At 39.4% G+C, this 57,671-nt stretch carries 57 protein-coding genes and 2 tRNA genes (1 of these 59 only partly in view); 36 read left to right on the top strand and 23 right to left on the bottom strand.

What is annotated here, in order from left to right:
* Window positions 1-255 (top strand): hypothetical protein (locus QXS89_04610; GenBank protein ID MEM3831457.1); only part of this gene is annotated, 255 nt, incomplete at its 5' end.
* A 69-nt stretch (window positions 256-324) separates the two neighbouring features.
* Here QXS89_04610 and QXS89_04615 read toward each other — a convergent pair.
* Complete coding sequence (locus QXS89_04615; protein ID MEM3831458.1) at window positions 325-1,881, bottom strand: ABC transporter substrate-binding protein; 1,557 nt, start codon at window positions 1,879-1,881, stop codon at window positions 325-327.
* Between the two features lie 84 nt (window positions 1,882-1,965).
* Here QXS89_04615 and QXS89_04620 point away from each other — a divergent pair, with 84 nt between their 5' ends.
* From QXS89_04620 to menA, 6 genes are all read left to right on the top strand, one after another.
* Complete coding sequence (locus tag QXS89_04620; protein ID MEM3831459.1) at window positions 1,966-2,976, top strand: ABC transporter permease; 1,011 nt, start codon at window positions 1,966-1,968, stop codon at window positions 2,974-2,976.
* A 10-nt stretch (window positions 2,977-2,986) separates the two neighbouring features.
* Window positions 2,987-3,823 (top strand): ABC transporter permease, encoded by an 837-nt coding sequence (locus QXS89_04625; GenBank protein MEM3831460.1) that lies wholly within the window; start codon window positions 2,987-2,989, stop codon window positions 3,821-3,823.
* Window positions 3,804-4,799: an ABC transporter ATP-binding protein gene (locus QXS89_04630; protein MEM3831461.1), complete on the top strand. Its 996-nt coding sequence runs from the start codon at window positions 3,804-3,806 to the stop codon at window positions 4,797-4,799. Before QXS89_04625 ends, QXS89_04630 begins: the two co-directional genes overlap by 20 nt.
* Complete coding sequence (locus QXS89_04635) at window positions 4,783-5,742, top strand: ABC transporter ATP-binding protein (GenBank protein MEM3831462.1); 960 nt, start codon at window positions 4,783-4,785, stop codon at window positions 5,740-5,742. The genes QXS89_04630 and QXS89_04635 overlap by 17 nt, the downstream gene beginning before the upstream one ends.
* 111 nt (window positions 5,743-5,853) lie before the next feature.
* Complete coding sequence (locus QXS89_04640; protein ID MEM3831463.1) at window positions 5,854-6,330, top strand: peroxiredoxin; 477 nt, start codon at window positions 5,854-5,856, stop codon at window positions 6,328-6,330.
* Between the two features lie 50 nt (window positions 6,331-6,380).
* A complete protein-coding gene (menA, locus tag QXS89_04645) occupies window positions 6,381-7,313 on the top strand; it encodes a 1,4-dihydroxy-2-naphthoate octaprenyltransferase (GenBank protein ID MEM3831464.1) in 933 nt (310 codons plus the stop codon).
* A 117-nt stretch (window positions 7,314-7,430) separates the two neighbouring features.
* On the opposite strand, the gene tenA is transcribed toward menA, so the two are convergent.
* From tenA to QXS89_04660, 3 genes are all read right to left on the bottom strand, one after another.
* Window positions 7,431-8,105: a thiaminase II gene (tenA, locus tag QXS89_04650; protein ID MEM3831465.1), complete on the bottom strand. Its 675-nt coding sequence runs from the start codon at window positions 8,103-8,105 to the stop codon at window positions 7,431-7,433.
* A 522-nt stretch (window positions 8,106-8,627) separates the two neighbouring features.
* Window positions 8,628-9,791 (bottom strand): MFS transporter, encoded by a 1,164-nt coding sequence (locus QXS89_04655; protein ID MEM3831466.1) that lies wholly within the window; start codon window positions 9,789-9,791, stop codon window positions 8,628-8,630.
* A gap of 67 nt (window positions 9,792-9,858) precedes the next feature.
* Complete coding sequence (locus QXS89_04660) at window positions 9,859-10,287, bottom strand: hypothetical protein (protein MEM3831467.1); 429 nt, start codon at window positions 10,285-10,287, stop codon at window positions 9,859-9,861.
* 21 nt (window positions 10,288-10,308) lie between these two features.
* On the opposite strand from QXS89_04660, the gene QXS89_04665 reads away from it, so the two are divergent.
* From QXS89_04665 to QXS89_04705, 9 genes are all read left to right on the top strand, one after another.
* Window positions 10,309-10,587: a hypothetical protein gene (locus QXS89_04665; GenBank protein ID MEM3831468.1), complete on the top strand. Its 279-nt coding sequence runs from the start codon at window positions 10,309-10,311 to the stop codon at window positions 10,585-10,587.
* A gap of 30 nt (window positions 10,588-10,617) precedes the next feature.
* Window positions 10,618-11,139, top strand: coding sequence for a NifB/NifX family molybdenum-iron cluster-binding protein (locus QXS89_04670; GenBank protein ID MEM3831469.1), 522 nt, complete (start codon window positions 10,618-10,620; stop codon window positions 11,137-11,139).
* A 129-nt stretch (window positions 11,140-11,268) separates the two neighbouring features.
* Window positions 11,269-11,661 (top strand): hydrogenase nickel incorporation protein HypA, encoded by a 393-nt coding sequence (gene hypA, locus QXS89_04675; GenBank protein ID MEM3831470.1) that lies wholly within the window; start codon window positions 11,269-11,271, stop codon window positions 11,659-11,661.
* On the top strand, window positions 11,661-12,437 hold the full coding sequence (locus QXS89_04680) for a P-loop NTPase (GenBank protein MEM3831471.1): 777 nt from the start codon (window positions 11,661-11,663) through the stop codon (window positions 12,435-12,437). Before hypA ends, QXS89_04680 begins: the two co-directional genes overlap by 1 nt.
* On the top strand, window positions 12,418-13,611 hold the full coding sequence (hypD, locus tag QXS89_04685) for a hydrogenase formation protein HypD (protein ID MEM3831472.1): 1,194 nt from the start codon (window positions 12,418-12,420) through the stop codon (window positions 13,609-13,611). The genes QXS89_04680 and hypD overlap by 20 nt, the downstream gene beginning before the upstream one ends.
* A 20-nt stretch (window positions 13,612-13,631) precedes the next feature.
* Entirely contained in the window at window positions 13,632-13,871 is a 240-nt protein-coding gene (locus QXS89_04690) for a HypC/HybG/HupF family hydrogenase formation chaperone (protein MEM3831473.1), read from the top strand.
* Window positions 13,872-13,876: 5 nt separating this feature from the next.
* Window positions 13,877-14,932 carry a hydrogenase expression/formation protein HypE gene (gene hypE / locus QXS89_04695; GenBank protein ID MEM3831474.1) on the top strand — a complete coding sequence of 352 codons (1,056 nt, stop codon included), beginning with the start codon at window positions 13,877-13,879 and terminating at the stop codon, window positions 14,930-14,932.
* A 20-nt stretch (window positions 14,933-14,952) separates the two neighbouring features.
* Entirely contained in the window at window positions 14,953-15,549 is a 597-nt protein-coding gene (locus QXS89_04700) for an MBL fold metallo-hydrolase (protein MEM3831475.1), read from the top strand.
* Window positions 15,527-17,374: an AMP-binding protein gene (locus QXS89_04705; GenBank protein ID MEM3831476.1), complete on the top strand. Its 1,848-nt coding sequence runs from the start codon at window positions 15,527-15,529 to the stop codon at window positions 17,372-17,374. The genes QXS89_04700 and QXS89_04705 overlap by 23 nt, the downstream gene beginning before the upstream one ends.
* Here QXS89_04705 and hypF read toward each other — a convergent pair.
* Window positions 17,332-19,653 carry a carbamoyltransferase HypF gene (hypF, locus tag QXS89_04710; protein MEM3831477.1) on the bottom strand — a complete coding sequence of 774 codons (2,322 nt, stop codon included), beginning with the start codon at window positions 19,651-19,653 and terminating at the stop codon, window positions 17,332-17,334. The two genes, QXS89_04705 and hypF, sit on opposite strands and share 43 nt — an antisense overlap.
* 270 nt (window positions 19,654-19,923) lie before the next feature.
* Between hypF and QXS89_04715 the strand changes: the two genes are divergently transcribed.
* On the top strand, window positions 19,924-20,352 hold the full coding sequence (locus QXS89_04715) for a hypothetical protein (protein ID MEM3831478.1): 429 nt from the start codon (window positions 19,924-19,926) through the stop codon (window positions 20,350-20,352).
* 37 nt (window positions 20,353-20,389) lie between these two features.
* Here QXS89_04715 and QXS89_04720 read toward each other — a convergent pair whose 3' ends face one another.
* The gene (locus tag QXS89_04720; GenBank protein ID MEM3831479.1) at window positions 20,390-21,229 is read right to left on the bottom strand and encodes a class I SAM-dependent methyltransferase; all 840 of its coding nucleotides are present in this window, start codon (window positions 21,227-21,229) and stop codon (window positions 20,390-20,392) included.
* A gap of 525 nt (window positions 21,230-21,754) precedes the next feature.
* Between QXS89_04720 and apgM the strand changes: the two genes are divergently transcribed.
* Window positions 21,755-23,035 carry a 2,3-bisphosphoglycerate-independent phosphoglycerate mutase gene (gene apgM, locus QXS89_04725; GenBank protein ID MEM3831480.1) on the top strand — a complete coding sequence of 427 codons (1,281 nt, stop codon included), beginning with the start codon at window positions 21,755-21,757 and terminating at the stop codon, window positions 23,033-23,035.
* Window positions 23,036-23,264: 229 nt separating this feature from the next.
* Here apgM and QXS89_04730 read toward each other — a convergent pair whose 3' ends face one another.
* On the bottom strand, window positions 23,265-23,756 hold the full coding sequence (locus tag QXS89_04730) for a hypothetical protein (GenBank protein ID MEM3831481.1): 492 nt from the start codon (window positions 23,754-23,756) through the stop codon (window positions 23,265-23,267).
* Window positions 23,757-24,102: 346 nt separating this feature from the next.
* Between QXS89_04730 and QXS89_04735 the strand changes: the two genes are divergently transcribed.
* Window positions 24,103-24,600, top strand: a complete 498-nt coding sequence (locus QXS89_04735) for a hypothetical protein (protein ID MEM3831482.1) — start codon at window positions 24,103-24,105, stop codon at window positions 24,598-24,600.
* A 1-nt stretch (window position 24,601) separates the two neighbouring features.
* Here QXS89_04735 and QXS89_04740 read toward each other — a convergent pair whose 3' ends face one another.
* Window positions 24,602-25,405 (bottom strand): hypothetical protein, encoded by an 804-nt coding sequence (locus QXS89_04740; protein ID MEM3831483.1) that lies wholly within the window; start codon window positions 25,403-25,405, stop codon window positions 24,602-24,604.
* A 289-nt stretch (window positions 25,406-25,694) separates the two neighbouring features.
* Here QXS89_04740 and QXS89_04745 point away from each other — a divergent pair, with 289 nt between their 5' ends.
* Complete coding sequence (locus tag QXS89_04745; protein ID MEM3831484.1) at window positions 25,695-27,203, top strand: carboxypeptidase M32; 1,509 nt, start codon at window positions 25,695-25,697, stop codon at window positions 27,201-27,203.
* A gap of 14 nt (window positions 27,204-27,217) precedes the next feature.
* Here QXS89_04745 and QXS89_04750 read toward each other — a convergent pair whose 3' ends face one another.
* Both QXS89_04750 and QXS89_04755 read right to left on the bottom strand, forming a co-directional pair.
* On the bottom strand, window positions 27,218-28,189 hold the full coding sequence (locus QXS89_04750; protein MEM3831485.1) for a polyprenyl synthetase family protein: 972 nt from the start codon (window positions 28,187-28,189) through the stop codon (window positions 27,218-27,220).
* 15 nt (window positions 28,190-28,204) lie between these two features.
* Entirely contained in the window at window positions 28,205-28,690 is a 486-nt protein-coding gene (locus QXS89_04755) for a hypothetical protein (protein MEM3831486.1), read from the bottom strand.
* A 97-nt stretch (window positions 28,691-28,787) separates the two neighbouring features.
* On the opposite strand from QXS89_04755, the gene QXS89_04760 reads away from it, so the two are divergent.
* The 6 genes from QXS89_04760 to QXS89_04785 all read left to right on the top strand — a co-directional run bounded on the left by QXS89_04760 (window position 28,788) and on the right by QXS89_04785 (window position 35,979).
* Window positions 28,788-30,152 carry a pyridoxal-phosphate dependent enzyme gene (locus tag QXS89_04760; GenBank protein MEM3831487.1) on the top strand — a complete coding sequence of 455 codons (1,365 nt, stop codon included), beginning with the start codon at window positions 28,788-28,790 and terminating at the stop codon, window positions 30,150-30,152.
* Window positions 30,153-30,225: 73 nt separating this feature from the next.
* Window positions 30,226-30,954, top strand: a complete 729-nt coding sequence (locus QXS89_04765; GenBank protein ID MEM3831488.1) for an ECF transporter S component — start codon at window positions 30,226-30,228, stop codon at window positions 30,952-30,954.
* Window positions 30,951-32,219: an ATP-binding cassette domain-containing protein gene (locus tag QXS89_04770; GenBank protein MEM3831489.1), complete on the top strand. Its 1,269-nt coding sequence runs from the start codon at window positions 30,951-30,953 to the stop codon at window positions 32,217-32,219. The genes QXS89_04765 and QXS89_04770 overlap by 4 nt, the downstream gene beginning before the upstream one ends.
* The gene (locus QXS89_04775) at window positions 32,197-32,952 is read left to right on the top strand and encodes a hypothetical protein (protein MEM3831490.1); all 756 of its coding nucleotides are present in this window, start codon (window positions 32,197-32,199) and stop codon (window positions 32,950-32,952) included. Before QXS89_04770 ends, QXS89_04775 begins: the two co-directional genes overlap by 23 nt.
* A gap of 11 nt (window positions 32,953-32,963) precedes the next feature.
* Entirely contained in the window at window positions 32,964-34,805 is a 1,842-nt protein-coding gene (locus tag QXS89_04780; GenBank protein MEM3831491.1) for an ATP-dependent DNA helicase, read from the top strand.
* 76 nt (window positions 34,806-34,881) lie between these two features.
* The gene (locus QXS89_04785) at window positions 34,882-35,979 is read left to right on the top strand and encodes a zinc metalloprotease HtpX (protein MEM3831492.1); all 1,098 of its coding nucleotides are present in this window, start codon (window positions 34,882-34,884) and stop codon (window positions 35,977-35,979) included.
* Window positions 35,980-36,008: 29 nt separating this feature from the next.
* On the opposite strand, the gene QXS89_04790 is transcribed toward QXS89_04785, so the two are convergent.
* The 6 genes from QXS89_04790 to QXS89_04815 all read right to left on the bottom strand — a co-directional run bounded on the left by QXS89_04790 (window position 36,009) and on the right by QXS89_04815 (window position 40,806).
* Window positions 36,009-36,422 (bottom strand): thioesterase family protein, encoded by a 414-nt coding sequence (locus QXS89_04790; GenBank protein MEM3831493.1) that lies wholly within the window; start codon window positions 36,420-36,422, stop codon window positions 36,009-36,011.
* A gap of 23 nt (window positions 36,423-36,445) precedes the next feature.
* Complete coding sequence (locus tag QXS89_04795; GenBank protein MEM3831494.1) at window positions 36,446-37,465, bottom strand: zinc-binding dehydrogenase; 1,020 nt, start codon at window positions 37,463-37,465, stop codon at window positions 36,446-36,448.
* A 60-nt stretch (window positions 37,466-37,525) separates the two neighbouring features.
* Entirely contained in the window at window positions 37,526-37,798 is a 273-nt protein-coding gene (locus QXS89_04800; protein ID MEM3831495.1) for a hypothetical protein, read from the bottom strand.
* 106 nt (window positions 37,799-37,904) lie between these two features.
* On the bottom strand, window positions 37,905-39,413 hold the full coding sequence (locus QXS89_04805; protein MEM3831496.1) for a hypothetical protein: 1,509 nt from the start codon (window positions 39,411-39,413) through the stop codon (window positions 37,905-37,907).
* Window positions 39,414-39,663: 250 nt separating this feature from the next.
* Window positions 39,664-40,626 carry a winged helix-turn-helix transcriptional regulator gene (locus QXS89_04810; GenBank protein MEM3831497.1) on the bottom strand — a complete coding sequence of 321 codons (963 nt, stop codon included), beginning with the start codon at window positions 40,624-40,626 and terminating at the stop codon, window positions 39,664-39,666.
* 76 nt (window positions 40,627-40,702) lie between these two features.
* Window positions 40,703-40,806 (bottom strand) — tRNA-Leu (locus tag QXS89_04815).
* Between the two features lie 206 nt (window positions 40,807-41,012).
* On the opposite strand from QXS89_04815, the gene QXS89_04820 reads away from it, so the two are divergent.
* Window positions 41,013-42,350 carry a cyclic 2,3-diphosphoglycerate synthase gene (locus QXS89_04820; protein MEM3831498.1) on the top strand — a complete coding sequence of 446 codons (1,338 nt, stop codon included), beginning with the start codon at window positions 41,013-41,015 and terminating at the stop codon, window positions 42,348-42,350.
* Here QXS89_04820 and QXS89_04825 read toward each other — a convergent pair.
* The gene (locus QXS89_04825) at window positions 42,340-43,452 is read right to left on the bottom strand and encodes a Xaa-Pro peptidase family protein (protein MEM3831499.1); all 1,113 of its coding nucleotides are present in this window, start codon (window positions 43,450-43,452) and stop codon (window positions 42,340-42,342) included. The two genes, QXS89_04820 and QXS89_04825, sit on opposite strands and share 11 nt — an antisense overlap.
* An 85-nt stretch (window positions 43,453-43,537) precedes the next feature.
* Between QXS89_04825 and QXS89_04830 the strand changes: the two genes are divergently transcribed.
* Window positions 43,538-43,816, top strand: coding sequence for a hypothetical protein (locus QXS89_04830; GenBank protein ID MEM3831500.1), 279 nt, complete (start codon window positions 43,538-43,540; stop codon window positions 43,814-43,816).
* On the opposite strand, the gene QXS89_04835 is transcribed toward QXS89_04830, so the two are convergent.
* Entirely contained in the window at window positions 43,791-44,813 is a 1,023-nt protein-coding gene (locus QXS89_04835; GenBank protein MEM3831501.1) for an NAD(P)-dependent oxidoreductase, read from the bottom strand. The two genes, QXS89_04830 and QXS89_04835, sit on opposite strands and share 26 nt — an antisense overlap.
* A gap of 206 nt (window positions 44,814-45,019) precedes the next feature.
* On the opposite strand from QXS89_04835, the gene QXS89_04840 reads away from it, so the two are divergent.
* On the top strand, window positions 45,020-45,262 hold the full coding sequence (locus tag QXS89_04840) for a hypothetical protein (GenBank protein ID MEM3831502.1): 243 nt from the start codon (window positions 45,020-45,022) through the stop codon (window positions 45,260-45,262).
* Entirely contained in the window at window positions 45,259-46,167 is a 909-nt protein-coding gene (locus tag QXS89_04845) for an HTH domain-containing protein (GenBank protein ID MEM3831503.1), read from the top strand. Before QXS89_04840 ends, QXS89_04845 begins: the two co-directional genes overlap by 4 nt.
* A gap of 13 nt (window positions 46,168-46,180) precedes the next feature.
* Here the strand turns inward: QXS89_04845 and QXS89_04850 are convergent, their stop codons facing one another.
* The gene (locus QXS89_04850) at window positions 46,181-47,485 is read right to left on the bottom strand and encodes a VWA domain-containing protein (protein MEM3831504.1); all 1,305 of its coding nucleotides are present in this window, start codon (window positions 47,483-47,485) and stop codon (window positions 46,181-46,183) included.
* Entirely contained in the window at window positions 47,485-48,642 is a 1,158-nt protein-coding gene (locus QXS89_04855) for an AAA family ATPase (protein ID MEM3831505.1), read from the bottom strand. Before QXS89_04855 ends, QXS89_04850 begins: the two co-directional genes overlap by 1 nt.
* Before the next feature lie 124 nt (window positions 48,643-48,766).
* Between QXS89_04855 and QXS89_04860 the strand changes: the two genes are divergently transcribed.
* Window positions 48,767-48,840: transfer RNA gene (locus QXS89_04860), tRNA-Ile, on the top strand.
* 1 nt (window position 48,841) lies between these two features.
* Window positions 48,842-49,453: a DUF447 family protein gene (locus QXS89_04865; GenBank protein MEM3831506.1), complete on the top strand. Its 612-nt coding sequence runs from the start codon at window positions 48,842-48,844 to the stop codon at window positions 49,451-49,453.
* Here QXS89_04865 and QXS89_04870 read toward each other — a convergent pair.
* Complete coding sequence (locus tag QXS89_04870) at window positions 49,443-50,363, bottom strand: cation diffusion facilitator family transporter (protein MEM3831507.1); 921 nt, start codon at window positions 50,361-50,363, stop codon at window positions 49,443-49,445. The two genes, QXS89_04865 and QXS89_04870, sit on opposite strands and share 11 nt — an antisense overlap.
* A gap of 49 nt (window positions 50,364-50,412) precedes the next feature.
* Window positions 50,413-51,663: a glycosyltransferase family 2 protein gene (locus QXS89_04875; GenBank protein ID MEM3831508.1), complete on the bottom strand. Its 1,251-nt coding sequence runs from the start codon at window positions 51,661-51,663 to the stop codon at window positions 50,413-50,415.
* A gap of 79 nt (window positions 51,664-51,742) precedes the next feature.
* Here QXS89_04875 and QXS89_04880 point away from each other — a divergent pair, with 79 nt between their 5' ends.
* Window positions 51,743-53,443: a DUF2070 family protein gene (locus QXS89_04880; protein MEM3831509.1), complete on the top strand. Its 1,701-nt coding sequence runs from the start codon at window positions 51,743-51,745 to the stop codon at window positions 53,441-53,443.
* 48 nt (window positions 53,444-53,491) lie between these two features.
* On the opposite strand, the gene QXS89_04885 is transcribed toward QXS89_04880, so the two are convergent.
* A complete protein-coding gene (locus QXS89_04885) occupies window positions 53,492-53,962 on the bottom strand; it encodes a YbaK/EbsC family protein (protein MEM3831510.1) in 471 nt (156 codons plus the stop codon).
* Between the two features lie 46 nt (window positions 53,963-54,008).
* Here QXS89_04885 and QXS89_04890 point away from each other — a divergent pair, with 46 nt between their 5' ends.
* The 3 genes from QXS89_04890 to QXS89_04900 form a co-directional block, all read left to right on the top strand.
* The gene (locus QXS89_04890) at window positions 54,009-55,439 is read left to right on the top strand and encodes a TldD/PmbA family protein (protein MEM3831511.1); all 1,431 of its coding nucleotides are present in this window, start codon (window positions 54,009-54,011) and stop codon (window positions 55,437-55,439) included.
* Window positions 55,436-56,767, top strand: coding sequence for a TldD/PmbA family protein (locus tag QXS89_04895; protein MEM3831512.1), 1,332 nt, complete (start codon window positions 55,436-55,438; stop codon window positions 56,765-56,767). Before QXS89_04890 ends, QXS89_04895 begins: the two co-directional genes overlap by 4 nt.
* A gap of 101 nt (window positions 56,768-56,868) precedes the next feature.
* A protein-coding gene (locus QXS89_04900; protein ID MEM3831513.1) for a glycoside hydrolase family 38 C-terminal domain-containing protein crosses the window boundary here: on the top strand, window positions 56,869-57,671 show its 5' portion. 2,077 nt of this gene lie beyond the right edge of the window; the window shows 803 of its 2,880 coding nt (coding positions 1-803); the start codon lies at window positions 56,869-56,871; its stop codon lies beyond the right edge, outside the window.

The raw sequence follows: 57,671 nt of genomic DNA on the forward strand, positions 1-57,671 counted from the left end.
CAACCATATCAAGATATTAGAATAGACAATATAACACTAGAAACTCTGATAATATTAACATCGGCAAACTCTCAAGCCGGTGTATTAAATGGATGTATGGCGATAGTTGATATATATGTTAAATATGTGGAGTATAGATATGCATATCTAAACTTTCTCGCATTTATACTGGTAATATCAGGATCTATAATGATCTTTAGACATTTAATAGAGAATCTAAGAAGATTAGCAAGAGAGCAGGTATACCAGAACTAGGATTCTTCCGTGAGATAATATAGAGAAGGGGGGAAAGAAGATCATTGTTTTGTTAAAAAGAGTTTAGAACTACTTCTTATATATTGTCGAGTATGTTAGAAGCATTGGAGGTCCTACTAGAATTCCCTCAACATTCTTCTGAGCAACTATTATTAGATAGCCTTGGAATAAGGGTATGTAGGGAGCTTCATCTGCTAATATTCTCTGAACCTGCTCGTAGATGCTTGCTCTCTGGCTTTGATCTGCTATGCTCTGAGCTTCTTCCAGAAGCCTGTCTACGGTAGGATTCGCATATCCTGTTCCAGTCCACTTATTGGCATCAGATTTTAGAAATGGTGTGAGATAATCATCAGGATCTATATAGTCAGGATACCATCCTAATAGCGAGACCATCATCTGACCATTTCTAAGCTGACTCACATAAGTAGCCCACTCGCTACTTCTAATAGTCACCTCAATAAGCCCTGTAGCCTCGAGCTGGCTCTTAATAAGCTGAGCTACATCGGCTTCAGTATCTCCATAATGTGTTGGAGTGTACCAGAGCTCGATCTTCAGTTTATTAGATTCGTTATATCCTGCTCTCATCAGATACTCTCTTGCAAGAGTTAGATTAGGTCCTACACCGTATAGCTCTTTAAATGAATCTATATGACTCCACATGCCATTGGGAACCATACTGTATAGAGGTTGCATAGTTCCCATAAACACTTTCTCGATGATCTCAGTTCTATTGATAGCAGCTGCTATAGCTTTTCTAACGAGAACATCATTCGTAGGATTCATTTTAACATTTATGACTAGATATCTTATGAAGCCTCCAGGAGCTTCAATAACATTATACTTCCCGCTCTTGATTAGATCCACGTAGTCTGTAGGTCTGAGAGTTCTCCAAGCTATATCAACCTCACCTCTCTCTAGAGCTAGTCTGAGCGATGAAGCATCTCTATAGAATTTAATGATAATAGTTTGAGTCTTAGGCTTCTCACCATAGTAATATGGATTAGCCTCGAGAACAATATATTCATCTCTCTTGAAATCCTTTATACAGTAAGCACCAGCACCACCCCACGTAGCATCACTAGATATATTCGTGAACGGATAGTTTGGATTTACAGGGAAGTAAGGCGGTGTTGCTACCAATGATAAGAAGTAGCTTGCAGGTGTTTTTAGTTTGAATTCTACTGTGTAGTTATCCAGAGCTTTTACATCGTCTACGAAGTCTGTCACAAGCCATGAAGGATCTCCCTTAATATACATAACTCTCTTAATACTCCAAACAACATTCTGAGCAGTCACAGGAGTTCCATCACAGAACCTAACATTATCTCTGAGATGGAAAATCCATGTATATCCATTATCTCTGATCTCATAACTCGTTGCAATACCTGGAATAAGGTCTGCAGTGCCTGGCTTGTATTTATATAAGCCTTCCATGATGTTTGAGAGAACCTCCCAAGTGAAGAAGTCGTATGCATTAGCAGGATCTAGATCTGTGACCTTATCAGTGACACCTATTACAATCTGGCTAGGTGGAGATGGTCTAGGTGTGAAGAAGAGGAATAGACCTGCTACCAATACTATGATAACGATCAAAGCTACTATGATCAGTATACTTCTTCGAAGCATATGCAACCCTCGATACTCAATTCAGTTTTAAGTATATATGCTTTTTTCCCCTTCTCTGCAATTCTTATATTGTCGGTGCATTAGATGAGTTTAGCAAGGTATATACTATATAGATCTCTACTCATAATTCCTACAATACTTATACTATACACTATAGTTTTTATAGTGCTTAGAATACTTCCCGGAGACCCTGTGCTGGCAGTGCTTGGAACGAAAAATATACCGCCAGAACAGCTTGAGAGTATTAGAAGAAGTCTGGGTCTTGACAAGCCTCTCTATGTTCAGTATTTCGAGTATCTATATAGATTTATCAGAGGTGATATGGGTACCTCACTTATAATCCAAGGAAGACCTATAGCATTGGATATAGCTGAAAGACTTCCAGCAACCATAGAACTATCTATAGCATCGATATTAGTAGCTCTTCTAATAGGTGTTTCCATAGGTATTGTCTCTGGTAGAAGTAGTAGTACTCTTGTAAGCGCATTCTCAAGAATATTCGGTTCATTCACCTACGCCATATTCATACCATGGTTTGGAATGCTTCTTCAGATAGTATTCGGAATATGGCTGGGAGTGCTACCTGTAGACGGGAGAACTTCTCCAGGTGTTATAATCAGAGGACCTACAGGTCTCTACATAATAGACTCTATAATAAATAGAGATCCTTACGCTCTAGTAGATTCTATAAGACATATAATACTCCCATCAATTACTCTAGGAGTTGTTCTCAGCGGTCCTTATATGAGGCTTGTGAGAAATAACATGAGATCTATGCTGAATTCTAAGATAGTTCTAGCATACAGATCTAGAGGTATTAGCGAGAGTAGGATTAGCAGACATGTGTTCAGGCATGTCATGATACCTGTGGTCACATACAGCGGATTGCAATTCGCATTACTTCTAGGAGGTGCTGTGCTTACTGAAACAACATTCAACTGGCCTGGGATAGGTACTTATCTCGTTGATAAGGTTTTCTACAGAGACTATCCAGCTATACAAGCTGTTGTTATCGTATTTGCTTTCTTCGTAGGAGTTATAAGTCTTGTAGTTGATATACTATACTCACTCATAGATCCTAGGATCAGATATTGAGGTGAGCTTCTTGAGAGTAAATATAAGATCTCTCATTAGAGATCTTATGAATCCATATATAATCTCTGGTTTGATCATAGTGTTATTCGTGGTATTCCTAGCATTATTCTCAGAACTAATAGCACCTTACGACCCCACAAGACCCGCAGGACCTCCGCTAGCACCTCCATCCTGGAGTCATATAATGGGCACGGATAATCTAGGATATGATGTGTGGAGCAGAATCGTCTACGGCTCTAGAACTATTCTAATGGTGGTATCCTTATCTCTTCTCATAAGCTCATCCGTGGGAATAGTACTAGGTCTGATAAGCGGCTATACAGGAGGTTTGATAGATAGAATTCTATCCTTCACAATGGATGCTATATACGCGTTTCCAAGCCTCATACTAGCTATAGCACTTGCAGTAGCACTAGGACCAGGTCCTCTGAATGCTGCGATAGCTATTGCCGTGGTTTACATACCATCATATTTTAGAATGATAAGAGGTCAGGTTCTAAGTATTAAAAACGAAGCATTTATAGAGATAGCAAAAGTGCTTGGAATACCTGTTCACAGGATTCTCTTAAGACATATACTACCTCATCTCACACCCACTATCATGGTTGTATTCAGCATGAATAGTGCTGATGCTGTTCTCACAGAAGCTTCTCTAAGCTTTCTAGGACTCTCTGTTCAGCCACCCACACCAGATTGGGGTTATGATCTTTATAAGGGGAGAGGCTTCATATTATCAGGCTACTGGTGGCTTACCTTCTTCCCAGGTCTCATGATAACGCTACTAGCTCTTGGCATGGCTATGATCAGTGAGGGGGTGTCTGATCTCTATGAGAGAAGAAGAAGCTGAACCAGTACTTCTAGTAAGAGATCTTACCGTACACTACTTTACTTTAAGAGGTGTTGTAAGAGCTGTTGATAGAGTATCTCTAGACGTGTACCCGGGAGAGCTTCTAGCTATCGTTGGTGAGAGTGGTTCTGGTAAATCCACTCTAGGACTTGCTCTTATGAGACTTATACCTCCTCCTGGTAAGATTGTTAGCGGGAGTGTAGTTCTAGATGGAGTAGATCTGATGAAGCTAGATGAGGAGAGTATGAGAAGATTTAGAGGTTCTAAGATCTCTATAGTCTTCCAGGATCCTTTTACAACAATAGATCCTCTGAGAAGAGTTCTAGATCAATTCGTAGAATTCCTAGTGGAACACGGCATAGATAGTGAGAGAGCGAGAGAAAGAGCTGTAGAGTATCTTACCAGAGTAGGTTTGAGCAAGATTCATATAAACTCATACCCTCATCAGCTGAGCGGAGGTCAGAAACAGCGGGTGGCAATTGCAATGGCTTTATCTCTCAACCCTCTAGTTGTGATCGCTGACGAGCCTACAACAGCTCTAGATGTTGTTTCTCAGAGACAGGTTCTAGATCTCATAGACGAGCTCAGAAAAGAGTTTAGAACCTCATTTATACTAATAACCCATGATATCTCCATAGCTATCGAGAGAGCTGATAGAATAGGAGTCATGTACGCTGGACAGCTGATTGAGATAGGAGATAAGAAGAGTATTGTAGAAAAACCTCTCCACCCATATACTCAGGGTCTTATAGCCTCAATACCCAGACCTGATCTAAGAGAGATACCGAAGTCTATACCAGGATATCCTCCGGATCTCACTAATCCTCCTAGAGGGTGTAGATTTCATCCTAGATGTCCTTTTGCCATGGATGTATGCAGAATCAGAGAACCTGATGAGAGGATTGTAGATAGAGGTCGTATTGTAAAATGCTTTCTATATGGTGAGGATATTGGGAGAAATGGTTTCTCTAGATAGAGTTAGAATGTACTTTGTGCTAGGACCTCTGGGACGTAGGAAGATCATAAGAGCTGTAGATGGTGTGTCAATAGAATTCAAAGAAGGTGAGATACATGGAGTTGTTGGCGAGAGCGGTTCTGGCAAGTCTACTCTGGGGAGGGTTGCCATAAGAATCTATAGACCTACATCTGGGAGGGTATTCTTCATGGGTAGAGATATAACAAACGAGCCTGAGAGAAGATTAAGAGGTTTAAGAAGATTCATGCAGCTAATACCTCAAGATCCTTATTCGAGTTTTAACACTTTCTACACCGTGGGAGAATCTATTAAAGAAGCTCTTCTAACTCATGAGAATATATCTGATGAAGAGGCTAGAGAAAGGGTTCTTGAAATGCTTGAGAGAGTAGGTCTCATGCCTTCTTCTGTTTTCTATGAGAGAAGACCTACACAACTCAGTGGTGGGCAGCTTCAGAGAGCTGCTATAGCTAGAGCTATGATTCTTAATCCCAAGTTTATTGTTGCTGATGAACCTACATCGAATCTTGATCTTTCTATAAGAGCTTCTATCTTAGAACTTCTTCTATCTTTCAAGGAGAAACTGAATCAGTCGATCATGTTCATAACACATGATATAGTACTGGCAGGTCTTATAAGTAATAGAATTAGCGTAATGTATTTAGGACAGGTGGTAGAACAAGCTGAGACAAAAAGAATATTAGAAGATCCTCAGCATCCCTACACCATAGCACTCATATCATCAATACCACTCATGAGAACATTTACAAGGATAAGAGAAATAGAACTAAGAGGAGAGATACCAGATCCTTCTAATCCTCCAAAAGGTTGCAGACTCTGGCCTCGATGTCCTCTAGCTATGGATATATGTAGAGAGAAAGAACCTCCAGAGATCGAGATATCTAAAGGACATATAGTAAGATGCTGGCTGCATGCTGAGAAGTAGATTCGCATCTTATATTTTAAGGATCTTTTTAAGAGATTTTTAAACCACGCCATGATTCTTTAGGCTGATATTTTATATAGAGCCTCTAAAATACTATCGTGGTGTGCTATCTTGAAATGCCCCGATGTAGGGGATCTAGCTCCTGATTTCGAGTTACAAGATCAGGATGGAAGAATCTTTAGACTTTCAGATCTCAGAGGATCTATAGTAGTACTCTATTTCTATCCTAAGGCAATGACTAGAGGATGTACTATTGAGGCTGTAGGGTTTAGAGATCACTATGAAAGTATAAGATCCTTAGGAGCTGTCGTGGTAGGAGTATCGAAAGATAAAATAGAAGATATAAAGAAATTCTCAGAGAAATACAACTTACCATTCAGACTGCTAGCAGATCCTGATAGCAAGATCATAAAATTATTCTGTGTAGGAGGTGTTGCGGGCATTGCTAGAAGAGTTACATTTCTAATAGATGATAAAGGTGTTATTAGGAAGATCTGGAGGAAAGTAGATCCTTCGAAACATGCTCAAGAGGTAATCGAAGAGCTTAAGAAGATCAGTGGAAAAGATAGAGAGGATGTAACGAGATAACTCATATTATACTTAAAGAATCTATAAACTCTTGAGATGGTGATCTTATAATGGCGGAATGCTGTTCCAATAACAGCAATACTAGATCGAAATCTATTGGTGTTATACTTCTATCTATAAGACCTTGGTCTTTTACCATGACTATTACAACCCTAGTCGCAGGCTCAGTCTACGCTTCTTACGAAGGCTATCCTATCAATATTCTAGCTCTGCTTCTAGTTATCATAGGAGTAGTACTGCTTCATGGTATGGCTAACTGGCTTAACGACTACTTTGATCATATGTACGGGGTTGACAGACCTGGTACTGGAACTACTGTATACAGACCTCATCCTCTTATAGAAAGGATTCTAGACCCCAGAACTCTTCTGATTTCAAGCATCTTGCTAGGATTTGTAGCATCCTCTATAGGAACCTACATAGCAATAGTGCTTGACAGACCTCTGGTCATCCCACTAGGTCTTCTAGGAGCAGTTATTGGATTTCTCTACACAGGACCTCCTCTGAATCTGAAATATAGAGCCTTTGGAGAGCCTGCTGTGTTCCTAGCCTTCGGTCCTCTAATGTTCATAGGCTCTTACTACGTGCAGACAGGCTTTATATCTCTTAAATCTATTATAGCTTCAATACCTTTCGGACTCTTGATCACAGCGGTTCTTCTCGCTAACAATATAAGAGATATAGAAGGAGATCGTGCTGCAGGGATCAGAACTTTGGCAGTGGTTCTAGGTCGTAGAAGAGCATCACTTCTATATATCTCACTACTTGTCTCAGCCTACGTGATCACGTTTGCCATGATAGTGTTAGGACTCCTACCTCTTGTAAGCATGATAACAATGCTCACAGTATTCCAAGCATTGAAGTTATGTAGAGATATAAGAGCTGAGAACACGCCTCTAGACATGGATCCGAGGACGGCTAGGCTGGTTTTATCATACTCAATACTCTTCATAATCTCTCTAGCTATATCAATTATAATATAACCCGAGTATAGAGAGTTTTTCCGAGCGAATTAGATTAGAAAGATCTTCCAAACATTTAACCATGGGGATCCTGCTATCTGAGAAGCTGAGGTGAGGAAGGGTTGGGTTAATCTTTCTTTATAATTCGAAAACCCAGTTCTCAAGTCTGTATGCTGAGTCCCAGAATAGGTACTCGTATATGGAGCTTATTCTGAAAGCTCTCTTAATATTCATCCAATTCTCTTCATCGGCTTTCGACAGTATTTCATTAGCTATTCTTAGAACGGCTTCTACTATTGATTCGTATGTCTGCGATGAGTATGTTTCTATCCATCTTCTATACAGAGGATTAGGAGATCCTTTCTTCTCCAGATGTCTTCCGACTTCTAGATAGATCCAGTAGCATGGTAAAACTGCTGCTATAGCCTCCTCATAGCTCTCCTCAGAAACTGTTCTAAGAAGATGACTTGTATAGGCGTAGTTAGCCGGAGATTGAGGGGTTTTTAATACATCCTCCTCTCTCAACCCCCACTCTGCGAAAAATGATCTGTGTAGGTTTTTCTCGAATTCTAGAGCTGTTCTCGCATGTTCAGCAAATATAGAGATCAGCTCATCCTTCTTAGATCTAGCTGAAAGTCTTGCAAGAGCTCTTGCAAAGTCTCTAAGATACAATGAATCCTGGATCACATAGTACTTGAAAGATTCAAGCCTGAGATCTCCTCTGGTAAGACCTTCTATGAAAGGATGACCGAGTATAGCTTTGAAAATATCTTCAATATCACTCCATAACCTCTGAGTAGGAGTGGTTGTCATAAAGACCCCTCGCTATGCTCTATTAATGACCTAATAAAACCTCTATAGGCTGTCTATAGAGAAGATCTGAAGGAGAGGGATTCTCTAAACATGTTCGGAAGAGTTGAAAAGCTTAAGAGATTAAGAGAAGCAGTAAGCTTAGGAATTCTATAGATCTGCTTCAGATACTCAAATTTCTTCTTAAAGATCTTGAGACTTCTTCTAGTAGAAAATCTCTCTTAATAAGAAAGATCCAGATCTCATCAACCTACTCTTTCGAAGCATCAGAGAAACAGGTTAAAAGGCTTCAGAAAGCTGGTGGAGGAGGTTGAGAGAAGGGAGAAACATGTTAAGAACTATATCAACCTAGGTTGTGAGGAAACCCGTGGAGTAGTTGTACTGGAGAGGAGTATCAAGAATACTAGTTAGCTACCCCTGTTAAGGACATGATTAGATGCCGACACCGGTCCTAAAGGATGAGGCTTCAGGTTGTAAACCTGCATATATAGATTCTTTTATTATATTTAGAATGTATCTGAGATTTTAATGAGATAAGGTGTTTAATCTGAAGATCATCGCAACTGATATTATTTGTGATATTACCACGTATAGTACTGCTGATTCTACTGATATCTCTAGCAAGGGTGCTACTATGAAGCCTCCTACAGTCCATGCCACTCCATATAGAAGTCCGAATACCCCGTATGCTAGTGCCAGCTTACTTCCGCTCATTATATCTGCAATTGATGCTCTCATTATAGTCTCTGAGATCCCCATAACAACACCCCAGAAAGCCGCCATCACATACGCGAGTTGAGGTGTTCTGAGTACAAGGAGTATTGGTATGAACATTGTCGTTATCGGAGCTATATAGAGACTTCTGAATTTAATCCTGTCATAGAGATAACCTATTGGAAACGCTACTAAGGCGTCAACCCCCATAGCTATCGCGTATAATACTGCTATCTCAGCATCTCCTAGAACACCCCAGTATTTTAGGAAATAAGATACTATAGCCCAGTGTATGAAGCCTAATGCTTGAAACATCATTGATATCGTATAGATCCAGAATCTCCTCTCCAAACCTCTGAAAGAGATCTCTCTACTAGAGGTATCAACACTTCTAATTCTAGGATACAGCCTCCATGCCGTTAGAATAAGTATCATGGCTGCTAAGCCTGGTACTACGAGTACTAGAAAAGCACTAGGATAACCATATCTAGCCAGCATGAATGCTACGAGGAGAGGTCCTCCGAGAGCACCAGCTTGATCTAGAACTTCATGAATTCCAAAACCCTTACCTCTACCAAGATCTTCTGTGACCTCGGCGAGAGCAACATCTCTAGCAGGAGTTCTAAGACCTTTCCCAATTCTCTCCACGAGATAGAGTGATACCGCAAAACTCCAGGTAGTTGCAAAGGCTAGAAATGGTAGGACTAGAACATTCATAGCATAGCCAGCTATTATAAAGCTCCAGAGAACTGCTGATGATCCCATGTATGATGCTGCGAGACCGCTCACGAATCTTAGTATGTAGCCTAGAAGTTCTCCGGAGCCTATGACTGCTGATGCTATGGAAGGTGCTTCCAGATACTCTAGAAAAGCTCCACTAACAGATCTAGCTCCCTCATAAACCATGTCAGCGAGAAGAGATACGAAGCCTAGTAGAAGAAAAACCAGAAGTATCTTTCTATTCGTCTCACACACCCTTCAATACTCAAAAGTAGAAAGCTTAAAAAACGATATTGATTAAAAACATTGTTGGAAAGATCTCTTAAGACTGATGTCTCAGATAGATCCTTCCAAACTTCAGTCGATTCGCGAGAGATATGCTAGAGCTTAAAAGTTTTTCGAAGCCTAAGACACCGCTCCAAACACCTACTGAGGCTAGCACCATGCTAACACCTGCTGTAGAAATCTCATGAAGAGCTGTAGCTACATCTGATGGACTTCTCATCGCTGTTAGAAATGGTGGGTATGGAACTATCTCTCCATGCCATGCATGCTCAAGAGCTAGAAGTATGGCTCCTCCCCATAGAATCGTGGTTAAAATCCACAACTTAAGCCTCTCACTCAGAGACCTAGCTACTCTTCTCTGAAATATTGTAAGAGCTATTGCCGCAGTTAATGGAGCTAGAAAACACGCCATAAGGTTTAACCCTTCTATAATGTTGACACCAAGACTTATATATTTGTGCACCATACTATCAAAAGGTGCACTCTAATGTGGTTGATCCCTCTTCTAGCAGCTTCGCTAACAGCTACAGCAGTATATTTCAGTAGGAGAGACTACTCTAAATATCTAGTACTAATACTGTGGGGAGCCACGATAATGGTCGCAGTAGACTGGCTGTGGAGCTACATAGCAGAAGGAGAATTCATACCTAGTGAAACGTTCTCAGATCCTGTGGGAAGCTCTCTACTAGGACTTGTAATGGTTCTCGCAGGATTAATCCTATGGATCTTATTAATACTAGTTCTAAGAATCAGAAAAGCTAAATAGCTGTATAGCGATAGCGTTAACTCTACACGTTTGAAAAGCATAAGATCTGAATCCTCTCTCTTGATAGAGTTTTTAAAGAGGAAGAGCTCTACTTCTACAGGTATAGATGTAAGTATATATAGAGGTATAGAGGTTATAATAGAGGTGTTAGAATTACTAGTAGCCATACCTGTCATAAGATCTGGTGATATTCTATATGTTAGCCCTCACTTTGGAAGAGCACCGTATATAGCTTTTGCAGAGATCTCTGAAAAAAGTTTTAAGATCCTGGATGTAGTTGAAAACCCGTATTCTATGCTGAGACATGGAAGAGGTAGGGTTATAACAGATATCATAGCTCCACGAGGAGTGAATGCTGTAATAGTGATTGAGATAGGTGAAGGAGCTTTCAATATTTTGAAAAGATATGGCGTTAAGATATATAGACTCTCCTCTTCTAGAGAGCTTATAAGAGTTGAGGATGCTCTCAGATCATTCTCCGAAGGCTTGATAGAAGAAGTTGAAGAGCCGTGGATTCATGAGCATGAGCATGAATATGAAGAGCATCACTAGCTCTTAGATTCTCTAGATCAGTAGAATATCTTTATATCACTCTTATTTTTCTCAAAATCTTTATTCAAAAGATCTGGAGATAGTCTCGGTTATTATGCACGAGAGATATATTATAGAGATGGTGATTTAATGGTTCACGAGTGGGCTCTTGCAGAAGCCGTGGTAAGACATGTTATTGATATCTATAGTGATAAGAAGATTAGAGAGATTAGAATAGGTTTAGGAGAGCTTCAGAATATTGATGAGAATATTCTCCTATTCTCTCTGAAAGAACTTTTCAAGCTTAACGGTCTTGAGAATGTATCGATTCATGTTAGAAAGATACCCTTAACCCTTCTATGCAGATCCTGCGGCTTTGAGTGGAAACCAGATATAAGTAAGCTGGGTGAAGAGATCATAGAGATGATTCATTTCATACCAGAAGCTGTGCACTCCTATATAAGATGTCCTCGATGCAACTCCGGAGACTTCGAGATCATCAGTGGAAGAGGTGTTTATCTAGAGGAAGTGGTGGTGGAGTAGTGACAGCTATAAAGGATCCTAGACTTAGCATCATTAGAGAGAGGATTAGAAATGTGAAACATGTGATCCCCGTAGCAAGCTATAAAGGTGGTGTGGGTAAAACTATTGTGACAGCTCTCATAGCTCTAAAACTTAGAGATAGAGGTTTCAGAACAGGTATTCTAGATCTGGATCTCACCAATCCATCTATACATACGGTCCTAGGAGTTGATCTAGACACTATAAAGCCTGAGGAGGAGAGAGGAGTAGTACCACCCGAGATCCAGGGTGTAAAACTCATGACACTCGCCTACTACACGAGAGAAAGACCGACTCCTCTGAGAGGTATGGATCTTGTGAACGCTTTCAGAGAGCTTATGAGCATAACTTTATGGGGCTACATAGATTTTCTTCTCATAGATACTCCACCAGGTTTTTCAGATGTTATTCTAGAGCTATCTAATACTTTAGGCAGGATCTCAAATCCTATTCTCGTATCTATCCTCAGCAAACTCTCTATAAAACCCACGATCAATCTCTATAAATATATGAAAGAGATCCGCATAGAACCACTTGGAGTGGTTTTAAACATGATCTCAGAGGAGGAGGATCTTAAGAAGACATTCTTTGAAACAGCTTCTATAGAAGATATCAGAATTCTAGGACTTATGAGAAGAGATCCCGAGATCGAGAAAGCCATAGGATCTATAAATGATCTTAAGAGAACTAAAGCATACGAAGAAATCGGAGAAATAGTGAGAGAGGTTCTAAAAATAATTGAAAGCAGAAGATCTTGACAGCTCCTGGGGTTACATAAATTATATTGAGAAGATCTTTAGAAGAGATAGAGATCTAGCTAGAAGAATAATTGATATGATAAGATCTTTGAGTGATAGGATTAGAAAAGACTATGGAGAGGATCATAGGATTAAAATCATGAATTTCTGTGGAACACATGAATGGAGCATAGTGAGATACGGACTCAGAAGTCTCGTGCCCGGGAATATAGAACTCGTAGCAGGACCAGGATGTCCTGTCTGCGTGACTCCTTCATACTATATCGAGAAAGCTATAGAGCTATCTCTACAGGGTACGAGAGTATATACTTATGGAGATGTTTTCAGACTCAGAACTCTCAGACCTGTTGAGAAATCTTATTCTCTTGAAGAGGCGAAAGCTTTGGGAGCTGATGTTAGAGTTGTAAGTAGTTTTACAGATGCCATCATTGATGCATCTCGCCAGAGGAGAGATTCAGTGTTTCTAGCAGTAGGTTTTGAAACAATTGCTCCAGGATATTCTAGACTTATGATCTCTGAGAAGATCCCCGAGAACCTAAGTATTCTAAGCCTGGTGAAGCTCACGCCACCAGCAATGTTCTACTCTCTCGAGATACTCCAGGAGAAGCCTACAGAACCTCCCATAGCAGGTGTTATAGCTCCAGGACATGTTTCAACTATAGTAGGTGCTAAGGCTTGGACTCCTGTTGCTGAGAATTTCGAGATCCCCGTAGTTGTCGCAGGATTCGAACCCATAGACGTTCTAGCTGCCATAGCAGAGATTCTGAGAAGATATGTGAGAAGAGAATATGGTGTCTATATAGAGTATGAGAGAGCTCTTTCATGGCATGGAGATCTAGGGGCTCAGTCAGCTATTTATAAGACATTCAAAGCATCTGACGACGCTTGGAGAGGCATAGGATTCATACCCTACAGCGGTCTTAGAATTAGAAGAGAGTATAAGATGTATGATGCTCTAGAGAGACATTCTATAGAGGATCTAAAGCCTGAGAAATGGAGCTATGATCTTCCGAAAGCCTGTAGATGTGCTGAAGTTGTGCTGGGAAAGGCAAAACCTATAGACTGCCCTCTCTTCATGAGAGCATGTACTCCTGAGAAACCTTACGGACCTTGCATGGTTTCCATGGAGGGTGCTTGTGCTATATGGGCTAGATATAGTTTTCAGAGTAGATAAGTATATGGAGGCTTTGCATAATGTGCTGGGGTGTTCCTGCTATTGTTAGAAGAGTCTTAGAAGACAGGATCAGAGCATTAGTAGACTTTGGAGATGGTATTGATCATGAGGTTGTTATAGGGATCTCTGATGAGGAGATTAGAGAAGGAGATACTGTTATAGTGCATGCAGGAGTTATAATATCAAAGATATCTGAAGAAGATCTTAGAGAGCATATGGAGTATGTAGAAGCTCTTCTCAAAGATCAGAATGAGGAGTGAAGAAAATGTCAGGAGAATTCATTAGACTAGCTCACGGATCTGGAGGAGTCGAGATGCGAGAACTTCTCGAGAAACTTATATTCTCTAGAATCGATTCAAAGCTCAAGAGATTCGGAGATGAAGGTGTAGGTATTGATATGCCTGATGATGGTGCTGGGATCAAGATCAGTGATGATCTGTATCTTGTGATTTCCACAGACTCCTACACTGTTAAACCTCTCTTCTTCCCCGGAGGTGATATTGGAATGCTTGCGGCTTCAGGCTCTATTAATGATGTTCTTATGATGGGTGGTATTCCTATAGCTATTATGGATTCTATTGTTATCGAAGAAGGTTTTCCTATGAGAGATCTCGAGAGAATCATAGGATCATTTATTGAGATCCTCAGATCTGAGGGAGTAGCTCTAGTAGGAGGAGATTTCAAGGTGATGCCCAGAGGAGAGCTTGATGGAATTATCATAAATACCGTAGCCTTAGGTCTTGCCAGAAGACTGATAATAGACAGCATAAAACCTGGAGATAAGATCATAGTATCAGATTACGTAGGAGATCACGGAGCTATTATAATGCTCTATAGAATGGGTCTAGCAAAAGATCCTGAGACTTTAGAGAGGAGTAGGATTAGAAGCGATGTTAAACCTCTTACAAGTCTTATGAAGCCTGTTCTTGAGAAGTATTCAGAATACATACATGCAGCGAGAGATCCTACTAGAGGAGGTTTAGCAGGTGTTCTCAACGAGTGGGTTAGAGATTCTGAACATGTGATATATATAGATGAAGACGAGATACCGATAAGAGATCCTGTGAGAAGATACTCTGAGATGCTAGGGATAGACCCTCTATATCTAGCTAGTGAGGGTGTGGCGGTATTCTCAGTAGATCCCTCTATCTCTGAAGAGTTTATTTCATTTATAAGAAAGATAGGCTATCCTAATGCTAGAATCGTTGGAGAGGTTAGAAGTGAGAAAAGGTATAAGGGTAGGGTTATAATGAGAACAAGTGTGGGAGGAGTTAGAATAGTGGATCCTCCCAGAGGAGAGCTTATTCCGAGAATATGCTAGGGCTGAATAGTTTGATTCATATGATAAGAATTAGAGATACAATTCTAAAACTAAGAGATTTCGCGGGAGTAGAGATAGTATACGGAGGAGAGAGATTATGCATAGACATTCTCTACCCTCTACAATGTGATTATATACTATACACTCACAATCATCCGAGACATTCTCCTGATAGTATTCTGCTAGAGAGATTTTCAGATAGGATCTACAGTCTCTTCTATGGGAATAAGATTAAGATTGGTGAAAGAATTAAGATATCAGATCACTTCATCGTGGAATCTGTAGAAGCGTTTAGCTGGAGATATCCTGAGTATCATTCCAGAGGATCTGGAGCTGGTTTTATCGTAGAAAGTGATCTGAGGATATATCATACGGGAGATAGTGATCTCTCTAGAGATATTCTATCAAGTGTTAGAGGAGGTGTGGATGTTCTTATAATACCTATAGAAGGGTTGGGAGTATACACACCAGAAGAAGCTGTAGAAGTAGTGAGATCTCTTCGCCCCTCTATATCTATTCCTATTCATTTTCAGGATATAGATAGCTTCTATATCTTTAGAGACATGGCTCAGCCATATACTCAGGTGGTGCTTCTTGGAAGAGAAAGATCTGGATGATCTCATTAGAAGATTTCATTCAGAGAATCTCTACACACCTCCTGTGGCTAGGTATAAGGTAGTGGATCTAGAATACTATAAGAAGATCTATATGGAGTCGGTTAGAGATCCATGTAGTTTCTGGGGTAGAGAAGCTGAGAAACTTGCTTGGAGTAGAAAATGGAGGAAAACATGCGAAGGCGAAGGTCTTAATACTAGATGGTTCGTAGATGGCGAGATTAACGTGTATTATAATCTTATCGAGAAGCACAGAGATAAATGGGTGTGGAGCAAGCCTGCTGTGATCTGGGAGAGTGAGGATGGTAGTGTTAGGATATCATTCTACAAGGATCTTTACGAGAGATCTAGTGTCATAGCTAGAGCTTTAGAAGATTATGGTGTGAGAAGAGGAGAATGGGTTATAATGTATGTAACCCCCTCGATAGAATCTCTCGAGATATTCCTAGCTCTAATGAGAATAGGAGCTCCAGTAGAATTTATATTCACAGGCTTCGGCTACTACGAGATTAGAAAGAGGATCATGGGTAGAAGAGCTAGACATATAATCTCTGTAGATGGATTTACTAGAAGAGGAAGATCTATAGATCTTCTGAGTAACATTCTTAGAAGCGTTGAGAAGCTGGAGATCAAGAATATATTCTTAGTGAGAAGAATTGAGAAAGCTTATAAAGATGATAGAATAGTCTACTACGAGGATCTAATAAGAGGATCTAAGCATGAAAAAGATCCCGCAATTCTAAACTCAAGAGATCCTTTGATAGGACTTCACACAGGATATGTAGAAGATTTCAAACCATTAACACACGGGGTAGGAGGATTTCTCGTACAAGTCTACGCTACAAGTAAATGGATCGGTTTAAGACCTCATGATACTTATTTCTGCACAGTATGGCCTGGATGGATTACAGGAATCTCCTACCAGTTCTTCGGACCTCTCATGATAGGATCCACGATAGTATTCTACGAGGGAGGGCCTGACCAGCCTAGCTGGAATAGATGGTGGGATATTATAGAGAGGTACTCTGTAACCCTCTTCCTAACAACGGGAAGTGCTCTTAGAATGCTTAGAAGAAACACTCCAGAACCTCTGAAGATCTATAGATTCGATACTTTGAAAGCTATTCTCGTGACAGCTGAACCACTTGAGACTGAGGTGTGGGAGTGGAGCTATAGGTATGTTGGCACGGGGAGTAGAGCTTTTATAACATCTGTTCCGGAGAAATTTAGTGGGAGGATTCCTGTTGTGAATCTCTATATTCAAAGCGAGATAGGATCTTTTGCTACAGGAAGTCTTATAAATTATGTGTTCACAGAACTCTCACCAGGATCTGTAGGTCCTCCGATCCCTGGTTTTCATATTGATGTAGTTGATAAGAATGGGAATCCTATAAGAGGAAGCCCAGGTATGATGATAATAAGAAGTCCATGGCCTTCGATGCCTATAGAGTATCCTGAAGACTTTTCATTGAGATGGGCGAGAGGATATTATGAGACAGGAGATCTTGCTATAATGAGTGAGAATATGAATATATATCCTCTAGGAAGATATGATGGTGTGATGAAGATCAGTGGATATAGGATCAGTCCTGGAGCGATAGAGAGAGTTCTCAGAGAGATCGCGAATCTAAAGAGTTTCAGAATCAAAAGATTATATGATGATCTAAGATTTGAATCATATGTAGTTGAAGTATATGAAGAACTAGGAGAAAAAGATCTTAGGAGAATCATCAGAGAAAGTATTGGAGCTATTGCAGAGCCTAGGGATGTAATAGTTAAGAAGTCTCATGATGATTCTTCTAGCAAAGCTGATGCCACAGCGATCTGACCTACTCCAATACCTCCGTCACCTGGTGGAACACTTCTGTTAATCCTGACCATAACATCTTCTTCAGAAGCGATCTCTCTAATACCTCTTATTATGTAGCTGTTCACAGCTGCACCTCCTGAGACTAATATCTCGTTTCTAGAGATTCTAAGACCTCTCATACTATCTATAGCGATTCTCGCTAGAGAGGATCCAAGGCTTTTAAGTATTGCGAGAGCTATAGAGCTTCTCTCTTCTCTCTCGATCTTGTCGAGAACCCATTCGAGAAGATCTCTTATATCAACTACTAGCAGTCCATCTGAAGAGAAGATCCTTATATAAGGTTCTTCAAGAACCTTCTCAGCTCTATCAGCTTCAGCTTCAAGTCTTATAGGAGGCTCTCCTTCATATGTTCTCAGACTGCATACTCCTAGTAATGCTGAGAATGCATCTAGAACTCTACCCATGCTACTAGTCTTCACACCCATGCCTCTGCTTGATAGAACATGTGTTATCTCAGCTTCTTGAACTCCGTGTGGAAGAGATTCTATGAGTCTGTTTCTATTCAGAATCCTATGAATCTCATCCCATGAATAGCCTAAACCCGTCATAAGAGCTATAAGAGTTTTCACAGGATAAATAGCTGAAGAATCTCCTCCAGGTAGATTAAAAGATCTCAGACTTCCAACTCTTTTAAACTCTCTATATCCTGCTATGAGAATCTCTCCACCCCATATACCTCCGTCAACTCCGTAGCCTGTTCCATCTATAGCTATTCCTATAGCTCTTTCATCAAGTTCATATCTTTCTTCAATCATTAGAGAAGCTATGTGAGCATGATGATGCTGTACTTCGACTAGCTTCGCATTATACTCTCTCGAGATCTTCCTGGCAATATCTCTGCTATGATATCCTGGATGCATATCTAGAGCAACTGCTTCAGGTCTTAGATCATATGTTTCAAGAAGCCATTTTAATTCTCTCTCTAGATCCTCTAGATTTCCAGGATCATCGAGATCTCCTATGAATTGTGTTGGAATGATCTTGTCGTCGAAGCCTACTGCTCCAGCTACTTGAAGTTCTGCTCCTACAGCAACTAGATCTCTTATTCTAAGAGATGTTCTAATCCATGTAGGTGCGTAGCCTCTTGATCTTCTTAGAAAAACAGGTTCTCCATCGGTGAATCTTATCACGCTATCATCAACTCTATGAACGATCTCTCTATCATGTTCAACGATGTAGTCAACGATTGAACTCAGCTCTCTCAGAACACACTCGAGATTAGTACACATAGGTCTTCCATGAGAATTTCCACTGGTCATTATCAGAAAACCCTCTGGAATGCTTCTCATGAGGAGAATTTGAAAGCCTGTGTATGGAAGCATTATACCTAGACTTGAAAGTCCTGGAGCTACATACTCTGATACTAGAGAGCTTCTCTTCTTAGGTAGCACTACTATTGGTTTCTGAGGTGATTGGAGAAGTTCTCTAGCTCTATCATTTAGAAATACTATCTTTTCAGCTACCTCTAGATCTCTCACCATCAGAGCAAATGGTTTGTAAGGTCTTCTCTTTCTTCTTCTAAGCTCTAGAACCACGTCATCTCTTGACGCTAGTGCTGCTATGTGATATCCTCCGACACCTTTAACAGCTACTATAGATCCTCTCAGTATTTCTCTGGATATGAAATCTATGATCTCGCTCTCTCTAATATTGATCTTCTCACCTTTGGATGTATACACATAAGTTCTAGGACCACATCTAGAACAGCTGATCCCTTGAGCATGAAATCTTCTTAGATTCTCAGGATCTTTATAATCTCTCTCACAATCACTACAAAGCTTGTATCTGGCCATCGATGTGTTCTCACGATCATAAGGAGTTCTATACATCATAGAGTATCTAGGACCACACCAGGCGCAGCTATTCCAGTAATAACCGCTGAACCTAGTTCCAGACTCTAGGATCTCGCTGGCACAGTAGTGACACACACCTATGTCTGGTGGTATCATGCTCCTGATATCCTTATCATGAATGCTTTTGAGAATGCTGAAATCTCTATAACCTCTGGGAGTTTCCTCCTCTACGATCACTTCCTCGTAGAATGCTGGAGGAGGTTTTTCAACTTCTAGAGATCTTAAGAAGCTTTCTATATCCTTGTCATCGCCTTCGACGAATATCTCAACCTCGGCACCTCCCTTGTTAACGACGTATCCTTTCAAATTATTTTTAGAAGCAATTCTATAGATAAAAGGTCTGAAACCTACTCCTTGTACGATTCCTGAGATTCTTATTCTCAAGGCTTTTATAACGACACCCTATATAGATTAGAATCACAGCCTAACTTATTCTGTAGCTAAATAAAATCCTATGATATGCTCTAGCAAGCTTAAAAACTTCTCTCTTGAATCTATGTTTCTTCTCGTATTCAGCCTGGTTAAGAGAGCTCTATAAAATGCTCTACCATATCATTTCTTAAGCTCTTCTCTTTAGAGTATTCGCATAGTGGAAGGTTTATAGGGTTTTTGAGTGATGAGTTTTTTCTAGGAGGTTTTCTGAGGTGTTTTTCTATGAGTAGTATGTCTATTGAGAGAATCTATAGGTTTAAGGGTGATCCTAGGAGTTTCATAGATAGAATACTCAGAGATCCAGAGATTATAGCATTATATTATGAAGGTGTAGAAGGATCTGCTGAAGAAAGATATCTTAGGATTATAAAAGCCTCGATCAGATTTGGTGATAATGAGATTTTCAGAGGAGATATAGAGGTTTTCAAAAGACTAGAAGAACCTCTTAGAATAACTTTTCACGGTATTAAAGGTGAGATAATAGATCTCATCATAAGCTTCATGAGGATATCTGGTAATGAGTATATTATGAAGATCCTATGTAGATTCAACGAGAGAAGTAGCAGGCCGGATTATCATGCTCTTGAGAGTATCCTCAGATATCTTGAAGAACAATTTCTACTCTATTTCCCTAACGAGTTTAAGCCTTAAAGCTCTATATAAATCATACTAGCAGCTAATGATAGATTCAAGTTCTCATTCTCCTAGATATCTTAGGCTTGACAAGATATTGATCAGGATCTATACCTCTAGATCTTCTGGCAAGTATAAAGCCTCTATACCCGGAACCTGTTTCTATGAAGTCTATCTCTGAGAAGAAAAACCATGATATCGAAAGTAGACCGGCTAGATCCCATAATCTGAATTCTAGAGCAACTCTATCCATAGTACTTAGATCTATGAAAATCCTCTTAAAAACACCTCTAAAAGGATCATAGGCTATGTGGCCGGATAACACAAATCCTCCTCTCTTACTACTCTCTAGAGATACATCTCTAAAATCTCTCTGCTGATACAAAGACCAGATCCTATCATAATCCTCGATAACCAGAACACCTTCTAAGCCTAAGACTCTTGATAATCCTCCTATAAGATGTATCATTTGATACACATCGAAATGAGGTGTTGAAAAACCATATATGAGAGCTATATCAGCTTCTCTAACATGCTTATAGAGATTTAAAGCATCATCTCTTATCACATCAGCTTCTCTACCAAGATAAGCCCTACTATAGATCCTAGCCTTCTCAAGAGCTGAAAACCTGAGATCATTAACTATAAGATCATACTCAAAACCTCTATCAAGAAGAAGCTTAGCCATAGCAATACCACCAATCCCAGAACCACCACAAACATCAACAATCCTAAACCTTCTCCTCCTAGAAAGAAGATCTCTAAACCACTCATGCTCAAACAAAATAGAAAAAGATTCATAAGCCTCCTGAAACCTCTTCAGACCAGAACCTCTATCAAGATCCTCATCCCAACCAATAATACTATAATACCTCTCAAGATCACCATAACCCAATAAAAACCCCATAAAAGAAAATATCAGAAGAAAATAAGAAGAAAAATAAAAAGGCCCGGCGGCATAGGTATATAGTAGATTCATCATATAATCATATGATCATGATATATATGATATATGAAGACAGCGCGGATCTACGCAGAGTTTCCCCCACGTAGACCCGTGCCGTCTTCATATATCATATATATCATGATCATATGATTATATGATGAATCTACTATATACCTATGCCGCCGGGCCGTGTAATATATTTGTTTTCTGGATATTTATGCTTAGATCTGATGGTATTTGATCTGTGTTTGGTGATTTTTTTAATTATTTTATATTAACATTTGATTGCAGTCTTGTTAGAGTTCTTCTCTTTCTATGTTTATATTGTATATGATAATAATGTGTTTTTTCTTCTGCTTGTGATTTTTATTTTCAGCTGGCTTCTGGCATTTTCTTTAATGTTTTCTCTGGTTTTGTTTGTTTCTAAGATCTTTTGCTTAATATTTGTTTAACTATCTTATTCTGGTGAATGTATTGGGTTTGAGAAGTAAGCTTTTATATGTTGTTCTGGATGGTGCTGCTGATAGTATTAGTGATCCTTATACTACTCTTGAGAAGGCTAGCAAACCTGGTTTGGACAGGCTTGCTAGAGAGAGTGTGTGTGGTGTTATGTATGTTCTTGGTAGGGGTATTGCTCCTGAGAGTGATGAAGCTGTTATATCTCTTCTAGGATATGATCCTCATGAGATTTATACTGGGAGAGGACCTATAGAAGCTGTTGGAATAGGGCTGGGGCTTAGAGAAGATTATGAGATAGCTTTCAGAGCTAATTTTGCTACAATAGATCCTTCTACTAGAAGAATCATAGATAGAAGAGCTGGGAGAAGTATTAGTAGAGATGAAGCTGTAGAACTTGCTAAAACTCTTGATGGACTGGATCTAGGGATTTACGATGGTTATGCTAGAGTGAGAGCTTCTATAGGTCATAGAGCTGTGGTTATAATAGGTAGTAGAAGTCGTAAGCTGTCGCCCTTAGTAAGCAACAGCGATCCAGCTTACGAGAGAAGAGGTCTTATAAGCATTGCCACACCATCTTACGAACCCTATCTAAAACACGTGAAAGCTCTTGAAGATTCTGAGGAAGCTAGAATTGCCGCGGAGCTTACAAATAGATTTATAGAGCTCTCTATAGAGAAACTCGATAAACATCCTATAAATAAGATTAGAAGAGAGAGAGGAGCACCTCCAGCCAACGTAATACTTCTCAGAGACGCTGGCGGGAGGATCCCGAAGCCCGAGCCTCTTGAAAAGAGATATGAAGCAAGATTCGCAGTTCTAGCTGAGATGCCTGTTGAAGTAGGTCTTGGAAGAATCTTCGGTGCTAAAACATTAGAATTAGAATACATAGAAGATCCTAGGAGAAACTATGAGGACAAGCTTGAGAAAACACTCAAGATGTTAAAAGATAATGACATAGTATACATCCATCTTAAAGGACCTGACGAGCCGGGTCATGATGGAGATTTCGAGCTTAAGAAGAAAAGAATCGAAGATATAGATAGATACTTTATAACACCAGTATTAGAAGAGGTTCTAGAAAAAATCTCAATGATAGTCACAGCAGATCACGCAACACCTCCATCTAGAAGATCTCATACAGACGACCCAGTACCAGTGCTATTCTACACACCCGGTATAGAGCCTGATAGGATAACAATCTTCAGCGAGAGAAACTGCATGAGAGGATCTCTAGGAGTCTACGAACATGGGTGGAACATGCTTCCAAGCATTATCCAGAAACATCTCAAGATCTAGCTTATCCACGAGTTTCCCATATAGCGGAAAAAGTGATCGAGTCCGAACTCCTCCTCACTCTAAAGAACGAAGCTTTCGGGATGTAAAAATTTTTTCTGAAGATATTATCAGAGGACAAAGATATTCATAAGAGAATCTATCAGCAGAGTTATAGGTAGAGAAGATAATCATAATCCTAGATATCTAGAGTATATCTAGAACCTATGCAGAGCAGTCTAGAGATTCATTGCTAGATCTTCTTCACTCTATCTTCCGAAGAATTCTCCAGGAGAGAGACTTTATCAATATGCTGAGAGTTTCCGAGCATCAGATCCTCTATCCTTCTGCTCACTATATTCAATAATTTCTTCAATCTTTCTAGTCCTCTCCCATATAACTCTCTGTAAATAACACCTCTGATCTCTACTATAAACTTATCAGGCTCTCTAGGACCTCTTGATACGTATATGCTCACGCTCATAATATTCTCACCATTCTCACGAAATAAATACTTCATAGACGAGATAGAAGGCGATGTAAATATCATCTCACCTTTAAACAGAATCTCTTCACCATCTCTAACAATAGCATCACTATAGATCATCAGATTTCTTTTATCACTTACAAAAGCACTATACTCATCTAAGATCTTCTCAGGATTAGATCTCATAATATTTAGAAATTCTTTATAATACTCTAGATCTATCGAAAATCTTCTGACACCATCACCCGTGAAGCTCATTTTATAAGCCCTCTTCCAGATTTCTACTACTCCCGGTTCTATCTAATAATACTATTCTTACAAAGATTTTATATACTACACCCATGATTCTAAAACAATTGAGGAGAACAGAATCACCTTATTAGCATTAATAAAACGCCAGTCACATAACTGCTTAAAAACTATCTGGGTTTCTGCAGTCTGAATTCCTGTAGATATTTCTATCGTATGGTAACACCTTAATATTTTAAATTCAGCTCTTATGCTTAAAACTATTACTGTGATCTCCTAATTTGGATATCCTAGATCTATTCTTCTTCATAATATTTATAATCGGTTACCGGAATTCTTCTTTGGTGTTCTTTTGATGTCTCAAGCGTCTCAAGAGACTTCGGACTCAGAACTCTACCATTCTCTTAGAATTCTCTCACAACTATCATGCCTGCCTCAGGTGAGAAGATATGAGTATTATATATCAAGAGGAGAGATTGAGAAAGCTAGATCCTATATTGAAAACGTTATGAAGGATCTCATCAGATCTAGGGAGTCTATTGAGAAAATACTCTATAGATCCAGAGAGCTTGCCAACATGCTTAGAAAAACAGGTTCAGGAGAAATAAGTGGGAGAGCTTCCGAGATCCTAAAAACAGTACCAGAATTCCTCAGAGAACTTGAGAATCTACCTGAGAATGTGAGAGGATGTTTAAATATTAAAGCTCATGTAGAAAGTGTGCTATATACTATATCTAATATAGCTGAAAGAATCTCAAGAGGATTTCTCCTAGACAAATCTTATGAAGAAGAGCTTCTTAGAAATCTAGAGTACCTCTCAAGATATCTAGAAGAAATTCTCAAGATAATATGATCTATGAGCTTCTCTCAAAATAGCATTCAGAAAGATCTAGATTTAATCTTCTCAAACCTCTTTCATCATACTCTAAAACCCCCTCACACCTGATCACATCTCCAGTTCTTAGACTAGCGTATCTAATTCTATGAGAGTAGAGTATAATAGTCTCGCTTGAATTAAGATCTCTAGCCATATATATTGAAGGAGTATGATAACCATGTGAATCTTCTGATACCTCTAGAGATCCTGAGAAAAAGCTCGTTCTATGTATTCTAGAACATATAATTCTTCTAATACTCTCATCACATGAAACAAATCTAAGCGATACAATTCTCCCCCTGAACCTATGTTCATGAATAGATCTACGTAAGAGAATAGTATGAGTAGCAGGATCAGGTTTCTCACCAACTTCACCTATTATTCTCTTGATATCCTCATCATCTAATCTAGATATAACTTTCTCCCTCTCTAGATCTAGTAGAACCTCTAGATCTCTTCTATCATGCTTGTAAAACACAAGATCTATATCACTCTTAGGATTAGAAGCACAGTAGATCATGCTACCGCTAATAAGAGGATGAAGCCCTCTTCCAGAAAGTATGGTGAGAAGATCTACTGCATCCTTATATAGATCCTCTGGAGTTTCACTACATGGAATTCTGGAAGGTCTTATAATTCTACGAATAAACTCATAAGGGATCACGGGAACAGGTCTTAGAATGAAATCAAGAATCTTCATATAGCTCGGGTATCTCATGAGCACGAGATTAATAGCATCAGAATACCTCTTAATCTTAACACCATTAACATATCTAGGCACAGCGATAACACCGTTAGAATGACAGCAACCTTTAACAGCCCATATACTCCCGTCTTCTAATACTATGTAGAAACCCTCAACTATTTCATCAGAAGGATCTAAGGTCAGAGAAGAGAAATCTCCTCACCTCTCAGGGTGCACAGGCTTCATCACTATGCAGAGCACTTCATATATCTAAATACTCTGGAAAGTTAAAAGTCATAAGATTTTAGATCTCGAAAACCCTGTCATCATTAGTTTCTCAACACTTCTATATATACCTGCTATCTATGTTACATAGGTGTTTGTTTTGGAGTATTCGAGAGAAGTCTTGTTCCCTCATAGAGAAATTCGAGAGATACTAGATCTATATAGAACTATATGGGCTCTAGATCATGCCTCATCTCTTATGGGCTGGGATCTTGAGACCAACATGCCTGAAGAGGGGGTTCTAGAGAGAGGTGTAGCAGTATCTGAGATATCTGCTTTGAGGCAGAAGCTTGTCACAGAAGAGAGATTTCTAAAAGCTGTTGAAAGAGCTGAAGCCATAGAAGATCTCAATGATTATGAGAGAGGTGTTATTAGAGTTCTCAAGAGAGAGATCAGATACTACACCAGAGTACCTCCTGAGATTGTGAAAGAACTCTCTAGAATCACATCGGAGGCTAGTGTTATCTGGAGGAATGCTAAGAGTGAGGGTAGATTTGACAAGTTCAAACCCTACCTAGAGAAGATAGTAGATCTAGAGATTAAAATCGCAGATTCTCTAGGCTATGATGAGCATCCCTACGACGCTCTCCTAGACATCTACGAAGAAGGTTTGAGAACAAGAGAATTTCAGAGTATCATAGGATCTCTAATACCTTCTCTTAAGAAGATCCTTGAAAAAATAATCTCAGAAGAATATTATACCAAACCTCATCCTCTCGAGACGGAGAGATATGATACAGATGCTATGAGAAGAGTTAATCAGAGAATTCTAGAGATACTAGGGTTCAATCCTAAGAGAATGAGACTAGACGTATCCGCACACCCCTTCACCTCAGGGATTAGCTTGAGAGATGTGAGAATAACTGTGAGATATGAAGGCTATGATTTCAAGAGAGCATTATACTCTCTAATTCACGAATTCGGACACGCATTATACGATCTTCAGATCGATGAAAGATATGCTATGACCCCTCTAGCTGGAGGTGCTTCACTAGGTGTTCATGAAAGTCAGTCTAGATTCTGGGAGAATATTATAGGGAGGAGCAGAGGCTTTGTAGAAGCTGTATATGATATACTAGCTGAAGAACTAAAACTCGGAGGAAGATACGATCCCGAGGATCTCTACAGATACTTCAATATAGTCAGACCTAGCCTCATAAGAGTTGATGCTGATGAGGTCACCTATAACTTTCATATCGCATTAAGATTCGAGCTTGAGAGAATGATGATCTCTAGAGAAATTAAAATAGGAGATCTACCTGAGATCTGGAATGATTATATGGAGAGGTATCTCGGTATAAAACCTAAGAATGATAGCGAGGGTGTTCTCCAAGATATTCACTGGAGCATGGGCTCTATAGGATACTTCCCAACATATAGTATTGGAACAATCCTAGCAGCACAGATTAGAAAGGTTATGGAGAAAGACTTGAATCTCGAAGAGATTATCAGAAGTAGGAATCTAGATCCTGTGAGAAGATGGCTTAGAGATCGCATACATGTGTATGGAGCTATGTATCCGCCGAAAGAACTTATAAGAAGATCTCTTGGAGAAGATCTGAATCCCAGCGTGTTCATAGAATATCTAGAGAGAAAGTATTTAGGCTGAGATGAGAAGCAGACCTATACTATCAGATCCCTCAGATCCTTATCAACTCTTGGAAAGATCTTATCATAGTAGAATTTCACACCTTCATCCCCTGATTCTCTGAAGAGAGCGTAAACCATTACAGCAGGAAATGCTATGATCTTATCTAAATGCATCTTAGCAGGGATTTCAAGAGCTTTTCTCATAGCTTTATTCATATATATTGAGATTCTATCAGAAGCTCTCTCGAGAGCAGAATCTATCTCACAATCACTACATCCAAGCCATTTCAAGAATAACCTGATATTCTTCCTCTTATTAATACTAGGATCTCTGCTCAGAAGATCTGTTGTATCATCAGCTATCTGATAGAGAACTCCTAGAATGCTTCCATATTCCGATACTACTCTGATAACACTATCACTACACTGCGTAGCTTTAGCACCCAGATACGCAGCCATTCTAAACACAGAACCTGTTTTGAGATCTACTATTCTCTCATACTCACTGGCTGGTACATCGATTCTTCCGAATACGTCAAGTATCTCTCCTAATGTGGCTTGGAACCATGATTGGATCACGTTTATAAGAGCATCGAAACCATAGATCCTGATCATGAGCTGAGCTTTGGGTATGAGGAAGTTCGAGACTAGAACAGTATTTGCTAGACCGAATCTAACCCATGAAGCTGGTCTACCTCTTCTAAAGAGATCCCCGTCAACTATATCATCTAGAGCTAGAGATGCTGAGTGAACCATCTCAATAGCTATTGAAGCATCTAAAGCTCTATCTATAGAACCTCCGAGAGCCTCTGATATGAGTAAGGTTAGAACTCCTCTAAGTCTCTTACCTCCATGCACTATATATCTCGCTATCTCAGCTATCTCTTCCTCGTAGTTTTTTATCTCTTCGCGAATCTTCTCTTCTATGATCTCTCTTCTAGACTCCATATACTCCATAAGCTCTCTAAAGACCTTGCTACCTAGTATGAGATCTTCTGCTCCCAAGACTTCTCACATTAACTACTTCTTCCTAGAGATATATCTGCTAAGCTTATCACATCTACTCCAATTCTCATCAGCTGAATTCATACACTGAAATACTATGTTGCATGTGAAGCAAGGGATCTCTCTCATACTATCCATATTCACCTTCTCCGGAAGATCTTCTCTGAAAATAATATGCCCTGGCAGGAGTAGTATATAAGCCTTTCTCCCGTTAAGCTCAGCTTCTTTCCTCATGATTAATCCTCTTCTGAGAAGTCTTAGAACAATTCGAGAACCTTCTTTGCTATCTATACCTAGTAAACTCCATAACTCTGTCTGTGTCACACCGCCAGAACTACTTCTGCTACTTATTATATCAAAAGCTTTTCTCTCTATAGGAGGTAAGAGGTCTATGAGATCATGAGGATTTTCTCTGACTCTCATATTCTTCTCCTCATCTCTCAGTTTTGAATATTCTCCATATAGATTATCTAGGATTAGAAAGAATATAATCTTGAGCACCGGTCGCGCTATATCTCATGTGCTATAAGAAGTGATCATATATCCTCATAGTTGAAACTCACATCTTTATTAATCGGCTTCTAAGAATAATATCCTGATGATCAAAAGCATCCTGGAGAAGATAGATAGAGGATTTCTATGTATATCTTGCGGATATTTTGAGAAGAGGTTCTGGAACAGGTACGTAGATAGATGTCCTGTGTGTGGAGGCTTCATGATTCCCGTGGTTAATGAAATACCCAAACCCGTGGATCAACCTGGTGTGTGGAGGTGGAGTGAAGGACTTCTAACTCCTGAGATCAAGAGCAAGATAACTCTTTTCGAAGCTAACACTCCTCTAATAAGATTTGATACTCTAGGTAGAAGATATAAGATTAAGAATCTTCTTATCAAAGATGAGGCTAGAAATCCCACCGGACTTTTCATGGACAGAGGATCAGCTGTAGCTACATCAGTTCTATCGAGTATGGGTGTTAAGAATATCACGATAATCTCAACAGGAGATCTAGCTTTCTCGATGGGGGTTTACGCTAGAAGAGCTAAGATGAGAACATTCGTAGTACTTCCATCAAATACTCTACCTTCGAAGATTCTTAGAGCGAGAATTGTGAATTCTAGAGTTACAATATATGACAGCTATGAAAGCGCTCTCAGAATATCTGATCTCTATGACAGATACTATACTAGGTATAGGAAGAGGTATTTCATACTCCACTCAAATCCATATCTTATGAATGGGTATCAGACCATACTATTTGAGATAATAAACGAGCTAGGTTCCCCGCCTAATCTAATAGTAATTCCATTCGGCGACGGTGCTCTTATGACCTCGCTAGTTTCAGTTGTTGAGAGAATGAATCTCAGGATCAAGATCTTAGGTGTGAGAGCTAGCGTCACATCTCCTGTTTTCAGCGAGATCAGAGTTGAGAAACCTCTTCTAAGAGAACAGCTTGAAACAATGATCAAGGATACCAGACATGAGATTATAGAGGTATCAGATAAGTTAATAAGAGAAGCATTGATCCGAGCTAGTAGAGAGGAGGGGTTTCCAATAGATCCTATAGCAGCTACAGGACTTGCAGGTCTTGAAAGCTACTACCCGCATATAGCAGGATATGATACCGCTGTTATAATAGCTACTGCTGGTGGCATGCTTAACGATCCTGTTATCATGAAGAGTATCATAGGAAGTATTAAAACAGATGAGATAAGCCTAGGATTTGTCAAAGAGAAGATACTCGAGATATTAATTGAAGAAGGTGGGATGCCAGCTTACAGACTATGGAAGTATCTTAAGGATAAGTATGATGTGAGACTTAGCCTGAGAACTATATATAATCATCTTAGAGAACTTGAGAAAATGGGTCTTGTGACAAGGAAGAGTGATTATGATCCTGATGAGGATAGGATGAGAAGATTTTACGTAGCTAGTGATGATGCTTACATGCGTATTCTTAGATAACTTGAAAGATCTATTGAAGGTGAGATTTATACAGTGTTAAAAGCTTCCAAAAACTCGGGTGTCTAAGATATCTGTGGTAAGACTCTCAATATATACATCGCTAGTATTCATAGCAACAATAGTGCTTCAGATATACACACCAGCTACAAGAGGATACTTCAACCTAGGAGAAGTAGCTATATACTCGATAGCATCTATAGCAAGTCCTGTCACAACAGCTATAGCAGCTGGAATAGGATCTGCACTAGCAGATCTTCTCACAGGATATGGGATATTCGCTCCAGGAACACTTATTATAAAAGCTTCTGAAGGCTTTATTGTAAGTGTTCTAATAAGATCTCTTAGCAAAATGAAGATTCGCAAAGCTAGAATCCTATCAATAATAATATCTGCAGGAGTAGGAGTTCTCATATTCATAGCAGGAGTTAAACTCTGGACAGGATATGTAGAGCTTACATCCATCCCCGTCAACATACTAGGGTTCCAAGCCACGCTACTCACACTCACAATGGATATAAGCGCTTTTATATGGGCTCTCTTAGGAGGCGTCGTAGCTCTACTAATGATATACATGATATGGTCTAGAGGATCTGAGAATATATCTACAGCACTTTCAATGAGTATAGGAGGATTTATAATGGTCATGGGGTACTTCCTCTACGAATACTTCATCTCAAATCCTCTACAAGGAATCCCTTCTGAAGCAGCATTCGTAGAAATCCCTATAAATCTAGGTCAGGTTCTCTTCGGAATCTCTCTAGCTCTTCCTATTTCTAGCTTTATGAGGAAAGCAGTAGAATGAATATCTCAGCTAAAGGATTCAGCATAAGATTAAATAATCTGAGAATCTTAGAAAACTCAGATCTTAATCTAGACAAAGGGTTAACCCTTCTAACAGGAGTATCAGGATCTGGAAAAACATCTTTACTAAGAGTACTCTCAGGATCTATACCTTTTATTTTCAAAGGTTCTTTCACAGGTTTTTTCAAACCCGATATAAGAACTATCAATAGAATCTCATTCTACATGCCTCAAGAACCTTGGTTCGGGATCGCAACTCCATATGTCTGGTCTGAACTAGAAGGCTTTGAAGAACTTCTAGAGAGTATTGATATGAAGAGTCTTAGAAACAGGTCTACTTATACTCTTAGTGCTGGTGAGACTCAGAGAATACTTCTGCTAGTAGCTCTGAGATCTGGGAAGAAACTACTACTTCTCGATGAACCTACTTCGTATCTTGATAGTGATAATGCTAGGAGATTTGCTGAGCTTGTCTATAAATTCTCTGATGAGAATGATTCCATAGTTCTGGTATCAGATCATAGGATAGATCTTTGGTCTAAATATGCTGAGAAGATCTACGCTCTTAATAATAGAAGGCTAGAGGATTTTAAAGAGAGTAGCTATAAGGAGTATTATGAGAGAAATATAAGACTCATAGAAGATCTACGTAAAGAGAGAGAGGTTAATGAGATTAGAAACTGCATAGGTTTTGAAATACGAGAATTCACATACCCAGGATCTAGGAGAAGATTATTAGAAGGTGTAGAAGGTGAGGTATGCTATGGGAGAGTTACGCTGATCAGAGGAGCATCAGGATCTGGCAAGTCTACATTACTAAGATTACTAACTGAGAGAATTGTAGATCAGAGATTTGAAAAATATGTGAGAATACACCTCGAGAGAATATCTCAAGAGAGTATTAAGAAAGATATTCTTCTAATACCTGATAATCCGCTACTATTCTACACAGAAGCTAGAGTATTTGAAGAGCTAGGAGGAGAAGTTGAATTACTAGATCTGCTAGAGATCTCTAGAGAAAGATCTGGGCTTGGAATTAAGAGATTAAGCAGTGGTGAGAGAAGAAGGATCGCATTTCTCTCAGCTCTTGCAAGAAGGAAGAAGATTATACTCGTGGACGAACCTACGGTAGGTCTTGATCCGGGTTCTAAATATCTTCTACTAAAACTGATACGTGATCTCACATTAAAAGGCTATGGTTTTCTGATATCATCTCACGACCCTCATATGGAGGTGATTGCAGATGAAATCATCAGAATCAATTAGCTTTAGAAGATTAGCAGGATTCCTAGAATTCATATTAGAATACCTCTTCTACTCAGTGTTTGTCGGAGATGATAATAAATGCAGACACTCACCTCTAGTACTTAACATAGGATTCATAGTTGTTGTGATATTCATCATCTCTAGAGGAGGTTTTCTCAACATAATCACAGGTGTTTCAGCAGTAGCACTCCAGATCGTCTTAAAAAGAAAATGCATTGTTCTAAGACCAGTTATAATACTCTCTCTAATACCATCAGCATTCTATGGAGTGATATCAATTATTTTAAGACCTGATATTATTCTCGCTTTAGAAGCTGTGGCAAGGGTTTTCACAATATCATTATCAACACTTCTAGTTCTGCAACAGATTAATCCGGTAGAGATTTCATGGCTTCTATCGAGATTAGGTGTGAACTCTAGATCAGTTCTATATCCTTCTCTAGTATGGAGAGTCTCACCACATCTTCTCAAGGACATGAGACTAGCTCTGCTTGTTAACAGGCTTAAGGAATCTGATCTGTGGAAAAGTATTGCTGTAAGTATTATAGTATTTGATGAGTATGCAGATCTCTATGAAGAAGGTCTTCTCTCTAGAGAGAAGATATCTATATCCTACTGGTATGATCCTCGTGAGAGTATTAAAAGTATGATACTTCTGATCACACCTCTTATAATGTACATGTTACAATGCATGTATAGCTATTCTTTTCTTTTATATCTAGGAATTCTATAGTGTAGCTAGGTATGAGTGAGTTATTTCCATACGAGAGATTTAGAGAAGGTCAGAAAGAATCTATTGAAAGCATTCTAAAGAAATATAGAGAAGGTGTGAAGCATGTGCTCTTCAGAGCTCCCACAGGTTTTGGGAAGACTAGTGTAGCTATAGCATCTATGATGACAGATCCTCCTGTTATTCATAGTGTGAGAACTAGAAACGAGATCCAGCCTGTTCTCAGAGATCTCAAGATTCTCTATGAGAGGAAGAGGAGAAGCTTCTCATATTCTTTCATATTCTCAGCGCATAAAATGTGTCCTCTTCTCAGGAGAGAGAATACAGATCCTGAGGATTTCTGGATTGGATGTCAGATCCTGAGAGCTTTAGGGAGATGTGAGTATTATAATAATCTTAAGAAGATCTCTGAAGATGAAGTTCTCATGAAGATCTCTGAAGATGTGATACCTGAGGTTGTTGTTCAGAGAATCTCTAGAGAGCTTGAGACATGTCCTTTCTTCGCTCTTTCAAAGCTTGCCAGAGAATCAAGCTATGTTGTTGTGACATACCCCTATGCATTAGATCCAGAGCTTTTTTCACTAGTATTCGAAGATAGAGATCTATCTGATTATTCTCTGGTCTTAGACGAGGCTCATATTCTTACAATCCCTTCTAGAGTTTATTCAGATGATTTCAGGATCAGAGATCTAAAGAGATCTCTAGATGAGATAAGAAGATTCTATGGAGGTTTAGAGTATTTGGAGGGATTCCTCAGAAAACTTATAGAGATCGCTAGCAAGAGAAGTGAGGCTAACAGGGTCAGGATCATAAGAAGAGATGAGATAGGATTTGATGAAAGCTTGATAGAAGCTTTAGAAGATGTAGCTCTAGATATTAAGAAGAGGATCTTTACAGAACTTCTCGAGAGCAGAGGTGCTGGCGAGGCTATCTCTAGAAGAGTTCACATATCTAGGGTAGCCTCTGTACTATCAATGCTTAGAGACTCCAGGTATGAGATGTTTGTAGAATACGATCGCTCAGGAGATCATGTTATAAGAGTATCCGCAGTAGAGTATAGTGTGATCGCAGATGTTCTCGGTAGGTATAAGAGAACACTAGCGATGTCAGGCACGCCTCCATCGGTAGAGTTCTTGATCAAGCTAATAGGCTTGAACAGTGTTTCCGAGGTCAATGCACTGGATTTCTCAAGCTGGAATCCTCAAGATTCTATGGCTGTTCTAGTGACCTCTGAACTCTCATCGAAATACGAACTTAGAGGCGATGTGATCTACAGAGCTTATGCTGAGTATATTGAGGTTGTCAGAAGACTCATACCAGATATCAAGATGATAGTCTACCCAAGCTATGATTTCATGAGAAATATTCTGAAACATATAAGATCTGATTCTGAGAAAGATCTAGTTGAAACCCAGGAGATCACTTTAGGAGAATTTCTAGAAAGAATATCAAAGGAGAAGGATATTATAATGCATGTTGTTGCTGGAGGGAAGATCGCTGAAGGAGTAGAATTTATAGAGAATTCAAGCTCTTTGATCAAGGCTGTATTCATAGCCGGAGTTCCATACCCCCAGCCTGATGACTATATTGAAGAGCTTATCAGGAGAGGCTCTAAAAGACTTGAAGCAAGAGAATTTAGAGAGTATGTTCTTAACAATGAGGCTTACATAAGAACAGCTCAAGCTCTGGGCAGAGCTGTTAGAAGTCCTAGAGATAGAGCTCTAGCTGTTCTAGGCGATAGAAGATTTTTATCAGCGAGATTGAGAAGCTTACTGGGTTTAAGAAGATTTAGAATTGTGAAGAACCTGAATGAATTCAGAGATGCAGTGGATCTAGTGTCTAAAGAATTTCTCTAGATCTCAGATCCGATCTAACCTCACTCTAAAACTTATTAATCTTCATCAGAGTATTAATTCTAGGTGGGGACGTGGCATGATACTATTCCTGTGGAACCCTCTAGTTCTCCTAGGAGTAATCCTAGGATATATAGTAATGTTCATGCTAGCCTCACTAATAGCTCCGAAAGTTGCTGGGAAACTCTCTGGTAGATTCTCATTATATACTTCAATGGCTCTAGTCCTAGTACTAGCTATAACCATATTCACACTAACTCTCCTAGGCATATCATACATCATAGCATCTGCTATAGGCATATCAAATACTTCTGAAGGTATAATAAGCGTTCTAGCATCACTAGCACTACCTCTAATGATATTCGTAGTCATAGTAAATCTGATAACATATCTCATATCTCCCTACATGATAAATCTGATGTATAGAGCTAGAAGAGATGAGAAGCTTCAAGAGATAGTTAACAGAGTTGCTATGAGACTCGGACTTTCAAAGCCTCCGAAAGCTGTTGTGGTAAGTGGTCCTCCTAATGCTTTCGCCTATGGAAATATTCTATCTGGAAGATATGTTGCTGTGACTGATAAGATGCTTGATATAATGAATGAGAATGAGCTTGAAGCCGTCATAGGACATGAGATAGGACATCACATACATAAGGATAATATGATCATGCTGTTCCTAGGTATACTACCCTCGGTAATATACTTCCTAGGAATTAACGTTCTTAACATAGCTATGATAGGAGGCTATGGGAATAGGAGGAATGGTTCTTCAACACTTATACTAGCAGCAGCAGGCATTCTAGCTATAATGATCTCATTCCTATTACAGATACTAGTTCTAGCATTCAGCAGACTCAGAGAGTATTATGCAGATTTTGAAGGAGCGAAAGCTGCTGGCAGAGAAAGTATGCAAGCAGCATTAGCTAAGATTCATTTGTTCTATAGCAGGATTCCAGGAGCTAGAGAAGCTATATCGAATAGTAATCTCAAGACACTCTTCATATACGCTCTTGTAGACTCTATAGCAGAGCCTTTCTACAGAGTCTCTAGAGATGATATTATAAGGATAATGAACTCAAGATACTCTGTATTGGAGGAGGTATTCGCAACACATCCGCCTATTCCTAAGAGGCTTAGATTTCTTGAGAATCTTCGCTACACATCTATGAATCTCTGAAATTTTCTTAGAAAGAGACTTTCGTTAACTCATTTTATATAGTATTTTTCTATTGCTTTTACTAGCTCGCTTGGACATCTAACGGATCTTCCATTGATCTCTGCACATACCACTATTATATATCCTAGTGCTGATAGAGTGTTTGATGCTCCATTATATATCTCGAAGCTGTATTTAATAGATTTCTCACGGATCTCTGAGACCCAGAGATGTATCTCAACGAGATCTCCGTTTCTCAGAGGGCTCAGATATTTTATGAAGCTCTCTACTCTAGGGATCCAAATATTCCTACCATTAAGATCCTTATAACTCAAACCCTCACTCCTCAGCATCTCCTCTTCAGCTCTCTCAACATATCTGAGGAAGTTTGTAAAGTGAACAACTCCTGCTGCGTCTGTGTCTACGAATGGAACATACATTCTATATATAAACTTCCCACTCATAGAACCAGCCTCCTGGGGAAAGACTAGGGTTTTATAACGATTCTTCCTATAGAACCTCCTCTCTCAAGAATCTCATGAGCTTTTCTAATATCCTCAGCTGTCAGAGGTATGGTTCTATAGACTGGCTTGACCAAGCCTTTTCTCAGAAGTTCTATTGCTTCTCTCAGCTCTCTCTTACAAGAGTTTAGAACTCCTAGTATAGAGTTCTCTCTCAGAATAAGATGTCCCAGAGTAATCTGCTGAGGATTCGGATCTACATTTCCAATGAGAAGTAATTTCCCACCCCATCTAAGAGATCTTATAGATTCTCTAAGTGTAGGACCTCCCACACTCTCTATAACATGATCAACACCCTCACCATCTGTAAGCTTTCTAACCTCATCCGAGAACTGCTTCTCATAGACTATAACATGATCAGCTCCATATCTTCTTATAATATCAGCTTTCTCACTACTTCTAGTCACAGCTATAACTCTAAGCCCGTAAGCTTTAGCAACCTGAACAGCATGGATACCGATACCTCCGCTAGCTCCGGTCACGAGAACACTCTCCCCAGCTGAAGCACCTGCAAGAGTTTTAAAAGCTCTCACAATAGTACCGATCACACATGCTGAAAAACTATAGGCTTCCGGAGGATTCTCGCCAGGATCTCCTATCTTCTCTAAAACCCAGTATGGTAGAGATATATATTCTGCATAGCATCCATCTCTCTCCTCACCTATTGATATCTTGCTTCTGCAAAGATTCTCTCTACCTTCTCCACACTTAGGATCCCTATGATCATATATGTAGATGAGAGATGAAACAAGATCACCCTTCTTAAATCCAGATACATTCCCGCCGATCTCAACTACCTCTCCAGAGATCTCGTGACCAGGTATTACAGGAGGTCTCACCCTCATAAAACCTCTCCTAGCCAGAGTATCTCTATAACACACCCCACATCCTCTCACCCTGATCAAGACATCATCATCAGATATTCTAGGGATCTCAACATCTCTTTCAACAAGAACATCAACACCTCCAACCCCTGTCATAACCACAGCTCTCAAAGATAACACCATCTAAATACTTCTAAAACATTATAAAAAATAAAAATCATGTCATATCATAGATAAGGCTAGTGCAGCTATGAGAAGAACCCAGCCTATTAGAATTAGAATACCTATAATTTTTCTGATAGCCGTCACGAATACAAGTAGTATGTATAAAGCTGTTAAACTCACCAGAAGAGTTATAGCGGTAGAAAATCTATCAGCCAGATCAGGTCTCTCTTTAAACACTGTATTAGCCAGCATCTGTTTTATAAACTCAACAAGCCAGTTATACAAGATCAGAAGACCGTTTACAATATTGTTAACAATATCAGAGCTCATATTGAGAACGCCGTATAATAATGCGTTCTAAAGCATATATTCTATAACTCTAATCTCGAGAATGACTTAAAAGGCTTTAAAAAACAGAGTTGAGATAAATCCTAAACTATTTATGAGGAGGAGAAGGAGTTGGAGGAGATGGTTGGGATGATTTTGACTTCCCCGATTCTATTAGATGGAGCAGGATCTCGTATATAGTCTCGAGTTGCATGTATACTGAGGATGCAGAAGCTTTTGCTCTGAGAAGTATTGATAGAGCTTCAACTTTCTTACCAGATGAGTATAGATCTTGGGCTGTGTTTATTAGGTTCTGGACTTCATTGATTCTCTCTTCAGCATATGATGTGATTATTGGGATTCTTGATACTATAGCACAAATCTGAGGCTGCAGAGGAGTAGTGCATATGATGTTTTTAGAGATCTCAAGTATTTTTCCTATGAGTTCTCTAGATCTTGAGGTGAGGTTCTGAACCTCTGATAATGTCTTATTATAAAGTCTATCTATGTCAACCTCTATCTTTGGTTTCTTAATCATTATATCCAAGCTCGTGTGAATACTCTCGTTAATGGCTATGATCTTTAGCTTTATAACTGCTATGGAATCTATGATCAGAAGAATCTCTCTAGAGCTTGATATGTTCATGAGAGTATCTATCAATCTACTCACAGTGTTATTGAGATCCTCTAGAATCTTCTGCAGATCTGTTAGATTATATTCTCTAGCTATATCCATGAGGACATTTATCTCACCTACTAGATCCTGTAGTTCTATATAAAGCCTTTCAGATATATTAGATATGCTCTCATTAAGAGACTCCTCATAGCTTCTACCACTAGCTACTGCTTTTAAAATATCTGAAGTGATATTTCTCATAGTTTCTATTCTCATTATATTCTCCTGAATGCTTTCAATAGCTTTACCAGAGACATTTAAGCTCTCAAGCCTCTTGAGAACTCTATTCAAAACATCTAAAACCTTACTGGATTTATTATCTAGATCAACTACTCTCTCAATAGATCCTTTCTTCAGCTCTGATACGCCTATCATTATAACTCTATTCGTAAAGTTTCTGATATTAACAATCTCAATATCTATGCTTATATTAACGAGAGTTCTCATGAGATCGCTTAGATTCTTAGCAGAAGATATATTCTCAACATAGCTCCTCACAATCTCTTCCGAGAGATTCATCTCTCTTAATCTATTCTCAAGAACATTAGCAAGACCTTTTTGATATCTCTGAAGAACTAATCCAACAGCGTATGCTCTACCTTCTCTAATATACTCCTCCACGCTTGAGAGGGTTTTAGAAGCATTTGAAACCCATATGGCAAGATCCTCTGGTGTGAGGGTTGAGATATTGATAGAGAGAAGTTTCGTTATCTCCTCTCTCAGATCAGATGATATATTCATGCTTAAAACACTGCTGAGAAGAACTCTGAGAACTTCTGCCTTAGCAAGATTATTCTGATAAACAGTTTCATTCTGAGAGCTTTGAGATTGAGCCGTTGATAGTATAAGCAGAGATGGTGATGTTATGGAGAGCAACACTACTATCATGATCCACGCTACAATACTTCTATACAGAATCTCTCTAAGAGATCTGAGTACCATCTCTTTCACCATTTAAGTTCTGAGACTTTAACTGAATATAAGGAATACTGTGAAAAACTTGTTTCACTATGCGGAAAATTAAATAGTAAAGTGTTCCCAGCTTTCGGAAACAGATCTTTTGAAATAACTTTTAACCTCGGATGAAAACATCTGGCGAGCATGTGATTCAGAAGTCTGAACCTAGTAAGAACTAGCTTGGCGTAGATCTCGGTTCTGCAGATCTTCTGACATCTATCGTGGTAGTTAGACTTCAGATCTTTTTAATTAGAATGATCCTGTTTTGAACTCCTACCTTCTCTACTCTTACTATACCCAGTCTCTCTAATCTTTTTATATGTCTCCAAAGAGTTGTCCTGGGAGCTTTAATCATGTCTTGAAGTTCTGACTGCATTATCGAACCTCCTCTCTCACCTATGATTCTTATGATCTCTCTATCAAGATCATCTAGCAAGATCTCAGATCCTTTACCATAGAATCTTCTTCTCATCATTATAAAGCTTGAGAGTACTCCTACTATAACAATCAATACAATGAGTAGTATGAGTGGAAGATATTGAGAGAAGATATTCTGAGAGGATGTTATAGAAGTCTCTGTTGTTACAGGTGTTGTTGTAGGAGACGCCGTCGCTATGACTGGAGGTGTCATGGTTTTCTCAGTGGTTGTCGTAGTCGTGGTTGGAGGTGTTGTGGTTGTGTATGTTGAGACTCCTACTCTTAAGGTGTATTTGATCTCTTGAGGTCCTCTTAAGATTAGATCTAAGGTATTATTGTAGATCTTGTAGCTAACTATATTTATAGGTAGTGTCAGCACCACTATGTTTTCAAGAGGTATGATCAGCTCTATAGTATCATTGGTTTCTATATCTAGTATGAATAGATTGTTTTCAATAGATGTATTGGCTACATAAGATATACTCACATTAGAAGGTTTATCTAGTATCAGAATTATAAATCCGCTATCATATATAACAGGTAGAATCTCACCATCACTTCGAGCTATTATGGTAGCGGGAATAGGTGGTGTAGGTACTCTCACTTCTTGAATACCTTGGGAAAGAGATACGTTTATAAATACGAGTGCAACACCATCAGATCCTATTATAATTCTCGTGCTAAGATTATCTGTAGCTCTTAGAATATCATGAGAGAAACCTATCTCACTTATAAATAGAAGGATCATTACAACAACTAAGAACCTAGGCAGAAACCTCATGACCTTCATAAGACCCTGAGAGAGTATGAGATATCCGGGATTTAAATATTTGAATAAAGTTAAAGAACATGATCCATGCGGGGGGTGGGATTTGAACCCACGCAGGCCTACGCCAGCGGGTCTCTCTTCTCGCGGCTGGATCTTGAGCCCGCCCCCTTTGACCCGCTCGGGCACCCCCGCTCTCTGCCAGTATATAATAATTATGCAGGAGTTAAATAAGTTCTAAGCTTTTTCTTTTTCTAGATAGAGTATTCTTGATCTTAGCATGTGATATCCTGTTCTTTTAGATCGAATATTTTTCAGAGGTAGCATGATCTTGAGAGGAGATCTACCCTGATCTTTTTAATATTTTTTATTATTCATACACTAGTAGTATAGGGGATTAAATGATTAGTAGAAGAAGAGTTTTGATCATAGGTGCTGGAGGTAGAGATTTTCATAACTTCAACGTGTTCTTCAGAGGTAATCCATATTATGAAGTTGTAGCTTTCGTGCATGTATCACAGATTCCTGGTCTCACTAGTAAGAGGTATCCTCCTGATCTAGCCGGAGATCTCTATCCTGATGGGATACCAATATACTTGGAGAAAGATCTCGAGAGGGTAATCAGAGATCTGAAGGTTGATGAAGTGGTTCTAAGCTACAGCGATCTAAGCTATATAGAGCTTGGAAGGATTCTAAGTAGAGTAGTTGCTACAGGAGCTTCATTCAGAATACTAGGACCTCAAGAGACTATGATACCATCTATAAGACCTGTAATAGCTGTGACCGCGGCGAGAACAGGATCTGGGAAGAGCACTTTATCAAGGAGAATAGTTCTACATGCTAGAAGAAGAGGTGTTAATATAGTTGTTGTGAGACATCCCATGGTTTATAAGGATCCGGGGAGAATGGCTGTTCAGATCTTCGAAAAAGAAGAGGATCTTGATAGAGAGCAGGTTACAATCGAAGAAAGAGAAGAATATGAACATTATGTGAGAGAAGGTGTGAAGGTTCTAGCAGGAGTTGATTACGGGAGAATTCTTAGAGAGGCTGAGAGAATGGGCGAGATAATACTATGGGATGGAGGAAATAATGACTGGCCATTCTACAGACCGGATCTCATGTTCACAGTAGCTGATGCTATGAGACCTGAGAATATTGATGGAAGCTATCCTGGAGAGATTAATATTAGAATGGCAGATATTATAGTGATCAATAAAGTAGATCAGGCAGACCCCTCTCTTGTGAAGAATATGGAGAGAAGACTTAAAGAGATCAATCCCAAAGCTGAGATCCTGAAAGCAGTAAGCGAAGTCCTGGTAGACAGACCAGAGCTTGTTAGAGGGAGGAGAGTAGTTGTTGTAGAAGACTCTCCCACCATAACTCATGGAGGAGCTAGGTATGGTGCTGGATATGTTGCCGCGAAACTCTATGGAGCTTCTGAGATAATAGATCCCAGGAAATGCGCTGTTGGAGAGATTAGAAAACTATATGAAGAGTATCCTCACATGGCTGAGGTACTGCCATCCACAGGATATAGTGAGAAGCAGCTTAGAGATCTGAGAGAAAGTATATATAGATGCTCTCCAGATACCGTTATCATGGCCACACCAGCATCTCTAGCTAAGGTTTTGAAACTCGAGATCCCATGGGTTCAGGTTTCATTTAATATGAAGATCATCGAAGGCAGAAGTATTGAAGAGATCGTTGATGAGTTTATCGAGAAGAAAGTTAGAATATAATAAGATCTCTAGAGAGCCTGTCAAGTTCTAGAACACTGCCATCATCTGTGATAGCTATATTACTCTCAACCCTGACGCCAAAAGATCCTTTTATATAAACTCCAGGTTCTATCGTGAATACAACACCTTTCTCAAGAACATCATTAGAATTCATAGATATGTAAGGAGGCTCGTGAACTTCAAGACCTATCCCGTGACCTGTTCTATGCATTATATATCTTCCAAGCCCGCTATCCGCGAGACATGTTCTCGCCAGAAGATCTAGCTCAGAAGCTTTAACACCAGAACTTATGCTTCTCATAACCTCATTATAGCAATTACTATAGGATGTAAACACATCTCTAAGCTCTCTCGAAGGCGTTCCCACAATATACATTCTCGTAAGATCTGAGATGTATCCATGCTCCTCTACAACACCTAAGTCTATTAGAACAGGTTCTCCAATGCTCAGAACCTTATCCCCGGATCTATGGTGGGGATTAGCAGTATTCTCACCAAATGCTACTATAGGTTTGAAAGATGGTTCGAGACCGCTTCCCGCGATCATGTTAACTATCTGTGCTTCGAGGAATCTCTCTGTAATGCCTGGTACTATTAGATTGTATACCTCTTGGAGTATCTTCTCAGCACTCTTCACAGCCTCATATATTCTGAGTATTTCTTCATGAGATTTTCTATACCTCAGATCTCTAGAGATCTTTGATAGAAGATAGATCCTCTCAGGATGAAGTTTTTCTCGAAAGAATTCTAACTGAGATAATCTCATACTATCCTCATAAAAGCCTATCTTTCCATATATTCTAAGCTCTCTAGAAACTCTTTCTACAGCTTGATCAGGTCCTGAGGAATCATTCCATAAAATCACATCTACGAATTCTCTGAGATACTCTGGAAGACTTTCAAGCTGAGGTGCTATCAGTACAGCATCCCCATCTGCATTAATAATTAATGCTGTGATCCTTTCATAACTCTCTATTCTAAGACCTGTGAAGTATATTAGATTAGGAGAGGGGGTTGTAATAATATAGTCTCCTCCCAGCACTCTCAGAGATCTAACCGCGCTAGCTATCCTACTCCTATACTCTTCTACAGAGAATACCATAGCATTTTCATTTTAAATAGTAGATGGAGAATATTAATAACTTTTATTTATTCTTCCTAAGAGAATTCTATCTTATGGAGATATAATGAGTAGTATAGAGGATTTGAAGAAGATCATAATAAACTCTATCGAGGAGAATAAAGATCCTCTTGTTAAAGCCGCATACTATTCTGATAAAGATGTATCAAGCATAGTAAGCAGGCTGATAGATAGATGGGAGAAATCAGGTTATAGAGGCGTGCCTCTAGACTATGCAACCTATGAAGAATTAAGAATTCTAGCTTCTAAAGCTGAGTTCTATAGAGATGCTCCGAGAGAAGCTTATCTGAGGAGACTTATTAGTGAGAATCTAGAGAATCCATAGCTTTCTTAAGCCATGTGAAGAATCTCTCCAGACTCTCCATAGGATCTCTAAACCTATACCCTGTTTTTCCGATGAACTTCTCAGAAGAAATCCTCGCATCTCCTGTTAGAAGAACCTCTAGAAATCTTCTATCTATATCTCCTAGAAATGGTCTTGCTATTGATGAAGCTATCCTCAGAGATCTCATGCCGATTCTTAGAAAACCTCTTCTTCCGATGATTCTCAGAGCTACCCTACTTATATCGCTTATACTAATATCTTTGGGAGATGCTATGTGGTAGAAGTCATTGGCTAGATCTCTTCTTTCTATTAGTAGAAGAACTATCCCGGCAAGATCTTTAACATCCAGAATGTTAATACGTGTTCCTATATCAAGCTCGATACCTATTCTAGATAGTCTCAGGATGTTAATCCACTCTCTATGTGTATTATACTCTCCTATTATAATGCTAGGTCTGAGGATCACGTATTTGAAGCCTTTCTCACCGCATATCTCTCTCACTCTAATCTCTCCAAGGCATTTAGACTTCTCATAGTATGTTCTCAGAGAATCTATGTGAGAACAATGCTCCTCTTCTTCTCGCACAGGTTTTCCAAGCCTCATATCGCTGGCTCCTGTAGAACTTATATGTATATACAGAACCTCTTCACCTCTTGGAAGTTCTAGAGATCCTAGGATCTCTTCTACAACACCTACATGAGCTTCATAGAGTTCTCTCTCAGACCCTTTGAGAAGACCTATGGCGTTGATGAGAATATCAGGTTTAATTCTTCTAAACTCTTCTCTTAATCTCTCTCTACTAAAGGATTCTATGATCAGAGGTCTAGATCTTTTCTCCTCATATATTTTTAAAACCTCTCCAGTCTTCTCCAGAGTTCTTCTTCTAAGAACAGGATAAACCTCAAAACCTTTCTCTATAAGAAATTCCGCGATATTTCTACCTACGAAACCTGATGCTCCAGCAATAACTATCTTCAGATTTTCTCCGCTCTTCAAGACCTCTTATAATATTAGCACTTACCTAGAATATAAAGAGAATATAAAGTCACCCCCCACTACTACAAGGTATTACTCGCAAGAGGATCATGATACTCTAGTCTTAAGAGCAGTAGAGCTCAGGATCTAATACTATGATAATCCTATCTTCAGTCTACAAATTATATTTAATGGAAATAATTCGATAAATTATATTGCTGATACTTATGAAGGTACTTGGTTTCGTAGAACATACTCTGGGTAATCATGTGATCGTGAGAATCCGTGATCCAAGAGAGCTTCCCAGAATTAAATCGAGAGTTCTAGATGAGAAGAGAAGATTCATAGGTGTAGTAAGCGACCTGATAGGACCTGTCTCTAAGCCTTATGCAGTGGTTCTAGTTAGAGACAGAAGTCTTATACCTCCAAAAGGATCTAATCTCTTCTATTTAGGAGGTAGGAGGAATTGAAAGTAGAAGTAGAAGATCTTAGTAGCACAGCTTCAATAGTGTACGACCCTATAAGAGGAGAGTATATAAACATTCTCACCGGAGAGGTGGTATATGATGGCGAGATAGCTGATAAGAGAGATTGGAGAGCCTACACTGCTGAAGAACATGCTATAAGAGCTAGAACAGGTCCTGGATACACTGCGAAGGTGCATGACGGCGGTATAACAACCTTTATAGAAGGTTCTAACAAGTATAGCAGTCTTCAGAGAAGGCTTAGAAAACCTAGTGATAGTGCTACTAGGAAGGAGATTGAGGCTAAGAAGATTCTCAACGAGATCGCAGGAGTGATAGGACTTCCAGAGATTGTGGTAGAGGATAGTGGAATGCTGATCAAGAAAGCTGTGAGTAGAGGTCTTGTGAAGAGAAAGAATATAGAGAGCATTGTAGGAGCGATAGTATATAGAACCGCCTATGTGAGAAAGATAGATCTGGATAAGGATCTGCTTATAAAAGTGCTTGGGATTACTAGGAAGAAGCTTTTCAAAACTCTGAAGAAGCTCGAGTGGGAGAATCTATTCGATGAGTTTAGAGATAGAATAAGTAGACAAGCTAGAGAAAAAGATCTGGGATCTATATGTGGAGGAGCTGCTACCATGAATATTCTCGAGAGAATTGAAGCTTCTCAGAATGTTAAGGAGGTTGCCTCTAGAATCTTAAGGTCTCTAAGTAAACTGGATCCTCTCATATGCTCGGGTAAGAATCCAAAGGGTCTCGTGGGCGCCGTAGTATACATAGCCTCTATAATATCTAATGAGAAGATATCACAGCAAGAACTAGCAAGAAGATTAGGAGTTTCTGAGGTGACTATAAGAAATAGATATAGAAACATAGTAGATGAAGTGGATCTAGTAGTATTCGTTTGATTCTCTATAACTCTCAGCTTTCTCTCTCATACTCTACAATTCTAAGGATCTCAGATCCGCTGAGTTTAGCAACCTTAAAATATTTACTGCTAAGCCTTCTTAGATCCGGGTTGTCTCCGAGGATCATCACTGAAATAAGCTTAGCTTCAACAGATTTAAGCTGCTTACTCACTATATTCTCCGCAATCTTATCCTCTCCATCGGTTACGAGAATTATCTCGTTAGGAGCTTTCTGACCCATACCTCTTATATCTTGAACTGCTGTGAGGATAGCTCTTGTTATATCAGTCCCCCCACCACTTCTAATTCTCGAGAGATAATCTATGAGTCTTATGATCTCAGATAACCTAGCTCTTCTAGAAACCTTGATCATTGAATAAGGTGTTGTGTCGAAGAATCTCATAGCAAAGATTCTTCTTTCTCTCCTAGCTCTCATTAGAAGAGCTAGTGCTGTAGCTTTAGCCCATTTAATCTTATCCCCATCCATAGAACCGCTCTTATCCATGAGAACATATATAGGTCCTGTGCTTAGGGTGAGTTTCTTCTCGTATATCAGAAGTCTTCCCTCAGTTATCTTGGCGTATATATACTCGATAGGGTATGCAAGTTCTGAGGGAACTATTCTCTCTATATCAGACCCCTCCTCATAACCTTCGATCTCGCCTTTACTACTTCTAATCTTTCTTCTCTTAGAACCAGCTCTCATCTCGGGAAGGTTTTCGAGTATCTCAAGTAGCTTGCTTATATCAATGCTTCTGCTAAGTCTTATAATCTCCTCGCCGCTCTCATCAAAATCTAGAACAGATCCTACGCCTGCTTGATTTCCTAGAAGTATCTGCTCTAACCTTGATAATAGCTTGCTCTCGCTAACAGCTTTCTTAATAGCATTCTTAACAGCTCTGCTAATACTATCCTCTCCTCTACTCTCATCCGACCCGCTGTTATCCTCACCCTCTTTCCCCTCCCTCTCCTCGCTAACACTTCTGCTAAGCTCTCTTATGATGCTCTCGATTATGCTTGCAGCCATTATAGTTGACCTGCTTGAATTAAGCAGTGTAAACTCTCTAACACTCTTGATCTCAGGATCTTCCGAGATATTTTTTATAATCTGATAATGCTTTACATGAGATCTCTCTATATCATTCTCGTTCTTGAGAAGAGGGTGTGGGAGGTATAATGTGTAGAACATGTCTATGGCTAGATTTGTTGTGAAATCTTGCGGTGTTTTAACGAATCTTCTTACTATATCAAGTATCTTCTCTCCTCTATATCTCACCAGAGGATCCTCATATCTTATGTTGAGAAGAACTCCGGGCATTATGAAAGCCTCTTCTTAATATTCTCAAGAACGCTATCGATCAAAGCTATAACCTGTCTACCTTCATTCTCAACATTTCTATCACCACTCTCTATAATCATAGAAACAACTCTCTCTCTAGTCAGCTCTAGATCTCTGTATATCTCGATTAGTTTCTGCTCGAGGAATCTAGATAGAGGAGGTCTTGGGTATGAGGAGACGTAGTTAGCAATATCTCTCACATTGATTCTTATCTCTTCTAAAGCTTTGAGATATCTCTGAGGAGTCTTAAGCTCTTCATTAAGTACTGTGGAGACTTTCTCAAAATCCTCTATATCTCTAGGAATCACATACTTTAGAGAAAGAAGATCTTGTTCTACAGCTTCGAGCCTTCCCTCTAGAAATGCTGATGCAGCTATTATCTTCAAAGCCTTACCCTTCCTACGATCTGTTATATGAACTCCTTTCCCCTCAAATATAGAATAGATCTTAAGAAGCTTGTTTTTAATCCCTTCAAGATCTATTTTCTCAAGTAGTAGAGCTCTTATACTCTTGAGATCATCGATACACATAATAGCCTCCACCTTCCCCTCCGAGAGAGATGCTTTCTCATATCTCCATTCATAATCAAGGAGATCCCTCCAGTAATCCTCTAGAACAGGTTTAACATATTGTCTCAGAAGCATTCTATCATAGAGAGCGTCAAGCTCTGGATCATCTGGAACCTCATTCGAAGCTCCGAAAAGACTCCAGAGAGGTACTCTTATCTCGGTGTAGCCGTCATAGAATATCCTCTCATTGAGTATGGTGAGTATAGAATTAAGAATAGCAGAATTAGCTTTGAAGATCTCATCTAGAAAAGCTATCTCAGCCTCAAGAAGCTTACCCCTGGTAATCCTCACATACCTGCCCTCCTTAAGAGCTGTCAGATCTAGAGGTCCGAAAAGCTCCGAAGGCTCGGTGAATTTCGTGAGAAGATACATGAAAAACCTCGCATTAAGAAGCTGGGCAGCTCTTCTGATAAGAGCACTCTTAGCAGTTCCAGGCTCGCCTATGAGTACAGCATGCTCTCCTGTTACAAGAGCTAGAACTATGACTCTAGCCTCCTCTTCTCTTCCTACAAAAGGCTTCACAAGCTCATCCCGAAACCTCTGAAGAAGCTGTGAGTATTCACTTATCTCTCTCAATCAGCCTAAACACCTCGTTCATCTGATTAGAATATGCTTTAGAAGATTAAATCTTAATACTAGAATCCTTCAGAGGAATTCTTTTTAAACCTTACTAGATATAAATACTAGGGCGGGGCCCGTAGCTTAGCCAGGTAGAGCACCCGGCTCATAACCGGGGGGTCCGGGGTTCGAATCCCCGCGGGCCCATTTGAGATCTAGTGTTCTTGATGAGGATAGCTTCTGGGGTTTCTGTCGTGTTGTTGAGAGTTTGATATGTGTTGATCTGGGATCGAATCTCTACCATTGTTCTCCGGCAGGTTTATTCAGATCTTCTCATTATAAGTATGTGAGAATTTTTAGCGATAATAGGTTGTGGGATTATCTGGGTCTGAGGAGGGAAGCTTACATACTTTTCTTCAGAGATCCTCTGATTCTTCTAAGGATTCTCATCTCATCTAAGTTTTTTAACGAGAGATCTTTTAAGGATCTCGTTTCTAGCGGTAGTTTAGTCACTCTCGCTCATTTCACAAAAATTGATGAAAACGATCTTCAGAGGATCTATCTGGTAGATCCTTTGAAAGATCTGAAGATCTGTTGTAACGATCCAGCTAGTATTCCTAGGATATGTAGAGCTGAGAATATGCTTGTAGAACTACTCATACACTATACTAGGAGAAATATATATGCCAGAGATACTGGAGAAGAATTTCTCAAGAGAAGGTTTCTCCTAGATCAGCTTTCAAAGGATCTTATGAGACTAGGATATTTTAATAAGCATACTATAGAAGATATAGACCTCATCCTGAGATCTATTCTCTGAGTTCTCTAATTTCTCTGAGTATTCTCGTGAAACTTCCTGAAGGTTCTTGAGGTACTACTATGTCTATTATGACATATCTTATAGATGGCTCTACTCTTCTGATAGTCTCTGTTATCATATCCTTAGCTCTCATAACATCTTCTAAGCTACTCTTAGGATCTACTTCGACTTGCATTATAACTATATACTCCCCGGGTTCAAGCGTCAGACTTTTGATCTCGTTTATATCAACCACCTCAGGAATAGCTATAACACTTCTAACAACACGCCAGAGAACCTCTCGAGGAGCTGATACTCCTACTAGCAGCCCTATATTCTCGTAAACTATATGAGCCGAACTCACGATTATAACCAGTGCTATGGCTATGGAGAGATAGAGATCTGCAACTCCGCTCGATAGGTAGAGAGATAAGATAGCCATGGAATCTCCTGATAATCCTAGTATATCCTCAAGAATCAATGGTTTTAAAACTGCTCTACCTCCATAGGAAGTTCTTCTAATAATCCTCAGAGTTATGAGGAGAGTTATAAGATTGAATGAGAGAGGTATTAGAAGAAATGGTACGTAGCTTCTCCAGATATACGTGTTCACATCGCTAGATCCTCTCATCATAACTCCCTCAACCACGATCATATAGAATACAGATCCTGACAGAAGCACAGAGGATATCATACCCGAGATATAGGCAAATCTACCTCTTCCAAAAGGATACTTGAGAGACGGAGGCTTCATAGATACTGAGAAACCTTGGTAGAGTACGAAGCTGTTTAATATGTCTCCGAAGGAGTGGAATATCTCTGCAAGAACAGCTCTAGAAGATGTAGCTAGATATACAAATATTTTCAGAGCCAGAGCTATTATATTGAATATGAATGATAATGCTAGAGGTGTTCTCTCACTTCTATCCAACTACACTCAATATCTATAATTATTTTGTAGACTGATAAGCTTCACATAGTCATAGGCTACATGGCAGAGCTTTTAGACCATCTTCTTCTCTCACAACACAGTACTCAGATTCCCGCCAACTGAATCTTCTCATTCTAAGAGTTTCTATCAGCAGGTATAAAGCTAGAAATGCTCTCACTCCTGAGATCATAAGATAGAGGATCATGTATCTAGCTCTATTATAAAGCTTATCAGAACCCCAGATCCTGGACATGAATCTCAGTAGAAGAAATCCTCTTAGAACTCCGATAAAGTATAGAGATAATGATAAGAATATGAGCAGAGAGATCCACTTCGAAGAAACTCCTAGAAGTAGAGCTATAAGTGGAGATATCATGAGAACTACTATAATTGCATAGCCTATGAGAACATAGAAGAATCCTCTTGGAGTATAGATCCTTATCATCAGAAGCTGTCTAGCAGACCATAGAACGAAATCATCCACCCATCTACTTCTACAGGGTGCTCTGGTGAAACCTATGCAGTAGGGTGTGAAAATAATTCCAGCTTTATTTCTCGTAAAAACTCTTCTGATCGTAGCATCATCAGCTATCTCTCTAGAGAGCTCTCTCGAGACATCATATCTGTAGAAGAGATCAGCTTCTCCACACATGAGCCCTCCCCACACTATTCTAGTTCTCTCACTTAGAAGAGCTTCGAAGTATAACGTGGATACCAGGTTGAAAGCTGTGGAGCACATGCTATCCATGTAATACCATCTGTAGCCTGTAGCAATAGCATTCTTATTCTCTTTCATCACCTTCTCAAGACTTTCAACACATCTATCAAATCTGATGAAATCAGCATCGCAATCCATGAATAAAAGAAGATCTCTAGAGCTTACACCCGAGATCTTTTCTAATGCTGTTATAATAGCTCTATTCTTTCCAGAACACTTTCTACATGCATCCTCAGAAGCTCTGAGGATCTCTAGTCTTCTATCTGAAGAATCTGTGAACATTCTGAGCATTACCTCATCTCTCTCGCTATCTACAACGATAATAACTCTGGATATCAAATCAAGATCTAGGATTCTTCTGAGAGTTCTCATGAAGTCTTCCAACTCTTCTACTCTCATGCTCGCAATCTTACATGGTGAGATCACTATAAAACTTCTTCTTATATTAATTCTTCTATCTTCTTCTCCACCTGTTGAGAGGATCCTCTCAGATCTCAGAAGGATCTTGTAGTTATAGCTCATATGAGCTATATTCGCGAAAACCACTAGAAGATAAAAGAATCCTAATACCATCCACTCCACATCTTCTCTCCTTAGAAGTATTACTCGTATGCTGTAATCTTATAAATTTACTTGCTAATTTTAAATGGTTCTTTTAAAATTGGATCGGCTTAGTGGATATAGGGATCTAGAGGATTTCCTAAGAGAACAGTACTCTAAGCTATTCAATCTACCTAGAAAGCTTCTTCTCATATCAGCATATTTTGCATCAATCACGATAATATCTATCTTGTCTTATACTCAGTCTGGAAGAATCGAGAACCTATTCAGTGTTCTAGGCTCTTCTATCTTGTATCTGCTTCTGATAACGATCTTTTTCAACAATCTAGAGGATAATAGTATGGGTTTAAAGAGGATACTAGGTGTTGCTGTATTCTCTATCCTACCCTACACATTGCTTTCATGGATTCCTTACATGCTTCACAAGCCTGTTTATAGTGTGTTCTCACTTTCATCAGCCATGATCTTTTTGATCAGATATATATTTTGGGAGGGCATTGTGAGCTCTATAGTGATAGCTCTGATAATAGGATCTCTAGCAGGATTCATAGCTTCTGCATCTTTCTCTATAGAGGTTCTACTATCACTCGCAAGCCTCTCCTTCTTATCGATATTGATAATGCTGTTATTTGTAGTATTCATAGAAGCTATAGGAAGATCTAGCGGTCTTAAAGCTTTTAAACTAGGCAGAGGTTTTATAAGAAGCTGGATCTTCGATGACAATAGATATATAGAGGAAGCACTTCTAGAAGATTCAAAGCCCGAAGATATAGAGATAAAAACATTAATACTCGAAGGAGATGAAAATAGGATTCTTCTCATACATCCCGGATTTCATTTCGGACCTTTCAGAAGAGTAGGTTCTTCAGATGCCGTATATGTATTCGATCAAGAGCTCAGAGACATAGGATCAACTCTTGTGTTCCACACAACAGGAACTCATGATAGGAATATTGTTAAGAGAGAGTTTGTGGAAACGATTGCTCAACAGTATAAAAAAGAGATCATGAGAACTCTTAGAGAGAGTTCTCGAGAGGAGAGGATCTCGGTTGGAAGAGATGATGGAAGAGATGGGTGGGGTGTTTATAGGATCGGAAGTGATAGATGTTTAAGCCTCATGATTTATAACAGAGAAGGCGCAGATGATCTTCCTAGAGAACTCGAAGAAGATATATCGAAGAGCTTTGAAGAAGAAATTCTAGTAGGAGTTGTAGATACACATAGTATGTATGGGAGGAAGATACATGATCTTGAGAGTTTAAGAACTCTACTCATAGAATCAATTAGAAGACATCTGAATGATTCGAGAAGTTTTTTCAGGGTAGGCTATGGAGAATCTCATATGAGAAACCTATGTGGTGGCGTTTGTAGCGGTCTTGTTAAAGCTCTTGTCATCGAGACAGATCATGGGAGGGATGTGGTAGTCTACATATACGGGAATAACATGATTATCTCTTCTAATGAGAGGATCGTAGAAGAGCTCAAGAGAAGAGGTTTTAGAGATGTTCTCATAGTAACACCTGATGATCATAGTTGTGCCGCTGTAAGCACAGGAGACCCTTACACAGCTGTCAAACTATGCAGCGAGCTTGTTAACGCGATTAACGAGGCTGTAGATATAGCACTTAGAAGAATGAGTAAGGGAAGGATCGCTTGCAGTAAGCATGTCTTTAGAGAGATACCTGTGATGGGGTCGACTGTATGGAGCTATATAAAAGGCTTAGAAAGACTCGGACCTTTAACTCCCAGGCTGTGGCTACTGTTCCTAATAGCATCAGTAACTCCTATTCTTGTGATCTGAAGCCTCTTAACGCTGAACTCCTCTGCAGAAAGACTGAGAATATAAGGCCTACTTATGCTCTGATATGTTATCAACGATCGCGTTACTCGCTCTTACAATGTCGTAGGGTTTAATCTCTATCAGAGAATTCACTGTTCCTCCACCTCCTAACACTGTTTCGTTCTTGAGAACCTCTGAATCTATGAAGAACCTTGTTATACCATCTATGCATATAGGTGGGAGAGCTCCTGCTTCGAATCCTGTGATTCTAAGGATCTCTTCATTATTTGCAAGTCTGATAATTCTACTCTTAGTGAGAATTCTGATCTTCTCAAGATCTACTCTCTTATCTCCTGGTACTATTGCTACGTAAAATCTACCTCTATCATCTACTAATAGGATGGTCTTTATAATCCTACTAATACTTATTCCAAGAGCTTCCGCAGCTTCTCTAGCAGTTCTAGTACTCTTATCTAGAACTATATGTTTATACCAGATCCCTAGAGAGCTGATGCATCTTATAAATCTCTCAATACTCATCAATCTTACTTAATAAATCCTGAAATTATATAGGTATGGGGATCAAATGGAGGATTTTCTCAGATACGCAGTAGATCATGCGTTAAGCCTTGGAGCTACTTATGCTGAAGCTAGATATCATTCTATTGAAGAGTTCAGTCTCACAACCAGAAATGGTCTTGTTATCAGTAGTGGTAGGAGCATTAGTAGAGGTATTGGTGTGAGAGTTCTTGTGAAAGGCTCTCTAGGATTTGCTTCTACCAATACTCTTGATAGAGAGAGTATTAGAAGAGCTGTTGAGAAAGCCTACGCCAATGCTAGATCTCTCTCTGAGCTTGTTAAAGTACCTCTCACACTAGCACCAGAGAGGGTTGGAGTTGCGAGATATGAAGTTATTCAGAAGAAGCCTTTGAAGAATGTGTCTCTCGAAGATAAGCTAGCTCTTCACAAGGATATTGCGAGAAATGTCTCATCGGTTGTGAAAGAGAGTAAGGTTGCATCACTTCTAGTTGTATATGGTGAGAGTATTGAGGAGAAGATGATCTTGAATAGTGATGGAGCATTTATCCACAGTATAATACCTAGACCTTATCTCTTTGTTAACCTATCACTTGCTCATCCTCAGAAGGGTAGTATTCAGAAGATGGAAAGCTTCGGAGGATCTGGAGGTTATGATATTCTAGAAGCTCATAGGATAGTAGAGGAGATCACAGAACTTGCTGGGAAGATGGAGAAGATATTGTTAACAGGTAGAGAACCTCCTAAGGAGCCTGTGGATCTTGTTCTAGGATCTGAGATCACAGGACTTGCAATGCACGAATCGGTAGGACATCCTCTTGAAGCTGATAGAGTTCTCGGAAGAGAAGCTGCTCAAGCTGGTGAGAGTTATCTCAAGCCTGATATGATTGGTGAGAGAATTGGAAATAAGCATGGAACCGTTATAGATGATCCTACTATTCCAGGTTCTTACGGATTCTACCTCTACGATGATGAGGGTGTTCCTGCAAGACCTAAGTACTTGTATAAGGAAGGTGTTGTGAATGAGCTTCTTCATAATAGATTTACAGCATCTATCTTCAGAGTTAGAAGTAATGCTTCAGCGAGATCTATGGATCACATGTCTGAACCTATTGTCAGAATGAGCAACACCTATCTAGAGCCAGGTGATATGAGGTTTGAGGAGTTAATCGAAGATATAAAGTATGGGATCTATATAAAAAGCTATATGGAGTGGAATATAGATGACAGCAGATGGGGTCAGAGATATGGGGGCTTAGAAGCATATGAGATAGTAAATGGAGAACTCAGAGATTTCATAAGAAATCCTGTAGTCGAGTTCACGACAAAAACATTCTTCTCGAGCATAGTTGGGAAGAGTAGAGATCTAAGGTTTTATGCAGCAACATGTGGTAAGGGAGAGCCTTCGCAGGGAGTTCCTGTATGGGTTGGAGGACCTGATGTAAGGCTTTCTAAGATGAGGGTAGGGGTGATAAGTTGAGCTCTATAGATCTTCAGCTTCTCGTTAAAAAGATCCTTGATAAAGGCTTTGAAGAAGTTATAATATCTCTTAACAGGATCAACAGAACCATGGTTAAGATAGCGAATTCACAGCCTTCTGTGGCTCAGAACTGGAGTGAGAGTGATTTCGATATCTATCTAACTAAGAATAAGAGGATTCTTCTATCATCATTCTCAGTCTCATCAGAGGAAGAGCTTTTAAGAGAGCTTGACAGGATTCTCGAGCTTGCTAATGTAGTTGAACAATCATTCCTATACTCTCAAATACCAGATCCAGATCCTAGGGCTAGACCTCTAGAGGGTTTGGTCAAAGATTCTGTTCTCAGCTTCATGGAGGATCCTAGAGAAGCTTCAGAGATCCTAATAAGCAAAGCTCATGATGAAGGTGCTGAGAGAATTGCAGGAACTATAGATGGTGGTGTTAGCGAGAGATGTATTGCGAGTAGCAGAGATTTCGAGAAGTGTGAGAAGGCTACATTCTTCACAGCATACGTGAGAGCTTTCAAGGGAGAAGGCTCAGGACACTGGGGTTTTGGAGGGAGAGACTTCACGAAGAGAGATATCGAGGAGGTAGCTTCTAGAGCTACATACTATGCTATTGAATCCAATAGAAGAATCATGAGTGTAGAACCGGGATCCTATGATGTCATACTAAGTCCTCTTGTAATCGGTAATTTCATAGATTATATATCTATAGCTTTAAGCGGTTTAAGTAAGATTCTGGGTACTTCATTCTTCTATAAGAATAATCCAGGAGATCTGGTTGCGAGCGAGCTGTTCACATTGAGAGAGGATCCCTGGAGAACTGATATGCTTAACTCAACAGGTTTCGATGACGAGGGTGTTGCAACAATGGAGAAGAGCATAATAGAGAAGGGAGTGCTTAAAACCTTCCTTCACAATACGAAGACTGCGAGAATACTTGAGACTCGTACAACAGGTAATGCAGGATGGATTCAGCCTAGACCTTGGAATCTTATCATAGAGAAAGGAGATTATGAGGAGAACGAGATGATCCGTGAGATTAGAAGAGGGATTCTCATAAATAACAATTGGTATACAAGATATCAAAATGCTCTTGAAGGGGTTTTCTCTACTGTGACCAGAGATGCTCTGCTAATTATAGAGAATGGCGAGATAATAGGTTCTGCAAAGAGAGTGAGAATCGCAGATAAATTCCCAACTCTTCTAAGAAATATCAGAGGTCTTGGAAAGAGATCTTATAAGGTTAAGTGGTGGGAGATCAGAGGTTCTATAGAGACACCTTACATATACATTGAGAAGGTTAACATAACAAAACCCGAGTAAATGTCATACCTATTTCTTCCAGCATGATTCAAAAGGATCTAGAGGTTAAAGATTTTAGGTTTCTACATACTACATGAAGACTGTGTGAGAGTTGACTGATAATGTCTTTAAGAAGTCTTTCAGGGATTAGAACCAAGCTATTCTACATTGATGCAGCATCTACTATTAGATTCTTAAAGGTGGGTTTAGAACCTTGTAGTGATAATTCTTCAGAATACTGTGGTGTTCTAGAGTTTTCTGATGGAGATGGTTTTCTATTTGTAGATATCGAGGGTGAAGGTACTCTCACTATAAACAAGGATCTTGTTCACGCAATTTTTAGAACACCTGATTCAAGTCATGACAATAGATTCATACCACTCCCTCCTGGAAGAAACTTTATTAGAATATCACCATCTATGGAAGGTCCTTTCGGTGAGAGACTTCTTTCTATAAGAGGTGCATACCTATATGTTAAAGAACCCGTCTCATTTAGATTCGTTGTTAGAGCTTCTCTACTGACAGATCTGGCTGAGTATACAGGGGATCTATCTCTTCTAGAGGTTTTAAACAAGGCATTAGACATGATTGATGTGAGAGGTGTTTCAGAAGAACAGTTAGAAGCTGTGTCAACATATAGTGTTGTGAAGCCTCCTTTCTATATAAAATGGAAGAAGTATTATGATATAAGACTAGATCCCGATGTGAAACCTCTTAATCCTCATGATCTATCTGAGATGGCTAGAAAAGCTCATGAGGTTCTCGATAGAGAACTTGATAGAATTGTGAGAGAAGTATCAGGACCTGAAGGAGTTCTACATGCTGTAGCTCATGCTCATATAGATGTCTCGTGGTTGTGGACTCCTGATGTGTCTAGAAAGAAGCTTGTGAGAACTCTTGGAAACGTGCTCAGCCTGGCGAGAAG

The sequence above is a fragment of the Sulfolobales archaeon genome, from assembly GCA_038881635.1.
GTDB lineage: Archaea > Thermoproteota > Thermoprotei_A > Sulfolobales > AG1 > WYEN01.

Coding starts and splice junctions, on each gene's coding strand:
- QXS89_04615 (MEM3831458.1), bottom strand. CDS start 1,881: ATGCTTCGAAGAAGTATACTGATCATAGTAGCTTTGATCGTTATCATA.
- QXS89_04620 (MEM3831459.1), top strand. CDS start 1,966: ATGAGTTTAGCAAGGTATATACTATATAGATCTCTACTCATAATTCCT.
- QXS89_04630 (MEM3831461.1), top strand. CDS start 3,804: ATGAGAGAAGAAGAAGCTGAACCAGTACTTCTAGTAAGAGATCTTACC.
- QXS89_04635 (MEM3831462.1), top strand. CDS start 4,783: ATGGTTTCTCTAGATAGAGTTAGAATGTACTTTGTGCTAGGACCTCTG.
- menA (MEM3831464.1), top strand. CDS start 6,381: ATGGCGGAATGCTGTTCCAATAACAGCAATACTAGATCGAAATCTATT.
- tenA (MEM3831465.1), bottom strand. CDS start 8,105: ATGACAACCACTCCTACTCAGAGGTTATGGAGTGATATTGAAGATATT.
- QXS89_04660 (MEM3831467.1), bottom strand. CDS start 10,287: ATGGTGCACAAATATATAAGTCTTGGTGTCAACATTATAGAAGGGTTA.
- QXS89_04665 (MEM3831468.1), top strand. CDS start 10,309: ATGTGGTTGATCCCTCTTCTAGCAGCTTCGCTAACAGCTACAGCAGTA.
- hypA (MEM3831470.1), top strand. CDS start 11,269: ATGGTTCACGAGTGGGCTCTTGCAGAAGCCGTGGTAAGACATGTTATT.
- QXS89_04690 (MEM3831473.1), top strand. CDS start 13,632: ATGTGCTGGGGTGTTCCTGCTATTGTTAGAAGAGTCTTAGAAGACAGG.
- hypE (MEM3831474.1), top strand. CDS start 13,877: ATGTCAGGAGAATTCATTAGACTAGCTCACGGATCTGGAGGAGTCGAG.
- QXS89_04700 (MEM3831475.1), top strand. CDS start 14,953: ATGATAAGAATTAGAGATACAATTCTAAAACTAAGAGATTTCGCGGGA.
- QXS89_04715 (MEM3831478.1), top strand. CDS start 19,924: ATGAGTAGTATGTCTATTGAGAGAATCTATAGGTTTAAGGGTGATCCT.
- QXS89_04730 (MEM3831481.1), bottom strand. CDS start 23,756: ATGAGCTTCACGGGTGATGGTGTCAGAAGATTTTCGATAGATCTAGAG.
- QXS89_04735 (MEM3831482.1), top strand. CDS start 24,103: ATGTCTCAAGCGTCTCAAGAGACTTCGGACTCAGAACTCTACCATTCT.
- QXS89_04760 (MEM3831487.1), top strand. CDS start 28,788: ATGATCAAAAGCATCCTGGAGAAGATAGATAGAGGATTTCTATGTATA.
- QXS89_04770 (MEM3831489.1), top strand. CDS start 30,951: ATGAATATCTCAGCTAAAGGATTCAGCATAAGATTAAATAATCTGAGA.
- QXS89_04775 (MEM3831490.1), top strand. CDS start 32,197: ATGAAATCATCAGAATCAATTAGCTTTAGAAGATTAGCAGGATTCCTA.
- QXS89_04780 (MEM3831491.1), top strand. CDS start 32,964: ATGAGTGAGTTATTTCCATACGAGAGATTTAGAGAAGGTCAGAAAGAA.
- QXS89_04785 (MEM3831492.1), top strand. CDS start 34,882: ATGATACTATTCCTGTGGAACCCTCTAGTTCTCCTAGGAGTAATCCTA.
- QXS89_04790 (MEM3831493.1), bottom strand. CDS start 36,422: ATGAGTGGGAAGTTTATATATAGAATGTATGTTCCATTCGTAGACACA.
- QXS89_04800 (MEM3831495.1), bottom strand. CDS start 37,798: ATGAGCTCTGATATTGTTAACAATATTGTAAACGGTCTTCTGATCTTG.
- QXS89_04805 (MEM3831496.1), bottom strand. CDS start 39,413: ATGGTACTCAGATCTCTTAGAGAGATTCTGTATAGAAGTATTGTAGCG.
- QXS89_04810 (MEM3831497.1), bottom strand. CDS start 40,626: ATGAGGTTTCTGCCTAGGTTCTTAGTTGTTGTAATGATCCTTCTATTT.
- QXS89_04820 (MEM3831498.1), top strand. CDS start 41,013: ATGATTAGTAGAAGAAGAGTTTTGATCATAGGTGCTGGAGGTAGAGAT.
- QXS89_04825 (MEM3831499.1), bottom strand. CDS start 43,452: ATGGTATTCTCTGTAGAAGAGTATAGGAGTAGGATAGCTAGCGCGGTT.
- QXS89_04830 (MEM3831500.1), top strand. CDS start 43,538: ATGAGTAGTATAGAGGATTTGAAGAAGATCATAATAAACTCTATCGAG.
- QXS89_04840 (MEM3831502.1), top strand. CDS start 45,020: ATGAAGGTACTTGGTTTCGTAGAACATACTCTGGGTAATCATGTGATC.
- QXS89_04850 (MEM3831504.1), bottom strand. CDS start 47,485: ATGCCCGGAGTTCTTCTCAACATAAGATATGAGGATCCTCTGGTGAGA.
- QXS89_04885 (MEM3831510.1), bottom strand. CDS start 53,962: ATGAGTATTGAGAGATTTATAAGATGCATCAGCTCTCTAGGGATCTGG.
- QXS89_04890 (MEM3831511.1), top strand. CDS start 54,009: ATGGAGGATTTTCTCAGATACGCAGTAGATCATGCGTTAAGCCTTGGA.